This is a genomic window from uncultured Cellulomonas sp., assembly GCF_963527515.1.
Classification (GTDB): Bacteria; Actinomycetota; Actinomycetes; order Actinomycetales; family Cellulomonadaceae; genus Cellulomonas.
This window is the reverse complement of the sequence record NZ_CAURTV010000007.1, coordinates 1-54,988: the sequence shown is the minus strand read 5'-3', so window position 1 is coordinate 54,988 and position 54,988 is coordinate 1. Positions and strand designations below refer to the sequence as shown.

Below are 54,988 nucleotides of genomic sequence, written 5' to 3'. Positions count from 1 at the left end.
AGTTCCGTTTGTCAGCGACAACGGCAAACCCGCTGCAAGGCGGGGACGCAAAGCCACGGGGCCTACATGGCCAGCCGAGCTACCGAACGACAGGAGAACCATCATGGCTGTCACCACTTCCGACGCTCCCCTCTCGCAGGGCGCTCTGCTCACGCCGGGCGAGGTCGCCGTGCTCTTCCGCGTGGACCCCAAGACGGTCACGCGCTGGGCCCAGGCCGGCAAGCTCTCGGCCGTCCGTACCCTCGGCGGCCACCGCCGCTTCCACGAGGCCGAGGTGCGCTCGCTCCTCACCGGTGTCCCCACGCAGCGCGCTGCTGAGTGAGCTCACCGCTCCGCTAGTCTCGAGACGAGCCCTTCCCGACCCCGGGAGGGGCTCTTCTCATGTCTCCGGCAGCGGGTCCCGGGAGATCGGGCACGTCATGCAGTGACCGCCGCCCCGACCGCGACCCAGCTCGGCGCCGCGGATCTCGACCACCTCGATCCCGGCCGCCCGCAGCAGGGCGTTGGTGGTCGTGTTCCGGTCGTACGTGAACACAACGCCCGGCTCCACGGCGACGGCGTTGTTCCCGCTGTCCCACTGCTGGCGCTCGGACGCGTACACGTCACCGCCGGTCTCGATCGCCCGCAGGCCGGGGAGCCCGAGGGCGCCCGCGACGACGTCGACGAACGGGGTGCCGCCCTCGTCGGTGATGTGGGCGCCCCCGCCGTCCCCAGGGCGCAGGGTGAACGGGTGGATCGCGTCGACGATCTTGGGGTAGAGCGTCACCACGTCGCGGTCGGCGAAGGTGAACACGGTGTCGAGGTGCATCGCCGAGCGCAGCCGGGGGAGACCCGCCACCACCACGCGTTCCGCGGCCCCCTGCGCGAACAGGGCGGCGGCCAGCTGCGTGATGCCCTGGCGGGACGTGCGTTCGCTCATCCCCACGAGCACGGTGCCGTTGCCGACGGGCATGACGTCCCCGCCCTCTATGGTCGATCGGCCCCAGTGCCGCTCGGGGTCGCCCCACCACACGGTCGAGCCGACGAAGTCGGGGTGGAAGAGGTAGACGGCCTTCATCAGCAGCGTCTCGTCGCGGCGGGCCGAGAAGTAGAGCGGGTTCAGCGTGACCCCGCCGTACAGCCAGCACGTGGTGTCGCGCGTGTAGAGGGTGTTGGGCAGCGGCGGCATCACGTACTCGCGGGAGTCGGGGGAGTACTCGGCGAGGGCGAAGTGGCCGTCGTCGAACCCGCCCGTGATGTCGACGGTCGCCAGGCCACCGATGAGGAACTCGGCCAACCGCCGGGGCTCGAGCCTGTCGAGGAACTCGCGCGCGTCGTCGACGAGCTCCAGGCCGACGTCGTCGGCGACGATCTTGCGGTCCAGCAGCCAGTCGCGTGCTCCCGGCACCGCCATCGTCTGCGCCAGGACGTCGTGCAGCTCGAGCACCTCCACGCCACGCGACCGCAGCTCCGCGACGAACGCGCGGTGGTCGCTGATCGCGTTCTCGACCCACAGCACGTCGTCGAACAGCAGGTCCCCGGCGTTGGTGGGGGTCAGCCGCCGGTGCGCCAGGCCGGGCTCGCAGACGAGCACCTTGCGCAGCCGCCCCACCTCGGAGTGCACGCCGTTCGGTGGTGGTTCCTCGGTCGGCATCGCAGTCCCTCCGCGTCGGGGGCCGTCACGGCCGGGCCCTCGTGCACCGTACCGAGCGCAGCCGCGCGACGCCGTCCGGCGTGCCTCGCCGACCTGCAGGCCGTGGGAGGATCGCCGCATGGCGATGCGAGAGATCCGGACTGTCGGAGACCCCGTCCTGCGGACCCCGTGCGACCCGATCACGACAGTCGACGACCGCGTGCGCGGGCTCGTCGAGGACCTGCTCGAGACCGTGGACACCGAGGGGCGCGCCGGCCTGGCCGCCAACCAGATCGGCGTGAGCCTGCGGGCGTTCTCCTGGAACATCGACGACGAGGTGGGCTACGTGCTCAACCCCGTGATCGTCGAGCTGTCCGAGGACGAGTACCAGGACGGCGACGAGGGATGCCTGTCGGTCCCCGGCCTCTGGTTCCCGACGCACCGGTCCTGGTACACGCGGGTGGTCGGCACCGACCTGGACGGCAAGGAGGTCGTCGTCGAGGGCGTCGAGCTCATGGCGCGATGCCTCCAGCACGAGGTCGACCACCTCGACGGGATGCTCTACCTGGACCGCCTCGAGCGCTCCGTGCGCAAGAAGGCGATGCGCGCGATCCGCGACACGCTGTAGTCGCTGGCGCTCGTCCCGTTCCTCCGGCATGCTGTCCCCAGCACGCCGCGCGCGCTGTTTCTACGTCATACGAGTCCTGTGAACGTGACTGAGGTCGTTGGGGAAGGCGAACCTCGAGCCCCGTTCAGGAGGACGACATGGCAGGTGCGATCACCCGCGGTGTACTTTTCGTGCACTCCGCGCCCCGTGCGTTGTGCCCCCACGTGGAGTGGGCGGCAGGCAACGTGCTGGGCACCCGCGCCACGTTCGACTGGACGGCGCAGCCGGCGGGACCGGGCTTCTACCGCGCGGAGCACTCGTGGCAGGGCGCCCAGGGCACCGGGGCGCGGCTGGCGTCCGCGCTGCGCGGCTGGGCACACCTGCGCTACGAGATCACCGAGGAGGCCAGCCACGGTGTGGACGGCTCCCGGTGGAGCCACACGCCGGAGCTGGGCATCTTCCACGCCGCGACCGACGTGCACGGCAACATCGTCGTGCCCGAGGACCGCATCCGGGCCGCCCTCGAGCACGCCGCCGACCCGGTGCGGCTGCGCTCCGAGCTGGACCTGGCGCTCGGTCAGGCGTGGGACGACGAGCTGGAGCCGTTCCGCTACGCCGGCGCCGGCGCTCCGGTCCGCTGGTTGCACCGCGTGGGCTGACCGGTCGGGTACGAGAGAGCCCTGGGCGCCGCGTGGCACCCAGGGCTCTGTCGTGCGTCAGGCGGAGGTCACCACGAGGGCGACGTTGTGTCCGCCGAAGCCGAACGAGTTGTTGACCGCCGCGATGTCACCGTCGCGCAGGGCGCGGGGCTTGTCGCGGACCAGGTCGAGCACCAGCTCCGGGTCGGGGTTCTCCACGTTGATCGTCGGGGGTGCCTGGCGGTCGTGCAGCGCCAGGATGGTGAAGATCGTCTCCAGCGCACCCGCCCCGCCCAGCAGGTGCCCGGTCATGGACTTGGTGGCTGAGAGGGCCACGTGGTCCGCCTCGTCGCCGAGCAGACCGCGGATCGACCGGGCCTCGATGAGGTCACCGACCACCGTGGAGGTGGCGTGCGCGTTGACGTGCACGACGTCGAGCCGGTCCACCCCGGACTCCTCGAGCGCCGCCCGCATGGCCCGGATCTGGCCGTCGCCCGAGGGCTCGGGGGAGGTCATGTGGTAGCCGTCCGCGGACAGGCCCACCCCCGCGATGCGCCCGTAGACGCGCGCGCCACGGGCTGCGGCGTGCTCGGCGCTCTCCAGCACCACGACGCCCGCCCCCTCGCCGAGCACGAAGCCGTCGCGGTCGACGTCGTAGGGGCGCGAGGCACCCTCGGGGTCGTCGTTGCGCAGCGACAGGGTGCGGGACGCCGCGAAGGCCGCGACGGGCATCGGGTGGATCGACGCCTCGGTGCCACCGGCCACGACGATGTCGGCCCGGCCGGTGCGGATCATCTCCACGGCGTAGCCGATGGCCTCCGCGCCGGTGGCACACGCTGACACCAGCGCGTGCGCGCCGGCCCGGGCGCCGAGCTCGAGCGAGACGTAGGCGGTGGGCGAGTTGGGCATGAGCATGGGCACCGTCATGGGCAGGACGCGACGCGCGCCCTTCTCCCGCAGCGTGTCCCAGGCGTCGAGGGTGGTCCAGATGCCGCCGATGCCGGAGGAGACGACCGCACCCAGGCGGTCGCCGTCGACCTCGGGGGAGCCGGCGTCGGCCCAGGCCTCGCGCGCTGCGATGATCGCGTACTGCGCGGACGGGTCCATCCGCTTCATCTCGGGGCGGGGCAGGACCTCCTCCGGCTTGACCTTGATGGTCGCGGCGAAGGTGACGGGCAGCCCGTAGGCCTCCACCCAGTCGTTCTCGAACGGTCGGGCACCGGACTCGCCGGCGAGCGCGGCGGCCCAGGTGCTGGGCACGTCTCCGCCGAGGGGCGTGGTCGCCCCCAGTCCGGTGACGACGACGTCGGGTACGTGGCTCATCGGTGCTCCATCGGCTGTCGAGAGGGTGGTCGGTCCCGGGCGCTCGGCCCGGGACCGACCCGGGGGCAGGCTCAGGCCTGCGCGCCCGTGATGAACGTGACGGCGTCGCCGACGGTGGCGAGGTTCTTGACCTCGTCGTCGGGGATGCGGACGTCGAACTTCTCCTCGGCGAGCGTGACGATCGTCATCATCGACAGCGAGTCGATGTCGAGGTCGTCGGTGAAGGACTTCTCGGGCAGGACGGAGTCGGTCGGCAGGCCGGTCTCCTCGCTGACGATCTCGGCCAGCCCTGCCAGGATCTCCTGCTCGCTGTACGCCATCGGTGTCTCCTCATGTCGGTCGTGCTTCGGGGATGAAGCGCTTGGGGTCGGACGAACGGTACAACCGGCGGTCGCGCCGCACGGGCGGTCAGGGCAGGACGACGACCTGCGCGGCGTAGACCAGGCCGGCGCCGAAGCCGATCTGCAGGGCGAGCGCACCGCTGCTCACCTGACCCTCGCGCAGCAGGCGTTCGGTCGCCAGCGGGATCGAGGCGGCGGACGTGTTGCCGGTGTCGGCGATGTCGCGGCCGACCACCACGGTGTCCGGGAGCTTGAGCGTCTTGATCATCTGGTCGATGATCCGCATGTTCGCCTGGTGGGGGATGAAGGCCTCGATCTCGTCGGCGGTCACGCCCGCGGCGTCCATGGCCTTCTGCGCGACCGGCGCCATCTGCCAGACGGCCCACTTGTAGACGCTGGGACCCTCCTGGCGCAGGGTGGGCCAGCCGAGGCCCTCGTCGCGCGTGGCGAGCCAGGAGTGCGTCTGGCGGATGGCCTGCGCCTGGCTGCCGTCCGAGCCCCAGACGGTCGGTCCGATGCCGGGCGTGTCCGAGGGACCGATGACGACCGCGCCGGCACCGTCGCCCAGCAGGAACGAGATGGAGCGGTCGGTCGGGTCGACGAACTCGCTCATCTTCTCGGCGCCGATGACGAGCACGTGGCGCGCGCTGCCCGCTCGGACCAGGGCGTCGGCCTGCCCGATCCCGTAGCAGTAGCCCGCGCAGGCGGCCGAGATGTCGAACGCCGCAGCGGGCGTGGCGCCGATGCGGTCCGCGATGATCGCGGCACCCGCCGGGGTCTGGTGGAAGTAGGTGACCGTCGACAGGATCACCACGTCGATGTCCGCCCCGGTCAGGCCCGCGTTCGCGATCGCCTGCAGCGCGGCGCCCTCGGCGAGGTCCAGCACGTCGGTGCCCGGCTCGGCGCGGCGTCGCGTGATGATGCCGGTGCGCTGGCGGATCCACTCGTCGGAGGAGTCGATGGGGCCGACCAGCTCGTCGTTGGTGACGGTCCGCTCGCCGCGGACGCCGCCGAGGCCGAGGATGCGGGTGTGCGCCGGACCGGTGGCCTGCGTGAGGGTGGGACGGGTCACGACGACTCCTGGGTGCTCTGGGGGGTTCCGGCGTGCCGACGGACCAGGTCACGCGCGGCGTCGAGGTCGGCAGGGGTCTTGACCGCGACCGTCTCGACCCCGGGCAGCGTACGCCGGGCCAGCCCGGTGAGCACGCCTCCGGGTGCGACCTCGAGGAGGCCGGTCACGCCCAGCTCGAGGAGCGTGGACTGGCACAGGTCCCAGCGCACCGGGTTGGCGACCTGCGCGACGACGAGCTCCAGCGCCCGTGCGCCCGAGGCGGCGACCGTGCCGTCCGAGTTGGTGAGCAGGGGAACCACCGGCTCGCCCGGAGCCACGGAGTCGGCAGCCGCCCGCAGCTCGGCGACGGCCGGTGCCATGTGCTCGGTGTGGAACGCGCCGGCGACCTGCAGCGCGATGACCCGGGTGCGAGCCGGTGGCGCGGCCGCGAACGCCGCGAGAGCGTCGAGCGTCCCGGCGGCGACCACCTGTCCGCCCCCGTTGACGTTCGCGGCGAGCAGGCCGTGCGCGGCGAGGGCGGCGAGCACCTCGTCCGGGTCGCCCCCGAGCACGGCGCTCATCCCCGTCGGTGTCACCGCCGCTGCGCGGGCCATCGCGGCGCCGCGGACCGTCACGAGGCGCAGCGCCTCGTCGTCGGTGAGCACGCCGGCCACGACGGCGGCAGCGAGCTCGCCCACCGAGTGCCCGGCCGTGACACCGACCGCACCCTGGGCCGCCACGGACAGCGCGTCGTCGGCCCCCAGGTCGAGGACCGCACGCAGGCTGGCCAGCGCGGACGCCACCAGGAGCGGCTGCGCGACGGCGGTGTCCCGGATGGTCTCCGCGTCGGAGGTGGTGCCGTGGGCGACGAGGTCCAGGCCGGCCGTGCGGGAGGCCCGCGCGATCGACTCGGCGACGGACGGCAGCTCGAGCCACGGGGCGAGCATGCCGGGGGACTGGGCGCCCTGACCGGGGCAGACGACAGCGAGCACGCGACCACTCTGCCCGGCCGAGCGCGTCCACCCGCCCTACGGCGTGCACCAACCTTGCCGGACGCCCTTGTACGACTCCTACAACGCGCCGATCAGGCCCGTGTGTCCGGTCAGCGGGCGCCGACCGCCGGCGTACCCTCTGCCGCGTCGAGGCGGCCGAGCGTCAGCGCCATCTGCAGCACGTAGGACTCACGGGCGTCCAGCGGGTCCCACCCGGTCACGTCGGACACCCGGCGCAGGCGGTACCGGACGGTGTTGGGGTGCACGTACAGGGTGCGGGCGGCCGCCTCGAGGGACCGGCCGGTGCCCAGGTAGGCCGACAGGGTCTCGAGCAGGGAGCCTTGGCTGGCCGCCAGCGGCGCGAACGCCTGTGCGACGAGCGCGCGGCGGGCCGTGACGTCCCCGACGAGGACCCGCTCGGGCAGCAGCTCGTCTGCCAGCACCGGGCGCGGCGCCTGCTCCCACGCGGGGGCGGCGAGCAGCCCGGACAGGGCGGCGCGCGCCGACCGTGCCGAGTCGGTGAGGTCGCCCACGAGGGGTCCGATCACCACGGGACCGGGGCCGAACCGGGGCAGGAGCGTGCTCGCCGCGGCGCGCAGGTCACCTTCGCCGCCCAGGAAGACGACCAGACGGTCGCCCTGGATGCCCACCAGGGCGTCGTCGGCGGCACGTCGCGTGGCCCGGCGCAGCTCGGCGCCCCTGACCTCGTCGAGGGCCGACGACGTCGTCCCGACCATGACCAGCGTCGATCCGCGCCCGCTCCAGCCCAGCGCGGCGATCCGCGAGCGGAGGGCGTCGTCCACGTCGTCGCGGACCAGCGCGTCGACGACGAGGGCCTCGAGGCGGGCGTCCCAGGCGCCGCGGACCTCGGCGGCGCGGGCGTAGACCTCGGCCGCGGAGAACGCGACCTCCCGGGAGTACCGCAGGACCGCCTCGCGGACCTCCCGTTCGTCACCCGGGGCGGCCAGGCGGTCGGAGTGGGACTCGACGACGTCCACCACCACCCGGACGAGCTGGAGCGTGTGCTGCAGGGAGATGGAGCGGGTCAGCTCCGGCGGTGCCGCGGCGAAGATGTCGCCCACCCCGTGCGGCGGCCGCGTCGGGTCGGCGAACCAGGTGACGAAGGCGGTGATGCCCGCCTGCGCGACCAGCCCCACCCACGAACGGTCCTCGGCCGGCAGCGCGCGGTACCACTCGACGTCGTCGTCGAGGCGGCGCATCGCGGCGGCCGACAGCAGCCCGGCGCTGTCGCGCACCCTGCGCTGCGTCTCGGGACCCCCGCGCGCCTCGAGCACCGGGGTGCGCAGGCGTGCGGCGGCCGAGCGGCGCGGTCGGCTGGGCGACGTCGGCGGCTCCGACCGGGCGGCGGGTGCGGGGCCCGTCCCGGGCGGGATGCTCGACATGGGCCGAGCATAAGGTCCTGCATTGTGGGAAGTCGACAAATGGCGGTCACAGCCAGCCGCCCGCCGGATGTGAGGTGCGTCGTCGGCCGGGTGTGGCTCGCCCCTACCGGATAGGGTCGCGTCATGGCACTTCTGCCCCGTTTGCGACAGCTCATGCGACGGCCGACCTCGGCCTCGCGGGTCGGCGCACGTCGACCCACCAAGGCTGCGCGGCGCGGCGACACGCTCCACGAGGACGCGCTGCGCTCCATGCTCAGCGACGACCCGAACAACGAGCGCGCGTTCGTCGCCCTCGCGGAGATCGTCCGTCGCCGAGCCGCCGAGGCCAGCACGGACCCCGACCCGCTCGCCGCGCCCGCCGACGAGACGGAGCGCCAGCGAGCCGCGGACCTCGCCGTCTGGGCGCTGGGCGAGGAGCTGGCCGGCAACCCCCGGGCCTGGTACCCGCTCATCGAGGTCGCGCGCCTGTCCGTGCACGACGACCACGAGGGCACCGTCCGTCGCCTCACCACCGCGGCGGAGCGCGACCCGTCCGGCAAGGCCCTGGTCGAGGCGCTGGCGCTGCTGCGTGGAGCCGGGCTGCCCGTGGACGCCCTGGGTCTCGGCGTGGGCCACTGGCGCCCGCGCGAGCACGACCCCGAGGTCGCCCGCCACCTGGTGCTCGCCTCCATCGAGGCCGGCCGGCCCCTCGAGGCCAAGCAGCACATCGCGGCGCTCGACCTGTACCCCGACCAGAAGCGCGTCGCGGAGCTCAAGGCGGAGCTCGCGCGCGACGTCGCGCACGCCGAGCAGACCATCCCCGGCACCTGACGCCGGGAACGACGAAGGCCCGGGCTCTGGAGCCCGGGCCTTCGTCGTCGGTGGGTCAGCTCAGCTGTCGCCGCCCGTGTTGCCGGACGTGCCGGCCGTGACGTCGTACAGGCGGTAGCGCTCGATCGCCTGCGCGGGTGCCTCCGGGCTCACGGCACCGGTGCGGGCGAGCTGCTGCAGCACCCGGACCACCGTGGACGGTCCGTCGATCTTGAAGTGGCGACGAGCGGCCGCGCGGGTGTCCGAGAAGCCGAAGCCGTCGGCACCCAGGGTGGCGTACGTGCCGGGGATCCACGCGCGCACCTGGTCGGCGACGAGGTGGTCGAAGTCCGTCGTCGCGACGAACGGCCCCTCGGCGCCCTGCAGCTTCTGCGTGAGGTACGGGACGCGCTCCTCCTCGCCGGGGTGCAGGTACGCCTGCTGGTCCGCCGCGAGGCCGTCCCGACGCAGCTCGTTCCAGCTGGTGACCGACCAGACGGCGGCCTGGACGCCCCAGTCCGCGGCCAGCAGGTTCTTGGCCTCGAGGGCCCACGGCACCGCCACTCCCGACGCCAGGATCTGGGCACGCGGCCCGTCACCCTCCGCCGGGGCGATCAGGTGGATGCCGCGCAGGATGCCCTCGACGTCGACGCCCTCGGGCTCCGCCGGCTGCTGCATCGGCTCGTTGTAGACCGTGAGGTAGTAGATGACGTCGCGGTCGCGGTCGTGACCCTCGCCGTACATCCGCTCGATGCCGTCCTTGACGATGTGCCGGATCTCGTACCCGTACGCCGGGTCGTAGTGCACGACGTGCGACATGGTCCCGGCGAGCAGCGGCGAGTGGCCGTCCGCGTGCTGCAGGCCCTCGCCGGTCAGCGTGGTGCGGCCGGCCGTGGCACCGATGAGGAACCCGCGCGTCATCTGGTCCCCGGCCGCCCAGAACTGGTCGCCGGTGCGCTGGAACCCGAACATCGAGTAGTAGAAGTAGAACGGGATCAGCGGCTCGCCGTGCGTCGCGTAGGACGTGCCCACCGCCTGGAACGCCGACGCCGAGCCGGCCTCGTTGATGCCCGTGTGCATGATCTGGCCGGACTCGGACTCCTTGTAGGAGAGCATGAGCTCGCGGTCCACGGCCATGTAGTTCTGGCCGTTCGTGTTGAAGATCTTGGCGCTCGGGAAGATCGAGTCCAGACCGAAGGTGCGGGCCTCGTCGGGGATGATCGGCACCAGGCGGTGGCCGAACTCCTTGTCCCGCACGAGGTCCTTGAACAGGCGCACCAGCGCCATGGTCGTGGCGACCTCCTGGTGCCCCGAGCCCTTGGCGAGTCCCTCGTAGACCTTGGCGTCCGGGAGGGTCAGCGGCTTGTGCGTGGTGCGACGCTCCGGCACGAAGCCGCCGAGCTGGCGCCGGCGCTCGAGCATGTACTGGATGCCCTCGTCCTCGGGACCCGGGTGGAAGTACGGCGGCACGTACGGGTTCTCGTCGATCTGCTCGTCCGTGATCGGGATGTGCAGCGAGTCGCGCAGCGTCTTGAGGTCGTCCGACTTGAGCTTCTTCATCTGGTGCGTGGCGTTGCGCCCCGCGAAGCCGGAGCCCAGACCGTAGCCCTTGATGGTGTGCGCCAGGATCACCGTCGGCGTGCCGGTGTGCTCACGGGCGGCCTTGTAGGCGGCGTAGATCTTGCGGTAGTCGTGCCCGCCTCGCTTGAGCGCCCAGATCTCGTCGTCGGTCATCTTCTCGACGAGCTGCTTGGTCCGCGGGTCGCGGCCGAAGAAGTTCTCGCGGATGAACGCGCCGCTCTCCGCGCGGTACGTCTGGAAGTCACCGTCGGGCGTCGTGTTCATCAGGTTGACGAGCGCGCGGTCCTTGTCAGCGTTGAGCAGGGTGTCCCACTCGCGGCCCCAGATGACCTTGATGACGTTCCAGCCGGCGCCGCGGAACTGCGCCTCGAGCTCCTGGATGATCTTGCCGTTGCCGCGCACCGGTCCGTCGAGCCGCTGCAGGTTGCAGTTCACCACGAACGTGAGGTTGTCCAGGCCCTGCTGGCCGGCCAGCTGGAGCATGCCGCGGGACTCGGGCTCGTCCATCTCGCCGTCGCCCAGGAACGCCCACACGTCCTGCTGGCTGGTGTCCTTGATGCCCCGCAGGTGCAGGTAGCGGTTGGTCCAGGCCTGGTAGATGGCCGACGCCGGGCCGAGACCCATGGAGACCGTCGGGAACTCCCACAGGTCAGGGGCGAGACGGGGGTGCGGGTAGGACGGGAGGCCGCCGCCCGGGTGCGAGAGCTCCTGCCGGAACCCGTCCAGCTGGTGGGCGCTCAGGCGGCCCTCGAGGAACCCGCGCGCGTAGACGCCGGGGGAGGCGTGACCCTGGAAGTACACCTGGTCACCGCCGCCGGGGTGGTCCTTGCCACGGAAGAAGTGGTTGAGGCCCACCTCGGTCAGCGTCGCGACCGACGCGTAGGAGGAGATGTGCCCGCCGACGCCGATCCCGGGCCGCTGCGCGCGCGTCACCATCACGGCGGCGTTCCAGCGGATCCACGAGCGGTAGCGGCGCTCCAGCGCCTCGTCGCCCGGGAAGTAGGGCTCGTCGTGCACCGCGATGGTGTTCACGTAGGGGGTGTTCAGGGAGGCCGGGATGGCCACGTTCCGCTGGCGCGCGTGCCGCAGCATGCTCAGCAGCACGTAGCGCGCGCGTGGGCCGCCCTTCTCGTCGATGAGTCCGTCGAGGGACTCCACCCACTCACCGGTCTCGTCCGGGTCGATGTCCGGCACCTGGCTGAGCAGGCCGCCGATGAGCGGTCCCGTCTCGTCGATCGAAGCCACCAGCGCTCCTTGCGTCTCGTCCGCGCGCACGAGCCCGGTCGGCATCGGCGGCGCATCTGGCCCGGACCTGTCGGCGTGCACCGGGGTGGCGCCTGCGACACGTGCGGGTAGTCGACCCATTCTCGGACCCCGGAGCCCCGAAAGTCACACCGAGTACCAGGAACGTCCACGTGACGTCCGTGACAGTCAGCTTTCCTCGGGTGCCACCGGACCGCCCGCGAATTTCATCTCGGCGACGGGCGGGACCATCACCGCACCGGGCGGCACGTCCCGCACGACGACCGCGTGGGCGCCGATCTGTGCCCCGGCCCCCACGACGAGCCGGTGGCCCCGACGGGGGCGCACGAGAGCGCCGGTCCCGACGACGACGTCGTCACCGAGCAGCACGGCGAGGTCCGACCCCGGGGCCTGCGACCCGGCCGTGATCGTGACGTTGTGCCCGATCTTCACGCGGTGCCCGAGGCGCGTGTTCGGGTGCACGACGGTGCCGAGGCCGTGGTGCCAGAGGGTCACGTCCCGCGGGACGTCGCACTCGTACGGCAGGACGGCGTGGAACAGCAGGAAGTTGACCGCCTTGAGCAGACGGGCGAGCAGGGTCAGGCGACGGCGGTGCAGGCGGCAGGACAGCCACCAGAGCGTCTCCGGGCGCATCCACCCTCCAGGGTCCGTGGAGCTCGAACCTATCGGCACACGCAGCCGCCGACACCATCATCTGTGCAGGTCTTGCGTGCGCCCGTCCGGGTGCGGTGGGCTAGCGTGTGCGGCAATGAGCAGGCGGCCCCCGACGGGCACGCCGAGACGGAAGGGAGCGGTCCGGACGTGTCATCCACCGCGGACGAAGGCGCGTCGCAGGCGGCCGCCCGCTTGGGCTTCTCCTCGGGCCAGGTGATCCAGGAGTTCGGCTACGACGATGACGTCGACGACCACCTGCGCACCGGTCTCGAGGCCGTGACCGGCACCGAGCTGGTCGACGAGGAGTACGACGACGTCACGGACGGCGCCGTCATCTGGTTCCGCGACGGCGACGGAGACCTCACGGACGCGCTCGTCGACGCCATGACGGTGCTCGACGACGGCGGCCCCATCTGGGTGCTCACACCGAAGGCCGGGCGCCCCGGCCACGTGTCCCACAGCGACATCGAGGAGGCCGCGACGACGTCCGGCCTGCACGCGATGAGCACGTTCTCCATCGCCTCGGACTGGTCCGCGACCCGCCTGGGTGCCCGCGGACGCGGTCGCTGACCGCAGCCGCACAGGCGCAGCACGACGACGGGGGTCCCGACCGGGACCCCCGTCGTCGTCGGTGCTACTTCGAGAGGCCCGGGAGTGCCGGCTGGCGCGGGGTGCCCCCGCCGCCGGGCGTGGCCGCCGTGTTGTTGGTGACGACGCGCATCAGCGGGTAGAGCTGGTCGAAGGCGGCGTTCGCCGCGCTCGCCTGAGCCGAGTCGCAGGACAGCTCGCAGAACAGCGAGGCCGTCCCCGACCGGACGAGTACCAGCGCTCCGTAGTCCTGCAGGGCGTGGCCGAGCGCCTTGCCCTCCGGGCTCAGCTTCATCGCGTCGATGTTCACGTCCGGCGGGATCGCCGCCATGGTGCCCATCGGGACGTTGCCCGAGTAGGCCGTGGCGCCGTTGGCGTCCTGGGTGCGTGACGGCCACACCGGGCCGTCCTTGAGCCGCTCGTCCGGCAGCCCGATCGCCAGCACGTGCTTGATCGAGAGCGCCTTGAGCTCCTCGGCCCGGATCAGGCCGATGTAGAAGGAGATGCCCGAGGCGCGGGCACCGTCGGCCATCCCGTCGCCCCGCAGGTCCGTCTGCACCGCACGGGTCGTCGTCCACTGGTCGGTGCCCACGTTGGTGAACTTGTAGAACTCCCACCCGGTGACGCCGTCGGGCTGGATCACGCCCACGTGCATGTCGGTGCCGGTCGTCGCCGTCGTGTCGCGGGGGACCCGGACCTTGTACACCGCGCCGTTCTTGATGTTGGTGACGGTCGCGACCGGGTCGTTCGACGTGGCCACCTTGACCGCGATCGACCAGTTGGCGCGGTTGACGACCGAGTTCTCGCTCAGGAAGTCGGCGGTCCGCGGGGACGATGCGGACTCGTACTTGGCGCCCGAGCCGATCGCGATGTTCCACGGCGCGGTCGACGCGAACGGGTAGTGCGTGGGGTTCCGGGAGCCGGGGTTGGCCGGTGCGGGGGCCGGAGCAGGCGCCGGGGCCGGCGCAGGTGCGGGGGCCGGTGCGGTCGTCGGCTTCGGCGTCGCGGTGGCCGTGGGGGTCGGCGTGGGCGTCGGCGTCACGGTCGGCGTCGGCGTGGGCGTCGGGGTCGGTGTCGGGGTGGGCGTCGGGATGACCGCGCCGCGGTCGATCGGGATGCCCCAGACGACCTTGCCGCCGGAGAGGGCGACCACGCGGCCGTCGTCCTGGACGGCGACCGTGGCGCAGGTGGAGGAGACCTCGTTGTGCCAGACGAGCGCACCCTGTGCCGTGAGGAGGCGGAGGTCACCGCCGGCGGTCAGGTCGAGGCGCGCGTCGGGGCCGCCGGCCTTCTTCCAGATCGCGCCGCCCGCCGCCGTGCGGATCACGAGGTCGCCGTCACCCTCGAGAGCGAACGCGTACGCGCCCTGGGGCGAGGAGATCTGGCGGCCGACGGTGAGGCTCTGACCCGGTACGAGCCGGTCGGTGGCGCCGGGCGCGCATGCTCCCGGGGAGGGCTTGGTGGGGTCCCACCCCTCGACCGCCACGGTCTTGGCCCGGGCTGCCGGGACGCTCCAGAGCTCCTTGGTGTTCTCGGCGAGCACGACGCGTCCGTCACCGAGGACGACGACCGCTGCGCAGTCGGACACGATCCCCGTGTGCCAGCGGACGACGTCGGCCTTGTCCCGCAGGACCAGGTCGCTGCCCGCCTCGACCTTGAGCTCGGAGCCGGCGCCGAACGGCCCCTTCTTCCACAGCGCACCGCCCGCCGCGGTGCGGATCGCGACGGTGCCGTCAGCCTCCAGGCCGAACGTGTACCGGCCGTTCAGTGACTTGATCTTCTCGCCGGGGCTCAGGCTCTCGCCAGGGATGAGCCGGTCGCTCCTCGACGGGGCACAGGCCTCCGTGTCCGCCTGGGCCAGCTCCGGCAGCGCCAGGGGGATGGCGACCAGGCCGGCGGCGAGCACGGTGGCGACGATCAGCTTGCGGAAGCGAGTCAGCATGCACATTCCTCTGTCTTGGCGGCAGGGACCCCGCCAGGCGGTGGGACGGGCGTCGTTCTGGCATCTCTCCCGATCGCGCTGGACGCGGTCCTGCGCGCGAGTTGCCAAGAATGGTGCCGACGAGTAGATCGGATGTCCAGGTCGCCTGGTGGCGACCGGGCTGTCTGGTTCACCCGATTGGCCCTGAATCCCGCCGTCACGTCGTGGTATCCCGTGTCCGAATCGTTATAGACGCCCAGGTGAGGGTGAAGAACGGCGCTGACCTGGGAGAGGGTTGCCCGCGTCACCGGTCGGGCGCCGGACAGCGGTCGATCCGGTGTTCAGCATGTGGACACGTGGCCCGGGAAACCGTTGTTACAGTCCCGGGCATGGAAGCCATCGCCCGTCCCACGCCTGCGCTGGGCTCCCCGGCACCGGAGTTCTCGCTGCCCGACACCCACGGCACGCCGGTGACGCCGGCCGGTCTGCGAGGCGGCCCGGTCGTCATCGTCTTCGTCCCGTTCGCGTTCTCCGCGACGTGCACCGGAGAGCTGTGCCAGCTGCGGGACAACATCGCCGAGTTCGAGGACGCCGGAGCGCACGTCGTCGTCATCTCCTGCGACCCGGGGCACGCGCTGCGTGCGTGGGCCGCTCAGGAGGGCTTCGGCTTCGATCTCCTGTCCGACTTCTGGCCGCACGGCGAGGTGGCCAAGGCCTACGGGGTCTTCGACGACGCCAAGGGCTTCGCCGTCCGAGGCAGCTTCCTGCTCGACGCGGAGGGCGTGCTGCGCTGGAGCGTCGTGAACCCCCCCGGTCGTGCCCGCGACTTCGGGGCGTACCGCGAGGCCCTCGCCGCGCTCACCGCCTGACCGGCGCGCGCCGGTAGGCTGAGCGCCCGTCGAGCAGCCCGCACCCCGGGCGGCCGCCAGGGCCTGTAGCTCAGCTGGTCAGAGCGCCGCGCTTACACCGCGGAGGTCGCCGGTTCGAAACCGGCCGGGCCCACCCAGGATCGCGACGGACGCTTGTTAGGGTCCAGCCATGCTCGCGCCCCCACTGGTCGTCTCCGGGCTCACCGTGTACCCGGTGAAGTCCTTCGCGGGGACGGCGGTCGGGTCGGTCGAGGTGGACGCGGCGGGTCCGCAGGCCGACCGCCGCTGGATGGTGGTCGACGCCGCCGGCGACACCCTGACCGCGCGGAGCCACCCGCGGATGCTCGCTGCGGTCGCCACACCGGTGGGCGCGGGGATCCGGCTGAGCGCGCCGGATCTGCCGACGCTCGACGTCGACCCGCCGAGCGGACCGGCGGACGTCCCCGTGCGGCTGAGCCGTCTCGACACCGCCACCCGCGCCGGTGCCGAGGCCGATGCCTGGTGCTCCGAGCTGCTCGGCAGCGCCGTGCGGCTGCTCTGGCTCGACGACCCGGCACGGCGGGGGATGTCGGAGAAGTTCGGCGGCTCGCAGGCCGACCCGCTGGCCCTGACGGACACCGGACCCGTGCACGTCACGACGACCGCCTCGCTCGCGCGGCTGGACGCCTGGGCCGCGGAGCTCCACGACGAGCGGGTGGGGCGCGCGCTGGCCGCGGGGGAGCCCGCCCCGGCCCCCCGCCAGCCGCTCGACATGCGTCGGTTCCGGCCGAACGTGGTGGTCGACGGGGACCTCGAGGCGTTCGCCGAGGACGACTGGGGCCGGCTGACGGTGGGTGACGTGGAGCTGCGGTTCGCGGACCACTGCGGCCGGTGCGTCCTCACGACCATCGACCCGGACACGCAGGTCAAGGGCAAGGAGCCGCTGGCGACGCTGGCCCGGCACCGGCGCCGCGACGGTGAGGTGTGGTTCGGCATCCAGATGGTGCCGGTGCGCGGGGGCCGCATCAGCGTGGGCGACCGCGTCGAGGCGTCGGCCCGGTAGCGTGCGGGTCGTGACCGACCCCGCCCTGGCCGATGTCGTCCGGTTCCTCGAGGCCCGGTACCCGCCGTCGACCGCCGAGTCGTGGGATGCGGTGGGCCTCGTCACCGGCGACCCGGTCCAGCCCGTGCGGCGGGTGCTCTTCGCGGTCGACCCCGTCGTCGCCGTCGTCGACGAGGCCGAGGCGTGGGGTGCGGACCTCGTCGTGACGCACCACCCCCTGCTCCTGCGGCCCGTGCACTCCATCGCCGCGACCACGTCCAAGGGCGCCCTCCTGCACCGGCTCGTCCGGTCCGGCACCGCGCTGTTCACGGCGCACACCAACGCGGACGCGGCGACCGGCGGGGTGAACGACGCGCTCGCCGAGGCGCTGGGCCTCGTCGACACCGCCCCGCTGGACCCTGCGCCGGCGGAGGCGCTCGACAAGCACGCGGTGTTCGTCCCCGTCGCCGACGCCGAGCGCCTGGTCGATGCGCTCTCCGCGGCGGGTGCGGGCGAGATCGGCCACTACACGCGGTGCGCCTGGACCTCGACGGGCGAGGGCACGTTCACCCCGTCCGCCGACGCGTCGCCCGCGATCGGGTCCGCCGGCCACACCTCGCGCGTGGTCGAGGCGCGCGTCGAGATGGTGGCCCCGCGGCGGCTGCGGGCCGCGGTCGTCGCCGCGATGCGGGCCGCTCACCCGTACGAGGAGCCCGCCTTCGACGTGCTCGAGCTCGCGTCCTGGCCCGGCACCACCGGCGCGGGCCGCGTCGGGAGGCTGCCCGAGGCGACCACCCTGCGCGCGTTCGCGGCCAGCGTGGCCGCGGCCCTGCCGCCGACCTCCCAGGGCGTGCGGTTCGCGGGCGACCCCGGCGGGCGCGTCGAGCACGTCGCGGTCGTCGGCGGCTCCGGTGACTCGTTCTTCGACGCCGTCCGTGCGTCCGGCGTCGACGCCTACCTGACCGCGGACCTGCGTCACCACCCTGCCTCCGAGCTGCGCGAGCGGGCCGAGCACGACGGCTCCGCCCGGCCCTACCTCGTCGACGTCGCGCACTTCGCTTCCGAGTGGCCGTGGCTCGCCCATGCGGCCCGCGCGCTGGCGCAGGATGCCGCCGCCACGGGGACTACGGTGGAGACCCGCGTCAGCACGGTGAGCACCGACCCGTGGACAGGACGCGTCGCGAGCCCGGAACCGCCTCAAGCTCTCGAACCCACAGCACCGCCGGAAGGACACCCGTGACGACTGCCCCCGCAGCGGACCAGCGCCGACTGCTCGACGTCCAGGCTCTCGACACCCGCCTGGACCAGATCGCCCACAAGAAGCGCACGCTGCCGGAGCTGGCCCGCCTGCTGGAGCTCGACTCCCAGGTGACCGACCTGCACACCGCGCTGGTGACCTCGCGGACGGCGGTCGGGGACCTGCGGCGCGAGCTGACCAAGGCGGAGGCGGACGTCGAGCAGGTGCGGGCGCGCGCGGCGCGGGACCAGGCCCGCCTCGACTCCGGCACCGGGAGCCCGAAGGACCTGCAGGCCCTGCAGAGCGAGCTGGGCACGCTCGGCCGCCGGCAGGCGGAGCTGGAGGAGGTCGAGCTGGACGTCATGGAGCGCCTCGAGGCGCACGAGACGGCGCTCGCCGAGGTCACCACCGCGCACGAGTCGCTGGCGCAGAAGCGGGCTGCGGTCGAGGCGGAGCGGGACGCTGCGTTCGCTGCTCTGGACGCCGACGCCGAGCAGGTGCGCGCCGAGCGGGCGAAGGCCGTGGACGGGCTCGACGCCTCTCTGGTGACGCTCTACGAGCGGCTGCGCGCCCAGCTGGGCGGCAAGGGTGCCGGCGCGCTGCGCGGGCGGCGGTGCGAGAGCTGCCGGCTCGAGCTCAACCCGCTCGATGTCGAGGCGATCGTCAAGTCCCCCGAGGACCAGGTGGCGCGCTGCGAGGAGTGCGGGCGCATCCTCGTCCGGCTGCCCGAGCCCCCGAAGGGCTGAGCGGCCGCTCGCGCACCCGGCGCGGGGGCGACAGACTGCCAGCGTGAGCGACGTCACAGAACCCCTGGGCACTCCTTCGTCCCCTCCGCCGGCGCGTGCGCCGAGGCCGTCCGGTGCGGGGGTGCGCTTCGACGAGGAGCAACCCGTCACGGTCGTGCTGGTGCGGCACGGGCAGACCACGATGACGGTCTCCCGTGGCTACTCGGGCTCCGGCGAGCCGGGTCCGTCGCTGGACGAGACCGGTCGGCGCCAGGCGCGGGACGCCGCCGACCTGGTGGATCGCGTGGGCCGGGACCTGTGGGGGGACATCCCGTACCCCAGCGAGATCATCGCCTCGCCCATGGTGCGCACGCAGGAGACCAGCGCGGTCATCGCCGAGCGTCTGGGTCTGCCCGTCCGGACGGACGCCGCGTTCCAGGAGGCGAACTTCGGGGAGTGGCAGGGGCTGACCGCTGAGCAGATCGAGGAGCGCTGGCCCGGGCAGCTGGAGCCGTGGCACACCGAGGCCGACCTGCGGCCCCCCGGCGGCGAGTCCATCGCGGACGTCGGGCGCCGGCTGCAGAAGGGTCTCGACGGTCTCCTGGCGGCGGGCGTCGACCGCACGGTCGTCGTCGTGAGCCACGCCGTGGCCATCCGCGCGGCGCTCGGGGTGACGATGGGCGCCCAGCCGTCGTCGTGGAGCCAGCTGCGGGTGGCGCCGGCGTCGGTGAGCATCATCCGGCTCTTCGAGGACCGCCGCGACGAGATCGCGGTGGTCGGCGTGCCGAGCGAGGGCTGGTCGTCGGGCTCCTGAGCTCAGGCGACGACGAGCTCGAGCGTGCGGGCGCCGCGCCGTGCCGGTCCCAGCTCGACCGCGAGCAGAGCGGAGCCGACGAGCTCGCCGGCCACCCGCGCCAGGGACTGCGCGTCGTGCGGTGCCCGCCCGCGACGGGTCAGCAGGTGCCGGGTGAGCACGCCCCGAGTGTGCTTGGCGTGGTGCGAGACGACCGCCCGCGTCCCGTCGATCTCGCGCAGCACCCGCACCGCCACCCAGTCGGCCGACCGCGGCGGGTGCCACGCGGCCAGGTAGGTCGCGGAGCGGCAGTCCACCACGAGCTCGCCCTCCGCACGCGCGTCCAGCTCGGCATCCATCGCGTCGCGCCAGGCGCCGGCCAGCGGACCGATCCCCGGAAGGTCGGTCCCCATCGAGAGGCGGTACGCGGGGATGCGGTCGTCGGGCGCGACCAGCCCCCACAGCCCGGAGACGATGCGCACGCTCTGCGCGGCACGGGCCCGTCCGGCCGGGGTCAGCCGGTCGAGGCCGGCCGCGGCGTAGAGGACGCCCGTGTAGACCTGTCGGGCCGGAGCGGTCGCTGCCGTGCGCAGGTGCACGTTGCGCGCGACCTCGGCGGACAGGCTGGCGCCGACGCCGAGCACGCGCATGGCCTCTGGCGACGCGCTGACCTCGATCAACGCGTCGAGGACTCGCTCCCGCACCCGTGCCAGACCGGGCGCCGAGAGGGCGTCGAGGTCGAGCAGGGGGCCGCGGGCGCGCGGCGGCGTCTTGCCCTCGGAGGGCGGCAGGAGCACGAGCACCCGTGAACTGTAGGCTCCCGCGCGACGGTGGACCGCGAGGAGGACCGATGGCGCACGTGAAGATCTACGGCCGGCGTGACGTGTGGCAGGACCGTCGCGGCTCGGTGTCCGACGCGGTGCACCGGGCGCTCGTCGGCACGTGGGGACTGCCCGAAGACAAGCGGTTCCACCGCTTCCTGCTGCTCGACGCCGACGACCTCGTCGCCCCCCGGAGCAAGGACTACCTGGTCGTCGAGATCCTCTGCTTCACAGGTCGTTCCCGCGCGGCACGCCGGGCGCTGATCGCCTCGTTCTACGACGACGTCGCTCCCACCCTCGGCCTCTCCGCCGACGACCTCGAGATCATCATCATCGAGAGCCCGCCGGAGAACTGGGGGATCCGAGGAGTCTCTGGCGACGAGCTGTCGCTGACCTACCGCCTCGACGTCTGAGCCGCCACGCCGACGAGCTGTCGACGCGGCTCCGGACCGCCCAGGTACTCGGTGATGAGGCCGCGTGCCCGGCCGGCGGCCAGGGCCGACTCGCGGTCGGCCACGTCGAGCTTCAGGTAGATCGAGCGCACCTGCGACTTCACGGTGTTGCGGGTGACGAAGAGCGACGCGGCGATCTCGCTCAGCGTGAGTGGCAGGGCCAGCTGGGCGAGGATCACGCGCTCGCGCCGGGTCAGTCCGGTGGCAGTCTCCATGCGTGTGGTTCGGAGCAGGACGCACGGCGGATGGGTGCTCTTCCGGGCGGCTAGGCTGGGGGCGCGGATGAGTCAGTCAGGCGGCCGCGTCGAGCCCTCGGGCTCGCCGAGGAACGTCCGGGCTCCGCAGAGCAGGGTGGTGGGTAACACCCACCCGGGGTGACCCGCGGGACAGTGCCACAGAGAACAGACCGCCCGACCGGTCCGCCGGTCGGGTAAGGGTGAAACGGTGGTGTAAGAGACCACCAGCGTGCCGGGCGACCGGTGCGGCTAGGTAAACCCCACCCGGAGCAAGGTCAGACAGGGAGCGTTCGAGGGCTGCTCGCCCGAGCTCCCGGGTAGGCCGCTGGAGGCGTGCGGCAACGTACGTCGTAGAGGGATGGCCGCCACTCGCGCAGTGCGGGCAACCGCGTGCGAGGACAGAACCCGGCGTATCGACTGACTCATCCGCCCCGATCGACAGGGATATTTCGCCCGTTGGGTGACGTATGGGCATATACCACGACAACGGCGTTCGTGCCATCCTCAGACATGGACCCGACCCCTGACGCACCGACGACGGCGACCGGCGGCTCGGCCGCCCGGGACGCCCACCCCGGGACGGCCTGAACCGTGCTGCTCGTCAACGGATCCCTCGACGGTGTCGTCCTCCTGGTCCAGGTGGCCGGGGTGTCGGGCGCCCGTCTGCGGCCCGGGTCGGCGCAGCGGTGGGCCGCGATCCGCGCAGGCGTCGAGGACGAGTTCGGCTGGTCGCCCGAGGTCGTCTCCGCCGGCGACGGGTACCGGGACGTGAAACGCCAGCGGAGGCTGTTCGAGCGGAACTACACCACCACGAACACGGGGCACGGTCCCTCCAAGGTCGTGGACGGCACCACGTTCTGGCGCAGGACCGCGGGCACGCCGTCCGCTGCGGTGCCCGGGAAGTCGAACCACGGCCTCGGTACCACCGTCGACGTCGTCGACGTGGGTCAGCTCAAGCAGTTCAACCCGACGACCACCCGGTACAACCAGTTCGCGGCGGTCGCCGCCCGCCACTCGTTCTCGAACGCAGAGGGCCGGTCCATCGGTGAGCCGTGGCACTGGTCCGACACAGCAGACCCGGACGACGGGATCGCCGTCCAGTTCCTCCCGGAGGCGGACATGCCACTGAACCAGGCAGACCTCGAGGCGATCGACCGCCTCATCGTCGGGCGGGTCACGACCGTCGTCGACCAGCTCCTCACGCTGCACCAGGCGAGCACGGTCCTGACGCAGGCGGACAAGGAGGCCGTCGACAAGCTGATCATCGACCGTCTCGCCGAGGGCCTCGGCCCTCTGTCGAGGGCCGTCGGCGAGATCCATGCCTCGCTCGGGCCCGTTCCCTTCCCTCCGGACTAGAGCAGCTCCACCGCCTCGAGCGCGACGGCCGGTCTCCCGCGACGACGACGGTGCCCGCGGATTGCGACTGTGGATCTGGTCGTCGCAGGGCACGATGGCTCCCATGAGCACCCTCGACCAGCTGACGTCCGACCTGACCACCGCCATGAAGGCCCGCGACACCCAGCGGACGGGCATCCTGCGCCAGATCATCGGCGCCGTCCGGTTCGAGGCCAAGGCGGGGAGCGTCGAGAAGGAGCTGACCGACGACGAGGTGCTCAAGATCCTCGCGCGCGAGGTGAAGAAGCGCCGGGACTCGGCCCAGATCTACACCGACGCGAACGCCCCGGAGCGCGCGGCCACGGAGACCGCCGAGGCGGATCTCATCGAGACCTACCTGCCCGCGCAGCTCTCGGACGAGGAGCTGCAGGCGCTGGTGAGCGCGGTGGTCGCGGACGTCGGCGCCACGTCGGTGCGGGACATGGGTGCGGTCATGAAGGAGGCGACGGCGCGTGCCGGTGCGTCGGCGGACGGCAAGAAGCTGTCGACGCTGGTGCGGGCCGCGCTCAGCTGACGGTCGCGTCCAGCCGCTGGTAGGTGCGACCGGGGAGCATCGACGCGACGTCGGACGTCCACGGCAGGGGCGGCTCGGGCATGACGACCAGCCACGAGCCGTCCCGGTCGAAGAACCGCAGGTCGCCGTCGAACGCGTAGGTGTCGCGGACGTGCAGGCCGAGGTCCGTCACCGTGAACGTGAGGTTGAACAGCCACGCGGCAGGGTCCTGGATCTGCGCGTCGCTGTCGAGGTCGCGCGAGGTCCACAGCCGCATCCAGGTCACGCTGCGCGACTCGCGGGCGGGCACCACCAGCGGGTGCCCCGGCAGCAGGTCGAGCTCCCCGCCGGCCGAGTCGAGGATGTCGACCTGGGCGACCCGGTCGGACACGTTCTCGAACCAGAGGGTCAGGGCGGTGCGGAAGGCGTACGTCTGGTCGCGTCCGACCTGCAGCTGGCCCGTCACCGGGCGCCACCTGTCCTGGCCGCCCGCCGTGAGCTGGCAGGACTCGAGGGCGGGCCGACCGGGGGAGCCGGTCCCGTCGGGCAGGGCGCGGGCCACGATCGTCGGTGCGAGGGCGTCGAGGCGCGCCTCCTCGAGCATCCGCCGGATCCGGTCGGTCTCCAACCGCTGCCGCTCGGCGTCGACGCGCGCGTTCTGGGCCTCCTGGCGCGCGAGCCCGAGGGCCTCCTGCGCGATGGCGACCTGCTCCTCGAACGCCTTCGCCTGCGTGATGGTGGCGTCGGCCTGGCGGGTGGTCCGTCGGGCCGCCTTGCCGGCGAGGACCCATGCTCCGAGGGCGGCGAGCAACGTCAGCACGGAGACGGCCAGGGGCACCCACTGCTCCCAGTCCTGCCACGCGACGTCGCCCAGGACCGGAAGTTCGGCGCTGACCATCCCTGGAACCTACCGACAACTGCTGCCCGATTCGTCCGATTCGGAGGACGACGCGCCGCAGTCACCCGTGCGGGGGAGCGCTCAGGCGCCGGTCCCCTCGGCCGCGACCGCCGCCGCCAGCTGGTCCGGCGTGCTGCGGAGCAGGCAGAACTCGTTGCCCTCCGGGTCCGCCAGCACGTGCCACGGGACGTCGCCCTGGCCGATGTCCACCCGCGTGGCCCCCAGGGCGAGCAGCCGCTCGAGCTCGGTGGCCTGGTCGGAGCCGTTGGGTGGGCGCAGGTCCACGTGCAGCCGGTTCTTCACCGTCTTGACGTCCGGGACCTTCAGGAAGAGCCAGCTGGTCGCCGCTCCGTCGGGCGGTTGGATCTCAATCTCGTCGTCGTCGTCCGCCGGTTCCCAGGCGTACGACCAGTCGAGGACCTCCCGCCACCAGCGGGCGAGGGCGTGCGGGTCGGCGGAGTCGATCGTCAGCTGCGAGACCACAGGTGCCATGCCCGGCAGGCTAGAGGGCGCCACTGACATCCGCGACGGCTACTCCCGTGGCGGTCCGGGGTCGAGGTGCGCGACGCCGGAGTCGAGGTCGAGCCGGCCGGCGGCGTCCCCGGTCTGCGTGATGTCGAGCCGCTGACGGTCCTGCTCCGTCGTGAGGTACTCGTGGTTCGGCTGGAACACGTCGACCAGCGCCCCGAACGCGCCGCTGCCCGTCCGCCCGCCGACGGTCCGGCGCTCGCGTGGTCGACGCCGGTCGAACCAGCCGCGGGCCACCATCCGGTCGGCCGCGACGAGCACGAGGACGAGGGCGACGACGGCCCCGGCGATCAGCCACTCCACGCTGCTCATCGTCCCACCGCCGCCCGCTGCTCGGCGTGGGCGGCGGCTGTCCAGGGCAGGGCGAGCCGGTCGTCGGCCGTCTCGGCGCCCGCGACGAGAGCGGCCAGGTAAGCGCGGTCGGCCCCGAGCCGCCTGGCGATCTCGTCGCGACCCCCGACCCTGCCGTGCCCGGGCACGACGACGTCCGCCTGCGCGGCCTCGAGGAGCGCGAGCGCGTCGAGGTAGTCACCGACGGGGTCGTCGGCGGAGAGGTCGAGCAGCGGGATCTCCACGTCGGAGAGCATGTCGCCCGCGACGAGCACCCCGTGCTCGGGCAGGACGAGGGCCGAGTGCGGCCGAGCGTGGGCGGCGTGGCTCAGGACTCGGACGGACGGGCCGGCCCAGTCGAGGACGCCTGAGGACCGGGCGGGGTATGCGACGGCGGGAGCGGCGATCGGCGCCGCCGGCTCACCGGAACGCGCGAGCTCCGGGTCGGCGTCCCGCTCCGCGGCGAGCGTCTCGCGGTCCGTGGCCGACGGACCCGACGACCAGCGCGGCAGAGGGGTCAGACCGCTCCCGTCCAGGGTGTGGTCCCAGTGCGCGTGCGTCGACCAGACGGCCACGGGCGTCCAGCCGCGGTGCCGCACGGCCGCGGCGAGCCCGTCGACCTCGGGGGCGGTCACAGCCGGGTCGATCACGAGGCACGTGCCGTCCGCGGCGACGACCACCGTCGACGTCGTCGTGTAGACGGCGCTCGTCGCGACGTGGACCCCGGGCGCGACCTCGACCAGCGAGCGCGGGCTGTCAGCCGTGGGCGGCCGCCGCCAGTGCCGCCGCGCCGACGATGCCCGCCGCGTTGCGCAGCTCGGCCGGCACGATCTTGGTGCGCAGGTCGAGCAGCGGCAGGAAGTTCGCGTGGTGCTTGCTCACGCCACCGCCGACCACGATGAGGTCGGGCCAGAACAGGTTCTCCACGACGGTGAAGTACCGCTGCAGCCGCTCGGCCCACTGCGTCCAGTCCAGTCCCTCACGGTCGCGGACGCTCTCGGCCGCGCGCGACTCGGCGTCGTGCCCGTCGATCTCGAGGTGCCCGAGCTCGGTGTTGGGCACGAGGTGCCCGTCGACGATGAGCGCCGAGCCGATGCCGGTGCCGAGGGTCACGATGAGGACGACGCCGTCGACGCCCTTGGCCGCGCCGTAGAGGACCTCGGCGTACCCGGCCGCGTCGGCGTCGTTGACGGCGAGCACCCGGCGTCCCGTTGCACCGTGCACCGCCTTCTCGACGTCAGTGCCGATCCACGACTTGTCGACGTTCGCGGCGGACTGCGCGACGCCGTGCAGGATCACCGCGGGGAACGTGACCCCGATCGGCACGTCCTTGGCCAGGTCGAACGAGTCGACGACCTTGGCCACGGTGGCGGCGACGGCCTCGGGCGTGGACGGCTGCGGCGTGGGGATGCGCAGCCGGTCGGCGGCGAACTCACCGTCGGCCAGCGACACGGGGGCGCCCTTGATCCCGCTGCCGCCGATGTCGATGCCGAACGCCGTCCGGGGGTTCTTCTTGTGCTTGTGGTCGCTCATGGCAGGGTCAGGATCTCCGCTCCGTTGTCGGTGACCAGCAGGGTGTGCTCGAACTGCGCACTGCGGCGACCGTCGGCGGTCAGCACCGTCCAGTCGTCGTCCCACATGATCCAGTCGGGTGTGCCGAGGTTGAGCATGGGCTCGATGGTGAACACCATGCCCGGTTCGATGAGCGTGTCGTGAGCAGGTGCCGCGTCGTAGTGGGGGACCACGAGCCCGGTGTGGAACGCCGGGCCGACGCCGTGCCCGGTGTAGTCGCGCACGACGCCGTACCCGAAGCGTGCCGCGTACTTCTCGATCACCCGGCCGACGACGTTGATCTCGCGCCCGGGCACGACGGCCTTGATGGCCCGGGCCAGCGCCTCCTGCGTGCGCTCGACGAGCAGCCGGGACTTCTCGTCGACGTCCCCCGCGAGGAACGTCGCGTTGTTGTCGCCGTGCACGCCGCCGATGTACGCGGTGACGTCGATGTTCACGATGTCGCCGTCCTCGATGACCGTCGAGTCGGGGATGCCGTGGCAGATCACCTCGTTGACCGACGTGCACAGCGACTTGGGGAAGCCCCGGTAGCCCAGCGTCGAGGGGTAGGCGCCGTGCTCGACCAGGAACTCGTGGCCGATCGCGTCGAGCTCGTCGGTGGTGATGCCCGGGGCGACGTGGCTCCCCACCAGCTGCAGCGCCTGGGCGGCGAGGCGGGCGGCGACACGGACGCGCTCGATCATCTCGGGCTCCAGCACGTCGCTTCCCGACCAGCGGGCCGGACCGGGCCGGCCGACGTACTCCGGACGGGCGATGCCGGCGGGGACCGCCCGGCGCGGGCTCAGGGTGCCCGGGACCAGGGCGGATCGTGGCGCGTGGACGGGCGACATACCTGGCAGTCTACGGACAGGAGGGCGACGGAGCCGGTCAGGGCCGGTGCCGAGGACGCCCCGGCGAAGGGAGAGCACCATGGCGGAGAAGTTCTGGTTCAACATCGAGACCCACGAGGTCGAGGAGGGCCGGCACAGCGACTGGACCAAGCTCATGGGCCCGTACGAGACCCGCGACGAGGCGACGAGCGCGCTGGAGAAGGCCCGGCGCCGCAACGAGGACTGGGAGCGTCAGGACGAGCAGTCCTGACCGGTCAGCGGCGCGCGAGCGTCGCCAGGACCGGCCGGTGGTCGCTGCCACCGGTGCGCGGCAGCACCTGGAACGCCACGACCCGCCAGGCGCGGCCGTCGACGAGCACGTGGTCGATCGGTGCGGCGAGCAGTGCCGGGACGTCTGACGGCCAGGTGCCCAGCGCCGCGGCGCCGGCGGCCCGGGCGGCGTCGACGCACGGGCCGAGCTCCCGCAGGCCCGGGTGGTCGAGGGTCGCGTTGAGGTCGCCCGCCACGATCGCCCCCGGGGTCTCGGCACACGTCGTCGCCACCAGCCGGGTCTCGGTGCGCCACGGTGGCATCGCCCGGCGGCTGACGGGTGCCATCGGGTGGGCGGCGACGATCACCGGTGAGGTGAGCGGGTCCTCGGGGTCCGCGCGGAGCGACCCCAGGCGTGTCGGCAGTGGCTCGGCGATCGGGTAGGTGCCGACGTGGCCGGCCACCAGCAGCGCGGTGCCGGCGATGAACGAGGTGTTCCCCTCGGCGGCGAGCAGCTGCATGGGCGACCCCGCGGCGGCGAGCCGTTTGGCAGTCATCCGGGCGGTGTAGCCGGAGGTCTCGGGCAGGACCACCACGTCCGCGCCGTGCTCGAGCGCCAGTGCGGCGAGCAGCCCGGCGTCGACCGTGTCCAGCGTGTTGAAGGAGAGCACGACCAGCTGGTCGCCGGAGTCCGGCGCGGACGTGTGCTGCGGCACCGATCGCGTGACCAGGACCGCGCCCTGCGCGAGGGCGCCGACCGCCAGCGCGACCGTCACGGGCAGCAGGCGCCGTCGCGTCACCGGGACGGCGAGCAACAACGTCGCGAGGGCCGCCGCGCCGAGGCCGAGGACCGCGCGGAACGACACGAGCTGGGCGACGACGTAGGCGCCGGACGCGACGGGTACCGCCAGCGCGACGAGCACGACGACGACCGCGACCGCGACGGTCCAGACGAGGACCCGGGCCGCCGTGGTCACGCGTCGAACTGGTGGTCCGCGTCCGGGAACGTGCCGGAGCGGACCTCGTCGGCGTAGGCCGTGGCGGCCGCCTGCAGCGCCGCGCCGACCTCACCGAACCGCTTGGCGAACCGCGGTGACCAGTCGGTCATGCCGGCCATGTCCACCCAGACCAGCACCTGCCCGTCGCACTGCGTCCCGGCCCCGATGCCGATGGTCGGGATCTGCAGGATCTCGGTGACCCGCGCCGCCACCGGCGCCGGCACCATCTCGAGGACGACCGCGACGGCACCCGCCTCGGCGATCGCCACGGCGTCCTCGCACAGCTGCTCGGCGGCGAGGTCTCCGCGACCCTGCACGCGCGGGCCGCCGAGCAGGTTCTCCGACTGCGGCGTGTAGCCGAGGTGGGCGACCACCGGGATACCGGCGTCGGTGAGCGCCCTGATCTGCGGGACGACGCGCTTGCCGCCCTCGAACTTCACGGCGGCGACGCCGGTCTCCTTCATCATCCGCACCGCGGTCTCGAGCGCCTGCGCGGGGCCGGCCTCGTACGACCCGAAGGGCAGGTCGGCGACGACGAAGGCGCGCCGGGCCGCGCGGGCCACCGCGCGCGCGGGAGGGATCAGGTCGTCCACCGTCACCGGCAGGGTCGTGGTGTGCCCGTGCATCGTGTTCCCGATCGAGTCTCCGACCAGCAGCATGTCGATGCCCGCCTCGTCGAAGATCCGCGCGGTGACGGCGTCGTAGGCCGTGAGCATGGTCAGCTTCGAGCCTCGCTCCTTGGCCTCGCGCAGGTGGTGCACGCGCACGCGCTTCGGGGTCGTCATTCGTGGAGCTCCTGTCGGGGTGGTCACGGCTCGCGCCAGCGGGTGGTGATCGGGAGTCGACGGTCGCGGCCGAACGCCAGCGCGGTCACCTTGGTGCCCGGCGGGTACTGCCGGCGCTTCCACTCGGCGCGGTCGACCAAAGCAAGGACCTTGTCGACGACGGCGGGGTCGAACCCGCGGGCCAGCAGCTCCGCCCGGCCCTCGGCGTGCTCGACGTAGGCGTCGAGCACCTCGTCGAGCAGGTCGTACGGCGGGAGCGAGTCCTGGTCGACCTGGCCCGGACGGAGCTCCGCCGACGGCGGCTTGGTGATGGACGACTCGGGGATCGGCGGGATCTCGCCCGGTCCGAAGACGCCGTCGATCGCGGCGTTGTTGCGCCAGCGGGCGAGTGCCCAGACGCGCGACTTGTCGACGTCCTTGATCGGGGCGAAGCCGCCGATGCTGCCGGCGTCGTAGATCGTCGTGTACCCGACCGCGAGCTCGGTCTTGTTGCCCGGCGCGATCACCAGGTGGCCCTCGCGGTTCGAGATCGCCATGAGGATGACGCCGCGGACGCGGGCCTGCAGGTTCTCCGCGGCCACGCCCTCGACCGGTATCTCCGCCTCGAACGCGTCGACCATCGCCTTGATCGGCTGGACCCTGTAGTCGGCGCCGATCCGCTTGGCCAGGTCCTGGGCGTCGTCCTTGCTGTGGTCCGACGAGTGCACCGACGGCATCGAGACGCCGACCACGTTCTCGCCGCCGAGCGCGTCCGCGGCGATGGTCGCCACCAGCGCCGAGTCGATGCCACCGGACATGCCGAGGACGACCGAACGGAACCCGTTCTTGGTCACGTAGCCGTGCAGGCCCATGACGAGCGCGCGGTAGACCTCCTCGTCGGGCGCGAGCGGCGGTGCCACCGTGCCCCGGGCGGGGGCGTCGTCGTCCCCGAGCAGGTCCCACACCAGCAGGTGCTCCACGAACTGGGGGGCCCGCGCCAGCACGGTGCCGTCGGTCGCGATGACGAACGAGCCGCCGTCGAACACGAGGTCGTCCTGCCCGCCGACGAGGTTGACGTACGCCACCGGCGCCTCGACCTCGTGCGCCCGGCGGGCGGCCAGCTCGACGCGCTGGTGGCCCTTGCCCTCCTCGTACGGCGACGCGTTGAGCACCACCAGCAGCGAGACCTCGTTCTCGTCCATCTGCGAGACGGGTCCGCCGTCCTGCCAGATGTCCTCGCAGATCACGACGCCCACCCGGCGGCCCAGCACGTCGATCACGCACACGTCGTCGCCGGCCGCGAAGATCCGGTACTCGTCGAAGACGCCGTAGTTGGGAAGGTGGTGCTTGTCGTAGCGCACCTGCACCTGGCCGTGCTGCAGGAGCACCGCCTGGTTGGTGGGGCGCCGCGGACCCTCGGGCGCGCCGGGCTCGTGCACCGGCGTCACCAGCTTCTCCCCGACCGTGCCCACGAGCACCGCGAGGTCACCCAGGCCCTCGTCGGCCAGCGCGGCGGCCGTGCGCTGCAGCGCCGCCTCGGCACCGCGGCGGAACGACGCCCGCAGCGCGAGGTCCTCGATGGGGTAGCCGGTCAGGGTCATCTCGGGGAAGACGACCAGGTGAGCGCCGGCCTGGGCGGCTGTCCGGGCCCAGTCGAGGACAGTCTGCGCGTTGGCGTCGACGTCCCCCACGCGCGTGTCGATCTGCGCGAGGGCGATGCGGGGGGAGGGCATGTGCCGAGCGTAACCATCTCGCGCGACGCGCTCCGGACGGTGCGCCTGCGCCGGGCCGTTCATCAGGCAGGATGTACCGCATGGACAGGCAGCAGGAGTTCGTGCTCCGCACGGTCGAGGAGCGGGACATCCGCTTCATCCGTCTCTGGTTCACCGACGTGCTCGGGATCCTGAAGTCGGTGGCGGTAGCCCCCGCCGAGCTCGAGGCTGCCTTCTCGGAGGGGATCGGCTTCGACGGCAGCGCGATCGAGGGGCTGACCCGGGTGTACGAGGCGGACATGATCGCCAAGCCCGACCCGTCGACGTTCCAGATCCTGCCGTGGCGGGGCGAGCGGCACGGGACCGCCCGCATGTTCTGCGACCTGCTGACCCCGGACGGCGAGCCGTCGCTCGCGGACTCCCGCACGGTGCTCAAGCGGGCGCTCTCGAAGGCGGCGGACAAGGGCTTCACGTTCTACACGCACCCCGAGGTCGAGTTCTACTTGTTCGACGCCCCGGCGGACCCCATGCTGCCGCTGGTCCCCGTGGACCAGGGCGGTTACTTCGACCACGTCCCGCGCGGCACCGCCCACGACTTCCGGCGCGCCGCCATCACCATGCTCGAGTCCATGGGCATCTCGGTGGAGTTCTCCCACCACGAGGCCGGGCCGGGCCAGAACGAGATCGACCTGCGCTACGCCGACGCGCTGACCACCGCGGACAACATCATGACGTTCCGCACCGTGGTCAAGGAGGTCGCGCTCGAGCAGGGCGTCTTCGCCAGCTTCATGCCCAAGCCGCTCGCCGACCAGCCGGGCTCCGGCATGCACACGCACCTGTCCCTGTTCCAGGGCGACCGCAACGCGTTCCACGAGGCCGGCGGCCACCTGGAGCTGTCCAAGACGGCCCGGTCGTTCATCGCGGGCCTGCTGCGCCACGCGGCCGAGATCACCGCGGTCACCAACCAGTTCGTGAACTCCTACAAGCGGCTCTGGGGCGGGGCCGAGGCGCCGAGCTACATCTGCTGGGGCCACAACAACCGGTCCGCGCTGGTGCGGGTGCCCATGTACAAGCCGGGCAAGGGCAACTCGAGCCGCATCGAGTACCGCGCGGTCGACTCGGCCACCAACCCGTACCTCGCGTACGCGCTGCTGCTCACCGCCGGCCTCAAGGGCGTCGAGGAGGGCTACGAGCTGCCCGAGGGCGCCGAGGACGACGTGTGGGAGCTCACCGACGCCGAGCGCCGCGCGCTGGGCATCGAGCCCCTGCCGACGTCGCTCGACGCCGCGATCTCGATCATGGAGAAGTCCGAGCTCGTGGCGGAGACGCTGGGCGAGCACGTCTTCGACTACTTCCTGCGCAACAAGCGCCAGGAGTGGGAGGAGTACCGCTCGCAGGTCACGCCGTACGAGCTGCGGCGGTTCCTGCCGGTCCTGTGAGCTCGCCCGACGCCCGCGGGGCGACGCTCGCCGGTCGGCTCACCAGGGCCGGGGTGTCGGACGCGGTGCGTGCCGAGCGGCTGCTCGCGGACGCTGCGCTGCGCCGTGTCCTGGAGTCGCCGGCGGACGTGCTCATCGGGCCGCTGGCGGACGTCGCGGACCCGGACCAGGCGCTGCTGGCGCTGGCCAAGCTGGCCGGAGCCGTGGTCGGCGACCCCGACCTGCACGCCGTGCTCACCGGCATCCTCCAGGAGGACGGGCCCGGCCGGTCACGGCTGCTCGCCGTGGTCGGCGCCTCGGTCGCCCTCGGCGACACGCTCGTGGCTCACCCGGAGACCCTGCGTGTCCTGCTCGACGACACCCTGGGCACGGGCGTGCCGGTGGGCGCCGTCCGCGCCGAGCTCCTCGACGCCGTCGGTGCCGACCCCGACGCGGACGTGCCCGTGGCCACGGTCGGCGGTCAGGCGGGGGTCGACGCGATGCGCCTGGCCTACCGGACCCGGCTGCTGCGCATCGCGGCGACCGACCTGACCTGCACGGACCCGCTGAGCCGCCTGCCGGGTGTCGCCGCCGCGCTGGCCGACCTCGCGGGTGCTGCCCTGGAGTCCGCGCTCGCGCTCGCCCGCGCCGACCTTGACGACCACGGCCGGGGCGTGCGGCTGGCGGTCATCGGCATGGGCAAGGGCGGCGGCCGCGAGCTCAACTACGTGAGCGACGTCGACGTCATCTACGTCGCCGAGCCCGTGGACGGGGTCGACGAGGCCGAGGCGCTCGCCGCGGCGTCCCGCCTGGCCGCCGGTCTGGCGAGGGCCTGCTCCGCTCCGTCGGCCGAGCCCGCGCTCTGGCCGGTCGACGCCGCGTTGCGCCCCGAGGGCAAGGACGGCCCGCTGGTCCGCACGATCGCCAGCCACAAGGCGTACTACGAGCGCTGGGCCAAGACGTGGGAGTTCCAGGCCCTGCTCAAGGCGCGTCCGCTGGCGGGGGACCAGGCGCTGGGCCGCGAGTACGTCGAGATGACGCAGCCCTTCGTGTGGAGCGCCGTCACGCGCGAGCACTTCGTGGAGGACTCGCAGGCCATGCGCCGACGGGTGGAGAGCCACGTCCCCGCGGCGGAGGCCGACCGCCAGCTCAAGCTCGGTGTCGGTGGGCTGCGCGACGTCGAGTTCACGGTGCAGCTGCTGCAGCTGGTGCACGGCCGGGCCGACGAGTCGATCCGCAGCCCCAGCACGCTGACCGCGCTGGCCGCGCTGGCCGCCGGGGGATACGTGGGCCGGTCGCACGCCGCTCAGCTGGCCGTCTGCTACCGGCTGCTGCGCGTCCTCGAGCACCGGATCCAGCTCCACCGGCTGCGCCGTACGCACCTCATGCCGACCGCCGAGCCCGACCTGCGCAGGCTGGCACGCTCCGTCGGCATGCGTGCCGAGGGCGCCGACGGGCTGCTGGAACGCTGGCGCTCGACGCGCCGAGAGGTCCGTGGCCTGCACGAGGAGCTGTTCTACCGGCCGCTCCTGCCGGCGACGGCCCAGCTGTCCACGGCCGAGGCCAGCCTCGCTCCCGAGGCCGCCAAGGCGCGGCTCGCCGCCATCGGCTACACCGACCCGGCCGGCTCGATGCGACACATCGCCGCGCTCACGGAGGGGGTCTCCCGGCGTGCGGCGATCCAGCGCCAGCTGCTGCCCGTGATGCTCGGGTGGTTCGCGGACGGCGCGGACCCGGACGGTGGTCTGCTCGCGTTCCGACGTCTCTCGGACGAGCTGGGCGCCACGCACTGGTACCTCAAGCTGCTGCGCGACTCCGGCACCGCGGCCCGCCGGCTGGCGAGCGTGCTGTCCACCTCCCGCTACGTGGCCGACGCGCTGACCCGGTCCCCGGAGTCGGTCACGTGGCTCGCCGACGACGCCGACCTGGTACCCCGCACCCTCGAGCGGCTGCGCGCGGAGGCGGACTCCATCCTCACGCGGTCGGAGGAGCAGGTCCCGGCCGTGACCGCGCTGCGTGGCCTGCGCCGCCGCGAGCTGGCCCGCACCGCCGCCGCGGACGTGCTCGGTGTGGTCACCGGCCAGCGCGCCTCGCAGAGCCTGAGCGTCGCCGCCGACGTCGTCCTGGCCGGTGGGCTGCGGGTGGCGGAGTGGGTGGTGCGCCGGGAGAAGGGCCTCGACGCCAGCCCGACGCGCCTGCTCGTCGTGGCCATGGGCCGGTGGGGCGGCGGCGAGATGGGGTACGCCTCGGACGCGGACGTCCTGTTCGTCCACGACCCCGTCGACGGAGCGGACCCCGTCGCGGCGCAGGAGTTCGCGCTGCAGGTCACCACCCGACTGCGGTCGCTGCTCGGCACCGTCGGTCCGGAGCCGACGCTGGAGGTCGACGCCGACCTGCGACCGGAGGGGCGCAACGGCCCGCTGGTCCGCTCGTTCGACTCCTACGCCGAGTACTACGAGCGCTGGTCGTCACCGTGGGAGAGCCAGGCCCTGCTGCGCGCCCGGCCGGTGGCCGGCGACGAGGACCTGGGCGAGCGCTTCGTGCGCCTGGTCGACCCGCTGCGCTACCCCGCCGGGGGCGTCGAGCCGGCCGTCGAGCGCGAGGTGCGCCGCATCAAGGCGCGCGTCGAGGCCGAGCGGCTCCCGCGCGGTGTCGAGCCGGCCCGCCACCTCAAGCTCGGTCGCGGGGGGATCTCGGACGTCGAGTGGACGGCTCAGCTCCTGCAGCTCCAGCACGCGCACCGCGTGCCGGGCCTGCGTACGACGGGGACGCTCGCCGCGCTCGACGCGGCCACGGACGCCGGGCTGCTCGACCGCGACGACGCGCGCGTGCTCACCGAGGCGTGGCTGCTGGCCAGCCGGCTGCGGGACGCCAACGTCCTGTGGAGCGGCCGGGGTGGCTCCCACGCCGACGTGCTGCCGCACGACCGGCAGGCGCTCGCGGGGCTGGCGCGCGTGGTCGGCTACCCGGCCGGGTCCGGCGGGGAGCTGGAGCAGGACTACCTGCGGACCGCGCGGCGGTCGCGTGCCGTGGTCGAGCGCGTCTTCTACGGCTGACCCGCCGGCTCGGCCGGCTCGTCGTCGGGCGCGTCGACGGCCGCCCCATCCTCCTTCAGCAGCTCGTCGTCGACCAGCTCGTGCCGGCGCACGTAGGTAGACGAGACCGCCTGGATCGTCGCGGCGACGGGGAGCGCGAGGAACGCGCCGACGGGCCCGAACACCGCACCGAACGCGAGCACGGCGAGGAAGGACACCGCCGGGTTGATCTCGAGGGAGCGCGCGGACACCTTCGGGGCGAAGACCAGGTTCTCGATCTGCTGGTATCCCAGGATGAACGCGAGCACCAGCAGGCCCTTGAGGGGGTCCACGGCGAGCGCGACGGCGATCGGCAGCGCACCACCGATGTACGTGCCGATGGTGGGGACGAACTGCGAGACGACGCCCGTGAACGCGGCGAGCGGGAGCGCGTACGGGATCCCGAGCACCGTCAGGAAGACGAACGTGACGACCGTGGAGAGGGCCGCGAGGACGATCCGGGAGTTGATGAAGTCCGCGACCTTCTCCTGCGAGACCTCCCACAGCCGCAGCACCTCGCGCTGGCGGGCCGGCGCCAGCAGCCGGCAGATGGCCGCCCGGAACCGCGGACCCGAGCTGGCCATGTAGTACACGACCAGCAGCACGGCGCTCGCGGTGAACAGGCCGCCCAGGATCGAGGAGCCGATGCCGAGCACGCCGGGTGCGAGCTCCTGCCAGTTGTTCCCCGCGTTGACCAGCAGCTCGTCGACCTCCGGCAGGGCGAAGCCGAACTGCGAGTCGGCCCACGTCGCCAGCCGTTCGTAGTAGTCCGGCAGCGACTGCGCCAGGTCCACCACCTGCGCGATGAACAGGCCGCCGAACAGCGCGATCACCACGACGACCACGATCACGGACCCGAGCATGACCAGTCCGGTGGCGCGCGTGCGCCGGATGCCGTGCTTGACGAGCCAGCGGATCGACGGCTCCATGGCGAGCGCCAGGAACCACGAGATCACGACGATGAAGATCACGTTGCCGAGCTGGCGCAGCGCGCCCCACGCCAGCACGGCGGCGAACACGGCGAGGACCACCATGACGAGCGCACGGGGGAGCCACAGCGGCGGCTTGCGCGGGTCCGTCGGCGTCAGGAGCACCGATCCGGTGGCGGGTCGTTGCGGCATCGGGTCCCCCGGGCTGGGCAGGCGAGCGGGCTCGCGGTGGGTGGCGTCGGTGGGCACGGTACCGGGTCCGGTGCCGCCCGGTGGGCGACCTGCTCTCGTGTTCCCGGCCCGCCGGCCCGCCGGCCTACCGGTCGGAGGTGCAGGCCGGGTCGGCAGTGACGTCCTGCGATGTGAGCACCTCGGCCGCGCGCTCGCGGCCCAGGTTCCAGTCGGCGAAGCCGGAGCCCGTCGAGGGCACGAACGACCCGAGGAGGCAGGACCGCAGCCGGGGGTCGCCCTCGATCCGGTCGTACGCGGGCACCGCGTCGGCGGACAGCCCCGCGAGGTAGCCGACGTCGAGGGGGGTCGCCAGGTCGGCGGTGGTGTTGTGGCGGACGATCTGCGCGTCGGGGTTCACGAGCGCCAGGCCGAGCAGCGCGACGGCGACCACCTGGACGATGGCCCGAGGGAGCCAGGCGCCGCGCCACCGGACACCGGCCACGATGACCAGCACGAACACGGCGGCCAGGGCGATCTCGACGACCGTGACGAACACCCGCAGCCGCGTGAGCCCGAACGCGTCGACGTACAGGTCCATCCGTCGCAGCGCGGACGCGACGACGCCGAGGGTGCCGAGGCACAGGACGCCGAGGGCGACGCGGGTCAGGAGCCGGTCCCGGGCGGTCTCGCGGGGGGCGCGGCGAGCGGCGACGGCGACGACGACGAGCGTGAGCGCGGTGACCGCGACGAGCTGGGCAAACCCTTCCCGTGCGTACTGCGCGTAGGTGAGCCCGGCCGTCTCCAGCACGTGCCGGTGCCCCCCGAGCAGCGCGCCGACCTGCACCATGACGAACAGGAGCACCATCGCGTCGAGCGCCAGGACCGGCACCAGCCACTCGGCGCGCCTCGCCGGCGTGCCGGGGGAGAGGCGGGCGTCCGACCAGCTCGGCGGCGCGAGCGCGAGGTGCGCGAGGGCGGCTGCGACGACCGCCACCATGGCGCCGACGACCAGCTGCCCCGGGAGCAGGTCGGCCTGGACGCGCGGCATGAGGCTGGCGAACACGCGGTCGGCGCTGGCGAACAGAAGCCCGAACACCAGCAGCAGTCCGACGGTGATCGCGGCGCTGCGCAGCGCGACCACCAGCTGGCCGCGGCGGCTCCCCGCCAGTGTCTCGAACCCCTTGGCCACCCAGGGCAGCGCGCGTGCCGTGCCTGCGGCCCAGGTCAGCGGGGCGATGAGCGCCGCCGGGGCGGAGCGTGCGGAGGTCACCGCGACGACGCCGACCCAGGCGGCCGCCAACGCGCACAGCGCCACCACCCATCCGGCGTCGCGCAGGGCGACGACGGCGAGCAGGGCGACCGACAGCCCGGCGGTGACGAGGTCGTCCAGGTTCCGTCGGCGCACCAGGGCCGGGGCGGCGCCCGCCCAGGCGAGGAGGCCGACCAGTGCCAGGCCGAGCCCCGGGTCATGGCCCACGAGCAGCGCGCCGCCCAGGACGCCGACCGCGCCGCACGCGAGCAACGTGCTGAGCGCGGCAGGGCGCCGACGCTCGGCCCAGAACCCGGCCAGGGCCTGGCCGAGGGGTCCCGGCGACCGGGGGAGGGTGACGGCAACAGCACGGCCCGCCACCCAGGTGGGAGGCGGGCCGGGCACGGCGGGCTGAGTCGGGGGGATCGGTGCTCCGGAGTCGGCCATGAGGCACAGGCTAGACAGCGGCGACCTTGCGCGTGCGGGACTTGACCAGCAGGTCCGGTGCACGTTGTGTGCAGCGCCGTCGCGAGTCTCCACAACTGACGCATGGGCGGTGCACAGCCTCGTCAGCGCCGCACGGTGACCACCCGCTCGGCCGTCGACGTGCTGCCCGCGGCGTTGCTGAGCACCGCCACGAAGACGTACCGGCCCGGCTCGAGTCCGGCGACGACGGTCCGCATGGTCTGCCGCCGAGGCGTCGCCGCGGTCAGGTCCTGCTCGTCGACCAGCTGCCCGTCGCGGTACAGCGCGTAGTGGGTGGCGTTGGTGCCCCACCACAGGGTGCTCGTGACGGTGAACGACCCGTCACCGTCCCGGTTGTCGTCGCTGAGCACCGCGCGGGCCGGCGCGGCGTCGGTGACCACCACGGTGTGCGGTCGCGACGTGCTGGTGCCGTACGGGTTGAGCAGCTCGACCACGTAGGTGTAGCTGCCGTCCGCCCTGCCCGTGACCGGGAACGCGGCGGTCTGGCGCTGGGGCGACGAGCCGGTGAGCCACCGGGAGTCGACGAGCACCCCGTTCTCGTAGAGCCGGGCGACCGTCGCGTTCTGCCCCCACCACAGCGTGGCCGTCACCGTGTAGTCGCCGTCGTGCAGCCCGGTGTCCCACCCGTTGTCGTCGGAGAGCGTCGCGACGCCAGGGCTCGACGAGGCCACCGGCGTGCCGGACCGCAGCACCCCGGCACCGGCCTGCGCCCGCACGATCGCCGGCACCTCCTGCACGGGGTCGAGCGTGTAGTCGTACACGTCGGCCGGCTTCCATCGGGCGGCGTCGGCGAGAGGGACCGGCGCCGTCGCGTTGAACACGGCCACCAGGTCGGTCTCCTGGCGGTTCACGGTGGAGCCGGTCTCGAACAGCTGCGTCCCGCCCCATCGCGTGATGATCCGTGCGGGGTCCACCCCGGGAGCCAGCTCGAACGCGTTGTTCTCCGCGTAGATGCTCGACTCGATGCCGGCGCCCCAGTAGTACTGGAACAGCCCCTCGGTGGTCTGGGTGTACAGGTTGTCGTACAGGTGCACGTCGCCGAACCGCACTCGCGGTGCGCGCTGGCCGATGTCGATCCAGTGGTTGTGGTGCAGGGTCACCCGGTGCTGGCCACGGTCCTGCAGGCGGGAGTCGGAGGACCCGATGAGCTCGGTCTTGTCGTGGTCGACCAGCCGGTTGTAGGAGACGGTCACCAGGTCGGAGCCGTGCGTGAGGTCCAGGAGCCCGTCGTGCACCTCGAACGGCCGGCCGTAGACGGTGGGCAGCGCGCTGTGGGGGTGGGCGCCGTCGTCGAACGTGTTGTGGTCGACCCACACGCTCGTCGACGTCCAGACCGAGACGTTGTCGTACGCGGAGTTCCAGTTGCCGGCGGACGTGTCGGTCGGGTCCCAGACCGGGAAGCAGTCGTAGGCGTCGGCGATCGTCAGGTTCCGCAGGATCACGTTGTGGGCGTCGCGGATCCGCAGGCTCGCGCCGACGATCCGGGCGTCGTCACCCACGCCGACGAGCGTGACGTTCGAGCCGACGTGCTGGAGCGTCTGCGCCGCCTGCACGGCGGCGGCGGCGACGCGGGCGTCCTCGAGCGGGCCGCTCGGCCTCACTCGGCCCCAGGGCCCGGCAGGGTCGAAGTGGGCGATGTAGTCGGCCATCCGGAACGGCCGGCCGCTGTCGGAGACGGTCACCTGGGCGGCGAAGGCGTCGCACGCAGTGGGGTCGAACGCGGTGATGGTGCCGGTCACGTAGACGATGCGGGGGACGACGTTGCGCCGGGCATCGGTCTGGCTGCCGCCGGGTCTGCCGGCGAGGGCGTCGCGCAGCTCCTGCCAGGTGTCCACGACGTACATCTCGGACGGCGCGGCATCGGCCCCGCCGGTGGTCCCGGTGGCGACCGTCGGCCTGCCGTCCGGGACCGTGGGGCCCTCGTACGAGGCCCAGCCGTCACCGAACGGGAGCACCTCCCTGCCCAGGTCCACGGCGGGGGGCGGGGGAGCGGCGTGGGCGGCGCTCGTCGGGAGCAGGAGTGCTCCCGCGGCCAGGGTGACGACGAGGGTGCGACGAGCTCTCATGAGACGTCCTTGTCTCCGACGAAGAGTGAGAAACCGGTTTCCTCACGGTGTCACAGAACACTCGGTAAGCGCAATCCCTGTCTCGGTCTGCGACGCTGAGGCATGACCTGGCGTACCCACGGCTCGACGACCGTCTACGAGAACGCCTGGATCCGGGTCCGTGAGGATGCGGTCGACCGGCCGGACGGGACGCCGGGGACCTACGGCGTCGTGGAGGTGCGCCACCCGGCGGTGTTCGTCGTCCCTGTGACGGACGACGGCGGGGTCGTGCTGGTCGAGGTGGCGCGGTACACCACAGGATCGTCGCTCGAGGTCCCGGCGGGTGGCTCCGACGGCGAGGACCTGCTGGCGGCCGCACGCCGCGAGCTCCAGGAGGAGACGGGCCTGGAGGCGGACCGGTGGGAGCTCGTCGGGTCGATGTTCGCCCTCAACGGGATCTGCCACGCCCCGGAGCACGTGTACCTCGCACGCGGCCTGCGGGCGTCCGGCCTGCCGACCGACCAGGTCGCCGAAGGCATCGCTGCGGTGCGGACCGTGCCGTGGCCCGAGGTGCTGACGCTCGTGGCCGACGGGACGATCACCGACGGCGAGACGGTGGCGGCGCTGATGTACGCCGCGATCGCCCTGGGCCGGGTCGGCTGACCCGGGTCGAGAAGCGGTGCGTCAGCCGCCGAGGCCGAGCGCGCGGCCGATCAGGGCGGCCGTGCCGAGCCCGAGCACGGTCCACCCGATGATGCTGCCGCCGAGGTACCCGGAGTACCGCGCACGCTCGCCGGCGGTGCTGCCCCAGCGCGGTGCGGGCGCCCACCGGATGGTGTGGCTCAGGGTCCGGAGCCGGACGTCGAGGGTGTCGGTGGGGCGGGCGGTGGACATGAGCGCTCCTGTAGGTGCACGCGAACGGGGTGCCGGGGGTGACCGGCCATCTCATGGTCCATCCGGGACGAATCGAGCGGGTGGGCCCTTGGTCCCGGGACACGGCGGAGGACGCCCGGTGCGCCCGGACGCCCTCCGCCGTCGGCTCAGTGGCAGTAGAGCCGCTGGATCGTCTGACCCGTGTCGAGGTACCGGCGGGTCACCCAGCTGAGGTTGACCGAGTACGCGCACGCCGGGTCGGCGGAGACGTCGATCGGGATCCCGCCGGTGCTCGTGCTGTTGTGCGGGCCGGACGCGCCGCCCCGGAACGAGTAGTCCCCGACGACGAACGCCCCGGACGGCGTCTGCGGCGGCACGTGCACGGTGCCGCCGTTGTTGTTGATCGTCACCGAGAAGGTCTTCAGGTGCGGGTGGTCGACCGTGTGCAGCAGGTGGATCGTCGTCGCGCCCGACAGCGGGTTGCAGCCGTTCAGGCGGAGCTCCTCGAGGTCGAGGGTGGCGATGACCGCCGAGCTGTCGAAGATGATCGAGTCGAGCTGGTCGGTGTGCAGGGTGGTGTCCGTGACGGCGTCGCGGACCTCGAAGCCGACCCGGTACCGGCGGACCGGCTCCTGCTCGCCCGCCGGCAGGGTCTCGCCCGCCTGCGCCTTGGGCAGGCCGCCCGGCTTCTTGGTGGGGTGCAACGCGGTGATCGCCGCGGTGTTGAGCTCCTGCAGGTCGAACGTGCGCAGGAAGTTCGACCCGCTGACGGTGACGACGGCGGTCGAGCCGGGCGGGTTGTACATCGGCACCGTCACGGCCGTGCCGTCCACCTGCACGAACCCGTCCGCGTCCGCGTCGCTCGCGCTGACGAACACCGATGCCGACTGCGCTGCGCCGTTGCCGTCCGTGTAGAACACGTAGCCCACGTGCGTCGGGGCCCACTGCGACGTCACCGGCGTCAGGGTGGCGGGCGCGACGGTCGGCGGGTTCGCCGGGTCCTCGCCGCTCGTCCAGGTGTACTCACCCACCAGGAAGCGGTACTTCAGCGGGTGACCGGTGCCCAGGTCGGTGAGCGGGCAGTTGCCCCGCAGCGTCACCGTGCCGCCGAAGACGTACGCGCCGCCCGACGGGTCCGCGTACCCGAGCGCGTCGAACGTGGAGCCCGGCTGGCCGTTGCCCGGGTGGATGTCGAAGACCTCGACCTGCTGCCAGTGCGGCACGGTCTCCGGGTCACCGACCAGCTTGTCGGTGCACAGGTCCAGGCAGAAGCAGTGCCCGACGTTCTGCCGACCCGGCTGGCGGCCGTCCCACTGGGTCTCCGTGATGATCGGCTGCCCGCCGAGCTCCACCGTCACGTAGACGTCGGGACCCTCGGTCAGCTCGACGTTGATGAAGGGCGAGAACGGCGTGCGCCGGAAGTCCGAGGCGAGGTACGTGAGGACGTAGTGGCCCGTCGCGTCGGTGGTCGCCGTGCCGAGCGGGTCGTCCTGGAGCCAGTCGGCGTCGAAGGCCGAGACGACGGCACCCGGGATCGGGCTCTTGTCGTCGCACGTGGTGATCTGCCCGCTGATCGTCCAGATGCCGAAGAGCGCCAGGAGGTGGCACCAGTAGCGGTTCGGGATCGCGTACTCCCAGACCGCGAGGATGTCGTTCTCCGTCTGCCGCCAGCGCGGCTGGAGCGTGGTGACGGCGAGCTGGCGCGGTTCGGCGCCAGGCTCGTGCCGGGGTCGCGGAGGCTTCTCGACGAACAGGTCGAGGTCCAGCGCACCGCCGTCGTACCGCTCGTCGTCGATGGTCAGGACGTACCGTCCCGAGTCCTCGACCCGGGCGACGGCGACGGGCGGCTCGGCACGCTCGCCGTCCGTCACCTCGTGGAACGTCTCCTTGTCGGCCGCGACCGCCCGCTCCGTCGTCCGGTCACCCGTCGACCGGTACGCGCGCAGCTCGAGGCCGGCCAGCGGCTCCCGCACGTCGTGACACAGCGTCCCCCACAGGGACCCGCGAATCTCGTATGCCATCTCTTCTGCCCCCTGCTTCGTGGCACGCACGTCGATGTGCCGCCTGCAGAGGAGGAGGTGTCCCCGGAACAGGAGATACGCAGCCCGGCCGCCACGGGTGCGGCCGGGCTGCGGACGGGGTGGTCAGCGCGCGGTCTTGCCCGCGGCCTCGAGGATGATGTCGGCGACCGCACCGGGCTGCGAGACCGTCACGGCGTGGGACGCGTCGACCTCGACGAGGTGGGCGTCCGCCCGCGCCGACATGAAGCGCGACAGCTCCGCGGGGATCGCGAGGTCCTGCGTCGCGAGCAGCACCCAGGACTCGATGGACTTCCAGGCCGCACGAGTGGCCTGGGCCTCGAACGCCGCCAGCGCCAGCGGTCGCTGGGTGACGGCCATCCGCTGCGCCACCTCGACGTCGACGTCGCCCGCGAACAGCGCGGGGTACCGCTCCTGGTCGATGTAGAGCTCCGGCGCCGTCCCGCCGTCGGGCGTGGTGTACGGGACGGGCTGCGCGGCGCTGCCGAGCTGCGCGCCGGGGAACTTCTCGACGAGGTCGACCAGGCTCTCGCCCGGCTCGGCCAGGAAGCTCGCGACGTACACCAGCGCGGTGACGTTCGGGTTGCCGTCGGCCGCGTGGCTCATGACCGAGGCACCGTACGAGTGGCCGGCGACGACGATCGGACCCTCGATGCTCTCGAGAACGCTCCGGAGGTACTCGCCGTCGCTCTCGAGCCCGCGCAGCGGGTTCGCGGCGGCGATGACGTGGTGGCCGGCCTCGCGCAGGGCGTCGATCGAGCCGTTCCAGCTCGACGAGTCTGCGTAGGCGCCGTGGACCAGCACGATGGTCTGCTTGGCGGTGGTGGTCATGGTGTCGTCCCTTTCGTGAGGTGTGCTGCTCTCTGACGTCAGTGGAACAACGGACATATGCAATATATTGCACGCTCCCGACGGGTCAAGATCCCCGCAAGCCCGCTGCAACCCTCCGGCGCGCAGGACCTGAGCGGCACCCTGATGGCAGAACGGGCAGGAACGGACTGAATCGGATTCATCCAAACGTCCGATCATGTCCGGTCGCTCCGGTGCCGATGACCCGACCATCGGCACCGACGACGATGACGTGGAGGACCCCATGGCCCGACTTCCGGGCGCGAGACAGATCGCCCGCATGACGCCGCAGGAGATCGACGAGACCGCGACCCGGCTGGAGGTCGAGGCCGCCGAGCTCAGCTCGGAGCACGGCCGCACCGAGCAGCTGTTCGGGCAGACCACGGGTGTCGCCGCGGCCTGGGGCGCCTCCGAGTTCCAGATGCAGCTGCTGCAGGGCAGCCCGCGGGACCAGGGGCGCAAGCTCGAGGAGCTGCAGGCGTGCGTCGCCCAGCTCGACGCCGAGCACGACCGCCGCGGTGGGTGGACGCGCGTCTTCCTCACGATCGCCGACGACCCTCCGCTCGCGCACGCGACCCTCGCCTGCCCGGGCGCCGCCGGCCGTGAGCACGTCCGCGTCCCGGACTGGTCGGGGCGCGCCGTCGCCGAGATCGGCGAGGCCGCGGCCGCTCGCGCGTGCCCGACGTGCTACCCCGACGTCCCGTACCACGTGCGCGCCCGCCAGACCCGGATCCTCACGCACGCCGAGCGGGTGCAGCGGCAGGCCACCGGCGTCGCGCCCGTGGCCACCGCGGCGGGCCCGTCGATGGGCTTCACGAACGTCCAGGGCGAGGTGGTCCTCACCCTGGACGGACAGGTGCTGCGCACCGTGGGCGCCGCGGTCGACGAGTACGCCCGCCACGCCGCCCAGATCCGCTGGCACGAGGCGAACGGGCGCCGTTCGGGCTCCACGATCGAGCTGCCGCAGGCGATGTGCATCTACCTGCTCGAGGCGATCGCGGCCCACCGCGGCACGAGCGTCGAGGCGGAGGAGCTCGAGCTCGAGCGCCACGTCGAGGCCCGTCTCCGGCGCGACTGGGGCTGACCGGCGGTCGCTCCGGTGGGAGGGGTGGTGCCCATCGACGACCCGGTGGGGCGACGCCCTCGATCTGTCTGGCGAGGTCGACCGACCTCCCGCCATGATCAGACCGGCGTCCGAACCGGCGCCCGGACGAGGGGGCGTCGCGATGCACGAGCAGATCGAGCTGTTCTACGTGGGAGCCGAGGGCGCGCCTCGCGGGGCGGTGGTGACGACGATCGGCCCGGACCAGGTCACCTGTCGTGTGCACTTCAGCACCCCGGACGGGCAGGTCGGGGGCGGTGAGGCCGTGATCCAGGTCGCCGGGTCGGTCACGTCGTGGACGGGCGTCCGCTTCACGTCCCACGGGACGACCACCGTCGGCCGTCGCGTGACAGCCGACGCGGACTGTCCGGTGGTCCCCAGCTACGGGCTGAGCGCGCTGGTCCTGGAGCTGGTGCAGGGAGCCGAACGCAGTCTCGACCTCGAGCTGCTGGACGAGTCCACGTCGCCCCCGCACACTGTGCGCCCCGCTCGGCTGGTGCGTGACCGCACCGAGGACGTGCTCTCCCCGGTCCAGGGACTCCTGCACGGCTGCGAGCGCGTCGAGCTGACGGTGGCCGGGAGGCGCACGAACACCTACTGGGTGCGCGACGGCGTGGTCGTCGCGAGTGACTGGGCCGGTGCCCGGTCGTACGCCCTCCCGGCGGCGGCCGCGCAGGGAGTCCGGGCTGCCCTCGGGCTCGCGCCCGCACCGGCGTGAGCCGCAACGTGCGGCACCCCCGCCGCCACGAGGGCGACAGGGGTGCCGTTCCTGCAGGTCACCGCCTCACGGGAGCAGCCGCGAGGCGGGACGATCACACGTCGTAGTAGAGCTCGAACTCGTGCGGGTGCGGCCGCAGACGGATCGGGTCCACCTCGGCGTTGCGCTTGTAGTCGATCCACGTCGAGATCAGGTCGGGCGTGAACACGTTGCCCGCCGTGAGGAAGTCGTGGTCGGCCTCGAGGTGGTCGAGCACCTCGGCGAGGGTGCCCGGCACCTGCTGGATCTGGGAGTGCTCCTCGGGGGGCAGCTCGTACAGGTCCTTGTCGATCGGGTCGGGCGGCTCGATCCGGTTCTGGATGCCGTCCAGGCCGGCCATCAGCATGGCCGCGAACGCCAGGTAGGGGTTCGACGACGGGTCCGGCACGCGGAACTCGATGCGCTTGGCCTTCGGGTTCGACCCGGTGACCGGGATGCGGATGCACGCGGAGCGGTTGCGCGCCGAGTAGACCAGGTTGACCGGGGCCTCAAAGCCGGGGACCAGGCGGTGGTAGGAGTTCACCGTCGGGTTGGTGAACGCGAGCAGCGACGGCGCGTGCTTGAGCAGGCCACCGATGTACCAGCGCGCCATGTCGGACAGGCCGCCGTAGCCCTTCTCGTCGAAGAACAGCGGCTCGCCGTCCTTCCACAGGGACTGATGGACGTGCATGCCCGAGCCGTTGTCCCCGAACAGCGGCTTCGGCATGAAGGTCGCCGTCTTGCCGTTCTCGTGGGCCACGTTCTTCACGACGTACTTGAAGAGCATGACCTTGTCGCCGGAGATGGCCAGCTTGTCGAAGCGGTAGTTGATCTCCTGCTGGCCGGCGGTGCCGACCTCGTGGTGCGCGCGCTCGACACCGAGGCCGAGGGCGTCCAGCTGCAGGCTGATCTGGTCACGGATGTCCGAGAAGCCGTCCACCGGCGGGACGGGGAAGTAGCCGCCCTTGTAGGGGATCTTGTGGCCGAGGTTGCCGCCCGCCTCCTCGCGGCCCGTGTTCCACGCCGCCTCGAAGGAGTCGATCGAGTAGAACGACTCGTTCTGCTTCGTGTGGAAGCGGACGTCGTCGAAGATGTAGAACTCGGCCTCGGGGGCGAAGAACGCCGTGTCCGCGATCCCGGTCGACTTGAGGTACGCCTCGGCCTTCGCGGCGACCTGACGCGGGTCGCGGCTGTAGGGCTCGTTGGTGTACGGGTCGACGATGTGGAAGTTGATGTTCAGCGTCTTCTCGACACGGAAGGGGTCGAGGTAGGCGGTGCCGATGTCGGGGATCAGCTTCATGTCCGACTCGTGGATCGCCTGGAAGCCGCGGATCGAGGACCCGTCGAACATCTGGCCCTCGGTGAAGAAGTCCAGCTCCAGCGAGTAGGCCGGGACGTTGAAGTGCTGCATCGTGCCGGGCAGGTCACAGAACCGGACGTCGACGAACTTCACGTCCTCGCTCTTGATGAACGCCAGGACTTCCTCTGGCTTGCTGAACATCCGCTGCTCCTCGGTCAAGTGGTACCCGTGGGGTCGGGCAAGGCGAGGTTACGAGCGCCGAGTTTCTCTGTCGTGTACCAAGTGTTTCGACAGCGTTACGGGGCCGCTCCTCGTGTAACGAATGTTGACCCTATGCCCTGAGGGTGGGGACGCCGGCCCGTTCGCCTACCCTGCTCGGGTGGCGAATCGTCGGGACATCAGCTCGTGGCTCGGTGGCGGCTTCGAGGAGCCGGACCCGTCGGCCGCGGGCACGGAGCAGGGGCGGGGCAGCCGGCTCGGGCTGCCCGCGTCGGGCTCGGGCTCGCTGGCCTCGCTGGGTCGACGGGTCGGCGCGCTCGTCATCGACTGGGTGGCCTGCCTGCTGATCTCGGGCACGTTCTTCGCGAGCGACCCCGACGCGTTCCTGCTGAGCCGCGGCAACCCGATGGCGACGCTCGGCATCTTCGCGCTCGAGAACGTGCTCCTCGTGGGCTCGATCGGCCACACCCTCGGGCACCGGCTGGTCGGCCTGCGGGTCCGCCGGGTGTTCCCGGGTCAGGCCAGCCGGGACGCGGCATGGGCGACGATGGCGCCCGGGTTCCTCAGCGCGCTGGTCCGCACCGTGCTGCTGTGCCTGGTGGTGCCGGCCGTGGTGTGGGACGCCGACGGCCGCGGTCTGCACGACCGCGTGGCCGGCACGGCCATCGTGCGGCGGTAGTCAGTCGGGCTTCAGCGGCCGCGCATGCCCTTGCGGTCCGGGCGGGCGCGCATCGGGTCGACGCCCTTGGGCACCGGGAGCCGGACGCCACCGAGGGCGGTCAGGCGCTTGTTCACCTCGGCCACCTCCTGCTTGGACAGCTTGGGGCGCAGCTTCTGCACCGCGCGCGGGAGCTTGCGCAGCGTGACCTGGCCCTCGCCGTCGCCGACCTGGATGAGCGTGATCGGGGCGCCGGAGATCACGCGAGCCGTGCGCTTGCGCTCGGCCTCCAGAAGCTTGGCGATGCGGGGCGCGGGGCCCTCGCCGACGAGGACGACGCCGGGCCGACCCACGCCGCGGAAGACCAGGTCCTGCGTGCGCGGGTCCACCGCGACGGGCTCCTGCGTGAACGACCAGCCGCGGCGGATGGTCCCCAGGGCGGCGAACGCGGCGCCCGGTTGGCCCTCGATCTGCGTGTAGGCGGCCGTCTCGGCGCGGCGGGCGAGCACGAACATGCCCCCGAGCAGGGCGAACGGGATGCTGAGCACCAGCACGTACACCCACTGGTTCACCAGCAGCCCGATGACCAGGCCGAGCGCGATGATGCCGAAGAACACCGCCAGCACGATCCACGTGACCGCAGGGTCGTGCTTGCGGGTCATCTGGTACGCCTGCCACACCTGGTGGTACCACCGGGTCTTCTTGACCTTGGGTGTCGGTGCGGCGTCGGGGGTGTTGTTGCGGGCCATGGGCCCGAAGTCTACCGACCGATCGGGCTCGTCCTGACGGCGTCAGCGGGCCAGGAGGCTGGCAGCTTCCTGGCGGGAGGTGGTCGGCTCGCCGAGGTGTGCGAGGGCCTCGGGGATGGGCCGGCCGTAGCGGCGCATCGCCTGCCCCCAGAGGCGTCCCGCGCGGTACGACGAGCGCACCAGCGGGCCGGACATGACGCCGAGGAACCCGAGGCGCTCGGCCTCGGCCGACAGCTCCACGAACTCCTCCGGGCGGACCCAGCGGCTGACGGGGTGGTGGCGCACCGACGGGCGCAGGTACTGCGTGATGGTGATGAGGTCGCAGCCCGCCTCGTGCAGCTCGGCCAGGGCCTCGACGACCTCCTCGGTCGTCTCGCCCATGCCCAGGATCAGGTTGGACTTGGTGACGAGCCCGGCCTCGTGCGCCCGGGTGATCACCGACAGCGACCGGTCGTAGCGGAAGCCGGGACGGATGGTCTTGAAGATCCGGGGGACCGTCTCCAGGTTGTGCGCCAGCACCTCGGGCTGCGAGGAGAACACCTCGTCCAGCAGCTCGGGCGTCGCATTGAAGTCCGGGATCAGCAGCTCGACACCGGTGCCCGGGTTGACCGCGTGGATCTGGCGGACCGTCTCGGCGTACAACCAGGCGCCCCCGTCGGGCAGGTCGTCGCGGGCCACGCCGGTGACGGTGGAGTACTTCAGGCCCATCGCCTGGACGGACGCGGCGACGCGGCGCGGCTCGTCGGCGTCGAAGGCGGCGGGCTTGCCCGTGTCGATCTGGCAGAAGTCGCAGCGTCGCGTGCACTGGTCGCCGCCGATGAGGAAGGTGGCCTCGCGGTCCTCCCAGCACTCGAAGATGTTGGGGCAGCCCGCTTCCTCGCAGACCGTGTTGAGGCCCTCGCGCTTCACCAGGCCCTTGAGCTCGGTGTACTCGGGGCCCATCGTCGCGCGGGTGCGGATCCACTCGGGCTTGCGTTCGATGGGGGTCTCGGCGTTGCGGGCCTCGATCCGGAGCATGCGTCGGCCATCGGCTGCGATCGTCACGCCGGTCAGACTAACCCGCGGATGCGACGGGTGCGGGGGAGGCGCTGGTCACACCGGCAGGGCCGCGTGCGCCTGCAGGATCGGGGACAGGGTGTCGACGAGGTGGCGGCGCACCAGGGGCACCACCTCGGCGATGGTCACCCGCCGGCCCGTCTCGACCGAGAGCGACGTGACATCGGCGTCGTCGATGCCGCAGGGCACGATCCGGTCGAAGGCGGCGAGGTCGGGCTCGCAGTTGAGCGCGAAGCCGTGCATGGTCACGCCACGCGACACCCGCACGCCGATCGCCGCGACCTTGCGCTCCCGACGGCTCTCGTCGGCAGCGAACCAGACCCCGCTGCGGCCGTCGACGCGGACCGCCTCGAGGCCCAGGTCGGCGCACGTGCGGATGAGCGCCTCCTCGAGCTGGCGCACGTAGCGGACCACGTCGATGGGCGTCGCGAGCTTGACGATGGGGTAGCCGACCAGCTGCCCGGGGCCGTGCCAGGTGATCCGGCCGCCGCGGTCGACGTCGACCACCGGGGTGCCGTCGACGGGGCGGTCCCACGACGCGGTGCGCCGGCCGGCCGTGTAGACGTCCTCGTGCTCGCAGAGGAGCACGACGTCCTCGCGCGTGCCGTCTGCGACTGCCGCGAGCACCTCGCGCTGCAGCTGCCACGTCGGCTCGTAGGGCAGCAGGCGTGTGCCGAGATCGAGCTCGTCGAACCGCATGCCGTCAGGCTAACCCGGCGGGCCGTCCGGGCCGGGGCCGGCGACGACGACGAGCAGGAGGCGCAGCTGCTCGGCCTGCTCGCGAGAGAGCCCGCGGACGACGAGCTCCTCCGCCAGCGCGCGGTCCGACGCGACGCCGAAGGTCGCCCGGCCCGCGTCGGTGATCGCGATGATGTGCCGGCGCCGGTCGTCGTCGTGCGGGCTGCGCGTGACGTACCCCGTGCGCTCCATGCGGGCCAGCACCCGGCTCATGGTCTGCTCGGTCACCCCGCTGGCGCCTGCCAGCTCCCGCTGGGACATGGGCGCGCGCAGGAGGTGGGCGAGGACGGCGAGGCTGGCGTGGTTGAGGTCCCACGCGGCCAGGTGGGCGTTCCAGTCCCGCTCGACGCGGCGGGCGGCCGACGAGAGCAGGCGTCCGACCGGCCAGTGCGCGGGGTCGGGCGAGGCCGGGTCGATGGTGTCCGCCGACCTGCTCTCCAGCTCCACAGCCGGGCCTCCGTTTGCTCATCCGGGTTACACCACCGATGATACTCAGCATGCTGAGTAATCGCCGGTTCACCCTCGTCCGTGCCGTCCTGGTCGGCGTCGCCCTCGTGGTGTGGCTCGGCATCGGGTCGGTCGGTGGGATGGCGCAGGGCAAGCTGTCGCAGGTCCAGACGAACGACGCCTCCGCGTTCCTGCCGTCGTCGGCCGAGTCCACCAGGGCCGCCGAGCAGAGCAGGGGCTTCGTCGACACGGAGACACTACCTGCGCTGGTCGTGCTCCAGCCCGCCGACGGCGGCGACGTCACCCCTGACCAGCTCGCCGCCGTGCAGGAGTGGGCGCAGGGGATCCCCGACCACGCGCTGCCGGAGGGCAACGACGGCACGTGGTCGCAGTACCTGGTCGGCGAGCCGGCCGTCGTCCCGTCCGAGGACGGCGAGGCGCTGCTGGTCGCGATCTCCCTGGACGGTCAGAAGGCCGAGCAGCTGCTGGCCGACGACGAGCGCGTCACCGGCTCGTTCGTCGTCGCGCTGCGCGAGTCCCTCGACGGGGAGCTCGGCGCGACGGCCGCCGCCGCCGGCGAGCTCGGTCTGCAGGCCTGGGTCACCGGACCGGCCGGCTTCGTCGCTGACCTCGTCACGGCGTTCGGCGGCATCGACGGCGTCCTCCTGCTCGTCGCACTCGGTGCCGTGCTGCTCATCCTCGCCGTCGTCTACCGCTCGCCGTTCCTGCCGTTCGTCGTGATCTTCACCGCCGTGTTCGCGCTCTGCCTGGCCGGGCTCGTGGTCTACACCCTGGCCAAGAACGGGACCCTGGTGCTGAACGGGCAGTCCCAGGGCATCCTCTCGATCCTGGTCGTCGGCGCGTCGGTGGACTACGCGCTGCTGCTGGTCGCCCGGTACCGGGAAGAGCTCCACCACGTCGCGCACCCCGCCGACGCCATGCGCCGCGCCCTGCGCGCCTGCGTCGAGCCCATCGCGGCCAGCGCCGGCACGGTCATCGCCGGCGTGCTCTGCCTGCTGCTGTCCGACCTGGGGTCCAACCGCAGCCTCGGCCCAGTCGCCGCGATCGGCATCGCGTCGGCCCTGCTCGGCGCCCTCACGCTGCTGCCCGCCCTGCTGCTGGTGTTCGGCAAGCGCTCCCGGGTGCTGTTCTGGCCGCGGGCCCCGCGTGCCGATGCGGTCGTCGCGCAGGGTGCCCCGGTCGCCGATCCCGCCGCGGGCTCTGGTGTGTGGGCGCGGCTCGCGCGCTTCGTCGGCCGGCACGCACGGCCCGTCTGGATCCTCACGGCGCTCGTTCTGTGCGTCGGCGCCGCGTTCCTGCCCAGCCTCAAGGCGTCCGGCACCAGCCAGGTCGACATCTTCCTCACCGACGTCGACGCGGTCTCGGGCGAGGCCGTGCTCGGGGACCACTTCCCGGCCGGTGCGGTCCAGCCCGCGATCGTCATCGTCGACGAGTCGGACGTCGACGCGGTCACCGCGGCAGCGCAGGACGTCGACGGCGTCGAGACGGTGGCGCCGTACACCGGGGCACCCGCCGGTGCCGGAGCACCGACGACCGGTGCTCCGCCGGTCGTCGTCGACGGACGCGTCCGGCTGGACGTCACCACGACCGCGTCGGCCGACACGCAGGCGGCGGTCGCCGCGGTCGAGGAGCTGCGGACCGCCGTGCACGAGGCCGCACCCGGCGCGCTGGTCGGCGGCGCGGCGGCCGAGACGCTCGACACGCAGCTGGCCAGCGAGCGCGACCTGCGCGTCATCGTGCCCGTCGTCTTGCTGGTGATCGGTCTGATCCTCATGCTCCTGCTGCGGTCCGTGGTCGCCGCCGTGCTGCTCCTGCTGGCCAACGTGCTCTCGTTCGCGGCGGCGCTCGGGGTGGCGGCGATCGTGTTCAACCACGTGTTCGGCTTCGCCGGCGCCGACCCCGTGGTCCCGCTCTTCGCGTTCGTCTTCCTGGTGGCGCTCGGCGTCGACTACTCGATCTTCCTGATGACCCGCGTGCGCGAGGAGTCGGTGAAGGTCGGCACGCAGGCCGGGGTGGTCCGGGGGCTCGCGGTGACCGGGGGCGTGATCACGTCGGCGGGTGTGGTGCTGGCCACCACGTTCGCCGCCCTGGGCGTCATCCCGCTGCTCTTCCTGGCGCAGATCGCGTTCATCGTGGCGTTCGGCGTGCTGCTGGACACGCTCGTCGTGCGCAGCCTCCTGGTGCCCGCGCTCGTGCACGACATCGGCCGCGGCACGTGGTGGCCCAGCGCGCTGTCGAGGCGCCCGGCGGGGGTCGGCACCGACCTAGAGTGAGCCGCATGGAGGCGCTGCGGGTCGGGCTGGTCGGGTACGGGGGAGCGGGCCGGGGGATCCACGCCCGGCTGCTGCGGGAGGCCGGACAGCGGGTGACCGCGGTGGTCACGCGCAGCCGTGCGGCGCAGGTGGAGGCGGACTGGCCGGGGGCCGCCGTCGAGCCCGGCGTGGACGGTCTCCTGGCCCACGCCGACGAGCTGGACCTCGTGGTGGTCGCGAGCCCGACCGGTGAGCACGTGGCGCACGTGCAGGCCGCGCTCGGCGCGGGGCTGCACGTGCTCGTCGACAAGCCGCTGGCCACGTCGGCCGCCGACGCCGAGCTGCTGGCCGCGCGCGCCGACGGGCGACTGACGGTGTTCCACAACCGCCGCTGGGACAGCGAGCAGCTCACCCTGCTCGGCCTGCTGGCCCGCGGGGAGCTGGGGACGGTGCACCGGTTCGAGCGGCGCTGGGAGAGGTTCCGGCCCGTGCCGCAGGACCGCTGGAAGGAGAACGACCCGCAGTCCGGCGGGCTCCTGCTCGACCTCGGCGCCCACCTGGTCGACTCCGCGGTGCAGCTGTTCGGCCCGGTCGAGCAGGTCTACGCCGAGCTGCACGCCCGCACCACCCCGGCGGTCGACGACGTCTTCCTCGCCCTCGTGCATGCCGACAACGGCGTCGTCAGCCACCTGCAGGCGGGCGGCGTGGTCGGGGCACCCGGTCCGCGGACGCGCGTGCTCGGCGACGGCGGCGCGTACCTGGTGACCAGCTTCGAGGGCGAGCCGACGCCGTTCGCCGCGCTCGACGACGCGTACGAGGAGACCCGCCGGCCGGGCGAGCCGGTGCACGAGGGTTGGCTGGTGCGCGGCGCCGACCGGCGGCCCGTCCCACGAGCCGCGGGCGGCCATGTGGACCTCTACCGTGCGGTCGTGCGGTGGGTGGTGGACGGCGGACCGGCTCCCGTGGATCCCGCCGACGCGGCGCGCACGGCCAGGGTGCTCGACGCGGCCGTGGTCTCCGCCGCCGAGCGCCGGGTGGTCCGCCTGCCCTGAGGCTGTGCACGACGGGCGACGCGCTCGCGCCGACCGGTCTTGGATGGCCCGCATGGACAGCCTGCTCGTACCGAGCGACGTGGAGGACGCCCTCGCGGCGGCGGGGTTCCGGGCGGTCGAGATCGTCGGGACCGGGTGGCTGGCCGAGCCGCTCGACGGCTCGGACCGACGCCTCGAGCTGCACGTCGTGCCCGCGGTCGTCGACGACCGGCTCTCGGAGCGTGCGGCGCGGTTGCGCGGGCTCCGGCACGAGCACCTGCCGCAGGTGGTGGAGGTGCTGGACCTCGCGCCTGGTCGGGTCGCTCTGGTGGTCGAGCACGTCCCCGGTCTGTCGCTCGCGCAGATCCGGGCCGCCCGTGCGCCGCTGACTGACGGGGAGGCCGCGACGGTCACCATCCCGCTGGCCGGTGCGATCGACGCCCTGCGGGGCGCCGGGCTGGCGCACGGTGCGGTGAGCGCGTCGTCGGTGGTCCTGCGGCCCGACGGACGTCCCGTGCTGATCGACCTGGGAGGTGCGCTCACCGGCGCCGACGACCCCGCGGCGGACCTGCGCTCGCTGCTGAGCACCGTCCTGGCGCAGATGCCCGGGGCGGACGTGCACCTGGTCACCGGCGTGCCGGGGGAGGTGACGCTCCGGGACGCCTTCACGGAGCTGCTGACGGCACCTGGGGTGTCCTGCGACGACGCCGTGGAGGAGTGCTACCGGGTCACGCAGCCGGAGCCCGTCCGGCTCCCGGACGCCGGTCTGCTCGCGTCGTCGGCGCTGTCGGCCGTGGCGCGCCAGGCCGAGCCGGCGCGACAGGTGGCCGGGACGCGGCGCGAGGAACGGGCCCGACGCC

At 72.8% G+C, this 54,988-nt stretch carries 53 protein-coding genes, 1 tRNA gene, 1 other RNA gene, 1 pseudogene and 1 riboswitch; of the genes and pseudogenes, 25 read left to right on the top strand and 31 right to left on the bottom strand.

Features of this window, described 5'->3' with window-relative positions; genetic code table 11:
- Positions 1-12 precede the first annotated feature (12 nt).
- Positions 13-87: riboswitch (cyclic di-GMP riboswitch) on the top strand.
- A gap of 16 nt (positions 88-103) precedes the next feature.
- Positions 104-322, top strand: a complete 219-nt coding sequence (locus RYN42_RS03750) for a BldC family transcriptional regulator (RefSeq protein WP_315093839.1) — start codon at positions 104-106, stop codon at positions 320-322.
- 57 nt (positions 323-379) lie between these two features.
- Here the strand turns inward: RYN42_RS03750 and RYN42_RS03745 are convergent, their stop codons facing one another.
- Positions 380-1,633, bottom strand: coding sequence for an arginine deiminase (locus tag RYN42_RS03745; protein WP_315093837.1), 1,254 nt, complete (start codon positions 1,631-1,633; stop codon positions 380-382).
- Between the two features lie 118 nt (positions 1,634-1,751).
- Between RYN42_RS03745 and def the strand changes: the two genes are divergently transcribed.
- Both def and RYN42_RS03735 read left to right on the top strand, forming a co-directional pair.
- Positions 1,752-2,240 (top strand): peptide deformylase, encoded by a 489-nt coding sequence (gene def, locus RYN42_RS03740; protein ID WP_315093836.1) that lies wholly within the window; start codon positions 1,752-1,754, stop codon positions 2,238-2,240.
- 137 nt (positions 2,241-2,377) lie between these two features.
- Positions 2,378-2,878: a DUF3145 domain-containing protein gene (locus tag RYN42_RS03735; RefSeq protein ID WP_315093834.1), complete on the top strand. Its 501-nt coding sequence runs from the start codon at positions 2,378-2,380 to the stop codon at positions 2,876-2,878.
- 57 nt (positions 2,879-2,935) lie between these two features.
- Here the strand turns inward: RYN42_RS03735 and fabF are convergent, their stop codons facing one another.
- From fabF to RYN42_RS03710, 5 genes are all read right to left on the bottom strand, one after another.
- On the bottom strand, positions 2,936-4,180 hold the full coding sequence (gene fabF / locus RYN42_RS03730; RefSeq protein WP_315093833.1) for a beta-ketoacyl-ACP synthase II: 1,245 nt from the start codon (positions 4,178-4,180) through the stop codon (positions 2,936-2,938).
- A gap of 71 nt (positions 4,181-4,251) precedes the next feature.
- Complete coding sequence (locus RYN42_RS03725; RefSeq protein WP_055913595.1) at positions 4,252-4,500, bottom strand: acyl carrier protein; 249 nt, start codon at positions 4,498-4,500, stop codon at positions 4,252-4,254.
- Positions 4,501-4,588: 88 nt separating this feature from the next.
- Entirely contained in the window at positions 4,589-5,593 is a 1,005-nt protein-coding gene (locus RYN42_RS03720) for a beta-ketoacyl-ACP synthase III (protein WP_315093829.1), read from the bottom strand.
- On the bottom strand, positions 5,590-6,564 hold the full coding sequence (locus RYN42_RS03715; RefSeq protein WP_315093827.1) for an ACP S-malonyltransferase: 975 nt from the start codon (positions 6,562-6,564) through the stop codon (positions 5,590-5,592). The genes RYN42_RS03720 and RYN42_RS03715 overlap by 4 nt, the downstream gene beginning before the upstream one ends.
- Before the next feature lie 110 nt (positions 6,565-6,674).
- Positions 6,675-7,967 (bottom strand): helix-turn-helix domain-containing protein, encoded by a 1,293-nt coding sequence (locus RYN42_RS03710; protein ID WP_315093826.1) that lies wholly within the window; start codon positions 7,965-7,967, stop codon positions 6,675-6,677.
- A gap of 123 nt (positions 7,968-8,090) precedes the next feature.
- On the opposite strand from RYN42_RS03710, the gene RYN42_RS03705 reads away from it, so the two are divergent.
- The gene (locus tag RYN42_RS03705; RefSeq protein ID WP_315093824.1) at positions 8,091-8,777 is read left to right on the top strand and encodes a hypothetical protein; all 687 of its coding nucleotides are present in this window, start codon (positions 8,091-8,093) and stop codon (positions 8,775-8,777) included.
- Positions 8,778-8,837: 60 nt separating this feature from the next.
- On the opposite strand, the gene aceE is transcribed toward RYN42_RS03705, so the two are convergent.
- Complete coding sequence (gene aceE / locus RYN42_RS03700) at positions 8,838-11,582, bottom strand: pyruvate dehydrogenase (acetyl-transferring), homodimeric type (protein WP_315093822.1); 2,745 nt, start codon at positions 11,580-11,582, stop codon at positions 8,838-8,840.
- Between the two features lie 186 nt (positions 11,583-11,768).
- Positions 11,769-12,233, bottom strand: coding sequence for a hypothetical protein (locus RYN42_RS03695; protein ID WP_315093820.1), 465 nt, complete (start codon positions 12,231-12,233; stop codon positions 11,769-11,771).
- Positions 12,234-12,401: 168 nt separating this feature from the next.
- On the opposite strand from RYN42_RS03695, the gene RYN42_RS03690 reads away from it, so the two are divergent.
- Entirely contained in the window at positions 12,402-12,824 is a 423-nt protein-coding gene (locus tag RYN42_RS03690) for a DUF3052 domain-containing protein (protein ID WP_315093819.1), read from the top strand.
- 64 nt (positions 12,825-12,888) lie between these two features.
- On the opposite strand, the gene RYN42_RS03685 is transcribed toward RYN42_RS03690, so the two are convergent.
- Entirely contained in the window at positions 12,889-14,784 is a 1,896-nt protein-coding gene (locus RYN42_RS03685) for a hypothetical protein (RefSeq protein ID WP_315093818.1), read from the bottom strand.
- A gap of 368 nt (positions 14,785-15,152) precedes the next feature.
- Here RYN42_RS03685 and RYN42_RS03680 point away from each other — a divergent pair, with 368 nt between their 5' ends.
- The 6 genes from RYN42_RS03680 (at position 15,153) to RYN42_RS03655 (ending at position 19,429) form a co-directional block, all read left to right on the top strand.
- A complete protein-coding gene (locus tag RYN42_RS03680; protein WP_315093817.1) occupies positions 15,153-15,632 on the top strand; it encodes a peroxiredoxin in 480 nt (159 codons plus the stop codon).
- Between the two features lie 59 nt (positions 15,633-15,691).
- Positions 15,692-15,765 (top strand) — tRNA-Val (locus RYN42_RS03675).
- Positions 15,766-15,801: 36 nt separating this feature from the next.
- Positions 15,802-16,674: an MOSC N-terminal beta barrel domain-containing protein gene (locus RYN42_RS03670; protein WP_315093816.1), complete on the top strand. Its 873-nt coding sequence runs from the start codon at positions 15,802-15,804 to the stop codon at positions 16,672-16,674.
- A 10-nt stretch (positions 16,675-16,684) separates the two neighbouring features.
- Positions 16,685-17,893 carry a Nif3-like dinuclear metal center hexameric protein gene (locus RYN42_RS03665; RefSeq protein WP_315093814.1) on the top strand — a complete coding sequence of 403 codons (1,209 nt, stop codon included), beginning with the start codon at positions 16,685-16,687 and terminating at the stop codon, positions 17,891-17,893.
- On the top strand, positions 17,890-18,636 hold the full coding sequence (locus RYN42_RS03660; protein ID WP_315093812.1) for a C4-type zinc ribbon domain-containing protein: 747 nt from the start codon (positions 17,890-17,892) through the stop codon (positions 18,634-18,636). The genes RYN42_RS03665 and RYN42_RS03660 overlap by 4 nt, the downstream gene beginning before the upstream one ends.
- Positions 18,637-18,757: 121 nt before the next feature.
- Positions 18,758-19,429 carry a histidine phosphatase family protein gene (locus RYN42_RS03655; protein ID WP_315093811.1) on the top strand — a complete coding sequence of 224 codons (672 nt, stop codon included), beginning with the start codon at positions 18,758-18,760 and terminating at the stop codon, positions 19,427-19,429.
- Positions 19,430-19,431: 2 nt separating this feature from the next.
- On the opposite strand, the gene RYN42_RS03650 is transcribed toward RYN42_RS03655, so the two are convergent.
- On the bottom strand, positions 19,432-20,211 hold the full coding sequence (locus tag RYN42_RS03650; protein ID WP_315093809.1) for a peroxide stress protein YaaA: 780 nt from the start codon (positions 20,209-20,211) through the stop codon (positions 19,432-19,434).
- Positions 20,212-20,258: 47 nt separating this feature from the next.
- Here RYN42_RS03650 and RYN42_RS03645 point away from each other — a divergent pair, with 47 nt between their 5' ends.
- Positions 20,259-20,642, top strand: coding sequence for a tautomerase family protein (locus RYN42_RS03645; RefSeq protein ID WP_315093807.1), 384 nt, complete (start codon positions 20,259-20,261; stop codon positions 20,640-20,642).
- Here the strand turns inward: RYN42_RS03645 and RYN42_RS03640 are convergent.
- Entirely contained in the window at positions 20,624-20,896 is a 273-nt protein-coding gene (locus RYN42_RS03640) for a LuxR C-terminal-related transcriptional regulator (RefSeq protein WP_315093805.1), read from the bottom strand. The two genes, RYN42_RS03645 and RYN42_RS03640, sit on opposite strands and share 19 nt — an antisense overlap.
- Before the next feature lie 68 nt (positions 20,897-20,964).
- On the opposite strand from RYN42_RS03640, the gene rnpB reads away from it, so the two are divergent.
- The 3 genes from rnpB (at position 20,965) to RYN42_RS03625 (ending at position 22,826) form a co-directional block, all read left to right on the top strand.
- Positions 20,965-21,346, top strand: an RNA gene (rnpB, locus tag RYN42_RS03635) — RNase P RNA component class A.
- A gap of 162 nt (positions 21,347-21,508) precedes the next feature.
- The gene (locus RYN42_RS03630; protein ID WP_315093803.1) at positions 21,509-22,273 is read left to right on the top strand and encodes a M15 family metallopeptidase; all 765 of its coding nucleotides are present in this window, start codon (positions 21,509-21,511) and stop codon (positions 22,271-22,273) included.
- A 103-nt stretch (positions 22,274-22,376) separates the two neighbouring features.
- Complete coding sequence (locus RYN42_RS03625; RefSeq protein WP_315093801.1) at positions 22,377-22,826, top strand: GatB/YqeY domain-containing protein; 450 nt, start codon at positions 22,377-22,379, stop codon at positions 22,824-22,826.
- Here RYN42_RS03625 and RYN42_RS03620 read toward each other — a convergent pair.
- The 6 genes from RYN42_RS03620 to map form a co-directional block, all read right to left on the bottom strand.
- Positions 22,819-23,703, bottom strand: coding sequence for a hypothetical protein (locus RYN42_RS03620; protein ID WP_315093799.1), 885 nt, complete (start codon positions 23,701-23,703; stop codon positions 22,819-22,821). The two genes, RYN42_RS03625 and RYN42_RS03620, sit on opposite strands and share 8 nt — an antisense overlap.
- Before the next feature lie 81 nt (positions 23,704-23,784).
- Positions 23,785-24,195: a VOC family protein gene (locus RYN42_RS03615; RefSeq protein ID WP_315093797.1), complete on the bottom strand. Its 411-nt coding sequence runs from the start codon at positions 24,193-24,195 to the stop codon at positions 23,785-23,787.
- 39 nt (positions 24,196-24,234) lie between these two features.
- Positions 24,235-24,543 carry a DUF6191 domain-containing protein gene (locus RYN42_RS03610; RefSeq protein WP_315093795.1) on the bottom strand — a complete coding sequence of 103 codons (309 nt, stop codon included), beginning with the start codon at positions 24,541-24,543 and terminating at the stop codon, positions 24,235-24,237.
- Positions 24,540-25,241, bottom strand: a complete 702-nt coding sequence (locus RYN42_RS03605; protein ID WP_315093794.1) for an MBL fold metallo-hydrolase — start codon at positions 25,239-25,241, stop codon at positions 24,540-24,542. Before RYN42_RS03605 ends, RYN42_RS03610 begins: the two co-directional genes overlap by 4 nt.
- A gap of 76 nt (positions 25,242-25,317) precedes the next feature.
- On the bottom strand, positions 25,318-26,094 hold the full coding sequence (gene ppgK / locus RYN42_RS03600) for a polyphosphate--glucose phosphotransferase (protein WP_315093792.1): 777 nt from the start codon (positions 26,092-26,094) through the stop codon (positions 25,318-25,320).
- On the bottom strand, positions 26,091-26,963 hold the full coding sequence (gene map, locus RYN42_RS03595; protein ID WP_399552386.1) for a type I methionyl aminopeptidase: 873 nt from the start codon (positions 26,961-26,963) through the stop codon (positions 26,091-26,093). The genes ppgK and map overlap by 4 nt, the downstream gene beginning before the upstream one ends.
- A 79-nt stretch (positions 26,964-27,042) precedes the next feature.
- On the opposite strand from map, the gene RYN42_RS03590 reads away from it, so the two are divergent.
- Positions 27,043-27,213, top strand: a complete 171-nt coding sequence (locus RYN42_RS03590) for an SPOR domain-containing protein (RefSeq protein ID WP_315093791.1) — start codon at positions 27,043-27,045, stop codon at positions 27,211-27,213.
- Positions 27,214-27,217: 4 nt separating this feature from the next.
- Here RYN42_RS03590 and RYN42_RS03585 read toward each other — a convergent pair whose 3' ends face one another.
- The 3 genes from RYN42_RS03585 to RYN42_RS03575 are packed head-to-tail and all read right to left on the bottom strand — an operon-like array spanning position 27,218 to position 30,707.
- Positions 27,218-28,189, bottom strand: coding sequence for an endonuclease/exonuclease/phosphatase family protein (locus tag RYN42_RS03585; RefSeq protein WP_315093789.1), 972 nt, complete (start codon positions 28,187-28,189; stop codon positions 27,218-27,220).
- Positions 28,186-28,995, bottom strand: a complete 810-nt coding sequence (gene panB, locus RYN42_RS03580) for a 3-methyl-2-oxobutanoate hydroxymethyltransferase (RefSeq protein ID WP_315093787.1) — start codon at positions 28,993-28,995, stop codon at positions 28,186-28,188. The genes RYN42_RS03585 and panB overlap by 4 nt, the downstream gene beginning before the upstream one ends.
- Positions 28,996-29,018: 23 nt before the next feature.
- The gene (locus RYN42_RS03575) at positions 29,019-30,707 is read right to left on the bottom strand and encodes an NAD+ synthase (protein ID WP_315093784.1); all 1,689 of its coding nucleotides are present in this window, start codon (positions 30,705-30,707) and stop codon (positions 29,019-29,021) included.
- Positions 30,708-30,787: 80 nt separating this feature from the next.
- Here RYN42_RS03575 and glnA (RYN42_RS03570) point away from each other — a divergent pair, with 80 nt between their 5' ends.
- Positions 30,788-32,125 carry a type I glutamate--ammonia ligase gene (gene glnA / locus RYN42_RS03570; RefSeq protein WP_315093782.1) on the top strand — a complete coding sequence of 446 codons (1,338 nt, stop codon included), beginning with the start codon at positions 30,788-30,790 and terminating at the stop codon, positions 32,123-32,125.
- The gene (locus tag RYN42_RS03565) at positions 32,122-35,160 is read left to right on the top strand and encodes a bifunctional [glutamine synthetase] adenylyltransferase/[glutamine synthetase]-adenylyl-L-tyrosine phosphorylase (protein ID WP_315093780.1); all 3,039 of its coding nucleotides are present in this window, start codon (positions 32,122-32,124) and stop codon (positions 35,158-35,160) included. The genes glnA (RYN42_RS03570) and RYN42_RS03565 overlap by 4 nt, the downstream gene beginning before the upstream one ends.
- Here the strand turns inward: RYN42_RS03565 and RYN42_RS03560 are convergent.
- The 3 genes from RYN42_RS03560 to RYN42_RS03550 form a co-directional block, all read right to left on the bottom strand.
- Positions 35,151-36,356, bottom strand: a complete 1,206-nt coding sequence (locus RYN42_RS03560; protein WP_315093778.1) for an AI-2E family transporter — start codon at positions 36,354-36,356, stop codon at positions 35,151-35,153. The genes RYN42_RS03565 and RYN42_RS03560 overlap by 10 nt on opposite strands.
- A gap of 67 nt (positions 36,357-36,423) precedes the next feature.
- Entirely contained in the window at positions 36,424-37,974 is a 1,551-nt protein-coding gene (locus RYN42_RS03555) for a DUF4173 domain-containing protein (protein WP_315093776.1), read from the bottom strand.
- A gap of 122 nt (positions 37,975-38,096) precedes the next feature.
- Positions 38,097-40,079: a chitinase N-terminal domain-containing protein gene (locus RYN42_RS03550; RefSeq protein WP_315093775.1), complete on the bottom strand. Its 1,983-nt coding sequence runs from the start codon at positions 40,077-40,079 to the stop codon at positions 38,097-38,099.
- A gap of 102 nt (positions 40,080-40,181) precedes the next feature.
- Here RYN42_RS03550 and RYN42_RS03545 point away from each other — a divergent pair, with 102 nt between their 5' ends.
- Positions 40,182-40,721 carry an NUDIX hydrolase gene (locus tag RYN42_RS03545; protein WP_315093774.1) on the top strand — a complete coding sequence of 180 codons (540 nt, stop codon included), beginning with the start codon at positions 40,182-40,184 and terminating at the stop codon, positions 40,719-40,721.
- Between the two features lie 21 nt (positions 40,722-40,742).
- Here the strand turns inward: RYN42_RS03545 and RYN42_RS03540 are convergent, their stop codons facing one another.
- The 3 genes from RYN42_RS03540 to RYN42_RS03530 all read right to left on the bottom strand — a co-directional run bounded on the left by RYN42_RS03540 (position 40,743) and on the right by RYN42_RS03530 (position 43,801).
- Positions 40,743-40,952 carry a chemotaxis protein CheW gene (locus tag RYN42_RS03540; RefSeq protein WP_315093773.1) on the bottom strand — a complete coding sequence of 70 codons (210 nt, stop codon included), beginning with the start codon at positions 40,950-40,952 and terminating at the stop codon, positions 40,743-40,745.
- Positions 40,953-41,098: 146 nt separating this feature from the next.
- Positions 41,099-42,952, bottom strand: a complete 1,854-nt coding sequence (locus RYN42_RS03535; RefSeq protein ID WP_315093772.1) for a carboxypeptidase-like regulatory domain-containing protein — start codon at positions 42,950-42,952, stop codon at positions 41,099-41,101.
- A 123-nt stretch (positions 42,953-43,075) separates the two neighbouring features.
- The gene (locus RYN42_RS03530) at positions 43,076-43,801 is read right to left on the bottom strand and encodes an alpha/beta hydrolase (protein ID WP_315093771.1); all 726 of its coding nucleotides are present in this window, start codon (positions 43,799-43,801) and stop codon (positions 43,076-43,078) included.
- A gap of 196 nt (positions 43,802-43,997) precedes the next feature.
- Between RYN42_RS03530 and RYN42_RS03525 the strand changes: the two genes are divergently transcribed.
- Together RYN42_RS03525 and RYN42_RS03520 are read left to right on the top strand one after the other, a co-directional pair.
- Positions 43,998-44,903, top strand: coding sequence for a hypothetical protein (locus tag RYN42_RS03525; RefSeq protein ID WP_315093769.1), 906 nt, complete (start codon positions 43,998-44,000; stop codon positions 44,901-44,903).
- Positions 44,904-45,045: 142 nt separating this feature from the next.
- On the top strand, positions 45,046-45,639 hold the full coding sequence (locus tag RYN42_RS03520) for a hypothetical protein (protein ID WP_315093767.1): 594 nt from the start codon (positions 45,046-45,048) through the stop codon (positions 45,637-45,639).
- A gap of 94 nt (positions 45,640-45,733) precedes the next feature.
- On the opposite strand, the gene glnA (RYN42_RS03515) is transcribed toward RYN42_RS03520, so the two are convergent.
- Positions 45,734-47,158: a type I glutamate--ammonia ligase gene (gene glnA, locus RYN42_RS03515; RefSeq protein WP_315093766.1), complete on the bottom strand. Its 1,425-nt coding sequence runs from the start codon at positions 47,156-47,158 to the stop codon at positions 45,734-45,736.
- Positions 47,159-47,336: 178 nt separating this feature from the next.
- Here glnA (RYN42_RS03515) and RYN42_RS03510 point away from each other — a divergent pair, with 178 nt between their 5' ends.
- Complete coding sequence (locus RYN42_RS03510; RefSeq protein ID WP_315093765.1) at positions 47,337-47,855, top strand: RDD family protein; 519 nt, start codon at positions 47,337-47,339, stop codon at positions 47,853-47,855.
- A gap of 11 nt (positions 47,856-47,866) precedes the next feature.
- On the opposite strand, the gene RYN42_RS03505 is transcribed toward RYN42_RS03510, so the two are convergent.
- Genes RYN42_RS03505 through RYN42_RS03490 form a run of 4 tightly spaced genes read right to left on the bottom strand, consistent with a single transcriptional unit; the run spans position 47,867 to position 50,824 of the window.
- Positions 47,867-48,583: a DUF4191 domain-containing protein gene (locus RYN42_RS03505; RefSeq protein WP_315093763.1), complete on the bottom strand. Its 717-nt coding sequence runs from the start codon at positions 48,581-48,583 to the stop codon at positions 47,867-47,869.
- A 42-nt stretch (positions 48,584-48,625) separates the two neighbouring features.
- Positions 48,626-49,627, bottom strand: coding sequence for a lipoyl synthase (gene lipA / locus RYN42_RS03500; protein WP_315093762.1), 1,002 nt, complete (start codon positions 49,625-49,627; stop codon positions 48,626-48,628).
- A 48-nt stretch (positions 49,628-49,675) separates the two neighbouring features.
- Positions 49,676-50,338: a lipoyl(octanoyl) transferase LipB gene (lipB, locus tag RYN42_RS03495; RefSeq protein WP_315093761.1), complete on the bottom strand. Its 663-nt coding sequence runs from the start codon at positions 50,336-50,338 to the stop codon at positions 49,676-49,678.
- A 9-nt stretch (positions 50,339-50,347) separates the two neighbouring features.
- Complete coding sequence (locus RYN42_RS03490; protein ID WP_315093759.1) at positions 50,348-50,824, bottom strand: MarR family transcriptional regulator; 477 nt, start codon at positions 50,822-50,824, stop codon at positions 50,348-50,350.
- A gap of 50 nt (positions 50,825-50,874) precedes the next feature.
- On the opposite strand from RYN42_RS03490, the gene RYN42_RS03485 reads away from it, so the two are divergent.
- The 3 genes and pseudogenes from RYN42_RS03485 to RYN42_RS03475 all read left to right on the top strand — a co-directional run.
- Positions 50,875-53,118 (top strand): MMPL family transporter, encoded by a 2,244-nt coding sequence (locus RYN42_RS03485; protein WP_315093758.1) that lies wholly within the window; start codon positions 50,875-50,877, stop codon positions 53,116-53,118.
- A gap of 5 nt (positions 53,119-53,123) precedes the next feature.
- A complete protein-coding gene (locus tag RYN42_RS03480) occupies positions 53,124-54,149 on the top strand; it encodes a Gfo/Idh/MocA family oxidoreductase (RefSeq protein ID WP_315093756.1) in 1,026 nt (341 codons plus the stop codon).
- Between the two features lie 52 nt (positions 54,150-54,201).
- Positions 54,202-54,988 (top strand): annotated as a pseudogene (locus RYN42_RS03475) (hypothetical protein); the annotation flags it as partial.

Coding starts and splice junctions, on each gene's coding strand:
- RYN42_RS03750 (WP_315093839.1), top strand. CDS start 104: ATGGCTGTCACCACTTCCGACGCTCCCCTCTCGCAGGGCGCTCTGCTC.
- RYN42_RS03745 (WP_315093837.1), bottom strand. CDS start 1,633: ATGCCGACCGAGGAACCACCACCGAACGGCGTGCACTCCGAGGTGGGG.
- def (WP_315093836.1), top strand. CDS start 1,752: ATGGCGATGCGAGAGATCCGGACTGTCGGAGACCCCGTCCTGCGGACC.
- RYN42_RS03735 (WP_315093834.1), top strand. CDS start 2,378: ATGGCAGGTGCGATCACCCGCGGTGTACTTTTCGTGCACTCCGCGCCC.
- fabF (WP_315093833.1), bottom strand. CDS start 4,180: ATGAGCCACGTACCCGACGTCGTCGTCACCGGACTGGGGGCGACCACG.
- RYN42_RS03725 (WP_055913595.1), bottom strand. CDS start 4,500: ATGGCGTACAGCGAGCAGGAGATCCTGGCAGGGCTGGCCGAGATCGTC.
- RYN42_RS03710 (WP_315093826.1), bottom strand. CDS start 7,967: ATGTCGAGCATCCCGCCCGGGACGGGCCCCGCACCCGCCGCCCGGTCG.
- RYN42_RS03705 (WP_315093824.1), top strand. CDS start 8,091: ATGGCACTTCTGCCCCGTTTGCGACAGCTCATGCGACGGCCGACCTCG.
- RYN42_RS03695 (WP_315093820.1), bottom strand. CDS start 12,233: ATGCGCCCGGAGACGCTCTGGTGGCTGTCCTGCCGCCTGCACCGCCGT.
- RYN42_RS03685 (WP_315093818.1), bottom strand. CDS start 14,784: ATGCTGACTCGCTTCCGCAAGCTGATCGTCGCCACCGTGCTCGCCGCC.
- RYN42_RS03680 (WP_315093817.1), top strand. CDS start 15,153: ATGGAAGCCATCGCCCGTCCCACGCCTGCGCTGGGCTCCCCGGCACCG.
- RYN42_RS03670 (WP_315093816.1), top strand. CDS start 15,802: ATGCTCGCGCCCCCACTGGTCGTCTCCGGGCTCACCGTGTACCCGGTG.
- RYN42_RS03645 (WP_315093807.1), top strand. CDS start 20,259: ATGGCGCACGTGAAGATCTACGGCCGGCGTGACGTGTGGCAGGACCGT.
- RYN42_RS03640 (WP_315093805.1), bottom strand. CDS start 20,896: ATGGAGACTGCCACCGGACTGACCCGGCGCGAGCGCGTGATCCTCGCC.
- RYN42_RS03625 (WP_315093801.1), top strand. CDS start 22,377: ATGAGCACCCTCGACCAGCTGACGTCCGACCTGACCACCGCCATGAAG.
- RYN42_RS03620 (WP_315093799.1), bottom strand. CDS start 23,703: ATGGTCAGCGCCGAACTTCCGGTCCTGGGCGACGTCGCGTGGCAGGAC.
- RYN42_RS03615 (WP_315093797.1), bottom strand. CDS start 24,195: ATGGCACCTGTGGTCTCGCAGCTGACGATCGACTCCGCCGACCCGCAC.
- RYN42_RS03610 (WP_315093795.1), bottom strand. CDS start 24,543: ATGAGCAGCGTGGAGTGGCTGATCGCCGGGGCCGTCGTCGCCCTCGTC.
- ppgK (WP_315093792.1), bottom strand. CDS start 26,094: ATGAGCGACCACAAGCACAAGAAGAACCCCCGGACGGCGTTCGGCATC.
- map (WP_399552386.1), bottom strand. CDS start 26,963: ATGTCGCCCGTCCACGCGCCACGATCCGCCCTGGTCCCGGGCACCCTG.
- RYN42_RS03590 (WP_315093791.1), top strand. CDS start 27,043: ATGGCGGAGAAGTTCTGGTTCAACATCGAGACCCACGAGGTCGAGGAG.
- panB (WP_315093787.1), bottom strand. CDS start 28,995: ATGACGACCCCGAAGCGCGTGCGCGTGCACCACCTGCGCGAGGCCAAG.
- RYN42_RS03575 (WP_315093784.1), bottom strand. CDS start 30,707: ATGCCCTCCCCCCGCATCGCCCTCGCGCAGATCGACACGCGCGTGGGG.
- glnA (WP_315093782.1), top strand. CDS start 30,788: ATGGACAGGCAGCAGGAGTTCGTGCTCCGCACGGTCGAGGAGCGGGAC.
- RYN42_RS03555 (WP_315093776.1), bottom strand. CDS start 37,974: ATGGCCGACTCCGGAGCACCGATCCCCCCGACTCAGCCCGCCGTGCCC.
- RYN42_RS03550 (WP_315093775.1), bottom strand. CDS start 40,079: ATGAGAGCTCGTCGCACCCTCGTCGTCACCCTGGCCGCGGGAGCACTC.
- RYN42_RS03545 (WP_315093774.1), top strand. CDS start 40,182: ATGACCTGGCGTACCCACGGCTCGACGACCGTCTACGAGAACGCCTGG.
- RYN42_RS03540 (WP_315093773.1), bottom strand. CDS start 40,952: ATGTCCACCGCCCGCCCCACCGACACCCTCGACGTCCGGCTCCGGACC.
- RYN42_RS03535 (WP_315093772.1), bottom strand. CDS start 42,952: ATGGCATACGAGATTCGCGGGTCCCTGTGGGGGACGCTGTGTCACGAC.
- RYN42_RS03530 (WP_315093771.1), bottom strand. CDS start 43,801: ATGACCACCACCGCCAAGCAGACCATCGTGCTGGTCCACGGCGCCTAC.
- RYN42_RS03525 (WP_315093769.1), top strand. CDS start 43,998: ATGTCCGGTCGCTCCGGTGCCGATGACCCGACCATCGGCACCGACGAC.
- RYN42_RS03520 (WP_315093767.1), top strand. CDS start 45,046: ATGCACGAGCAGATCGAGCTGTTCTACGTGGGAGCCGAGGGCGCGCCT.
- glnA (WP_315093766.1), bottom strand. CDS start 47,158: ATGTTCAGCAAGCCAGAGGAAGTCCTGGCGTTCATCAAGAGCGAGGAC.
- RYN42_RS03505 (WP_315093763.1), bottom strand. CDS start 48,583: ATGGCCCGCAACAACACCCCCGACGCCGCACCGACACCCAAGGTCAAG.
- lipB (WP_315093761.1), bottom strand. CDS start 50,338: ATGCGGTTCGACGAGCTCGATCTCGGCACACGCCTGCTGCCCTACGAG.
- RYN42_RS03485 (WP_315093758.1), top strand. CDS start 50,875: ATGCTGAGTAATCGCCGGTTCACCCTCGTCCGTGCCGTCCTGGTCGGC.
- RYN42_RS03480 (WP_315093756.1), top strand. CDS start 53,124: ATGGAGGCGCTGCGGGTCGGGCTGGTCGGGTACGGGGGAGCGGGCCGG.